50 protein-coding genes, 1 rRNA gene and 1 pseudogene (1 of these 52 cut by a window edge) are annotated in these 52,626 nt (G+C 56.5%); 29 read left to right on the plus strand and 23 right to left on the minus strand.

Annotated elements, in window-relative coordinates; all coding sequences use genetic code 11:
• The 8 genes from rhaA to rhaM form a co-directional block, all read left to right on the plus strand.
• Positions 1-8 carry the 3' end of an L-rhamnose isomerase gene (rhaA, locus tag C3406_RS22860; protein ID WP_103825264.1) on the plus strand. Its footprint begins 1,252 nt before the window's first position, so the window shows 8 of its 1,260 coding nt (coding positions 1,253-1,260); the start codon falls outside the window, past its left edge; it ends in the stop codon at positions 6-8.
• A 95-nt stretch (positions 9-103) separates the two neighbouring features.
• Positions 104-934, plus strand: a complete 831-nt coding sequence (gene rhaD, locus C3406_RS22865; RefSeq protein WP_103825265.1) for a rhamnulose-1-phosphate aldolase — start codon at positions 104-106, stop codon at positions 932-934.
• An 81-nt stretch (positions 935-1,015) separates the two neighbouring features.
• Positions 1,016-2,002, plus strand: coding sequence for a rhamnose ABC transporter substrate-binding protein (rhaS, locus tag C3406_RS22870; protein WP_103177531.1), 987 nt, complete (start codon positions 1,016-1,018; stop codon positions 2,000-2,002).
• Between the two features lie 68 nt (positions 2,003-2,070).
• The gene (locus C3406_RS22875) at positions 2,071-3,573 is read left to right on the plus strand and encodes a sugar ABC transporter ATP-binding protein (RefSeq protein ID WP_103825266.1); all 1,503 of its coding nucleotides are present in this window, start codon (positions 2,071-2,073) and stop codon (positions 3,571-3,573) included.
• Complete coding sequence (locus tag C3406_RS22880; RefSeq protein WP_103825267.1) at positions 3,573-4,577, plus strand: ABC transporter permease; 1,005 nt, start codon at positions 3,573-3,575, stop codon at positions 4,575-4,577. Before C3406_RS22875 ends, C3406_RS22880 begins: the two co-directional genes overlap by 1 nt.
• On the plus strand, positions 4,574-5,578 hold the full coding sequence (locus C3406_RS22885; RefSeq protein ID WP_103825268.1) for an ABC transporter permease: 1,005 nt from the start codon (positions 4,574-4,576) through the stop codon (positions 5,576-5,578). Before C3406_RS22880 ends, C3406_RS22885 begins: the two co-directional genes overlap by 4 nt.
• 70 nt (positions 5,579-5,648) lie before the next feature.
• On the plus strand, positions 5,649-6,797 hold the full coding sequence (fucO, locus tag C3406_RS22890) for a lactaldehyde reductase (RefSeq protein WP_103825269.1): 1,149 nt from the start codon (positions 5,649-5,651) through the stop codon (positions 6,795-6,797).
• Entirely contained in the window at positions 6,794-7,108 is a 315-nt protein-coding gene (rhaM, locus tag C3406_RS22895; RefSeq protein WP_103825270.1) for an L-rhamnose mutarotase, read from the plus strand. The genes fucO and rhaM overlap by 4 nt, the downstream gene beginning before the upstream one ends.
• Here the strand turns inward: rhaM and C3406_RS22900 are convergent.
• The 4 genes from C3406_RS22900 to C3406_RS22915 all read right to left on the minus strand — a co-directional run bounded on the left by C3406_RS22900 (position 7,096) and on the right by C3406_RS22915 (position 12,206).
• A complete protein-coding gene (locus tag C3406_RS22900) occupies positions 7,096-8,370 on the minus strand; it encodes an MFS transporter (protein WP_103825271.1) in 1,275 nt (424 codons plus the stop codon). The two genes, rhaM and C3406_RS22900, sit on opposite strands and share 13 nt — an antisense overlap.
• Before the next feature lie 44 nt (positions 8,371-8,414).
• Positions 8,415-10,538, minus strand: coding sequence for an alpha-galactosidase (locus C3406_RS22905; RefSeq protein ID WP_103825272.1), 2,124 nt, complete (start codon positions 10,536-10,538; stop codon positions 8,415-8,417).
• 104 nt (positions 10,539-10,642) lie between these two features.
• Positions 10,643-11,638 (minus strand): LacI family DNA-binding transcriptional regulator, encoded by a 996-nt coding sequence (locus C3406_RS22910; protein ID WP_103825273.1) that lies wholly within the window; start codon positions 11,636-11,638, stop codon positions 10,643-10,645.
• Positions 11,639-11,657: 19 nt separating this feature from the next.
• On the minus strand, positions 11,658-12,206 hold the full coding sequence (locus C3406_RS22915; protein WP_103177540.1) for a helix-turn-helix domain-containing protein: 549 nt from the start codon (positions 12,204-12,206) through the stop codon (positions 11,658-11,660).
• Positions 12,207-12,309: 103 nt separating this feature from the next.
• On the opposite strand from C3406_RS22915, the gene C3406_RS22920 reads away from it, so the two are divergent.
• Together C3406_RS22920 and C3406_RS22925 are read left to right on the plus strand one after the other, a co-directional pair.
• A complete protein-coding gene (locus tag C3406_RS22920; RefSeq protein WP_103825274.1) occupies positions 12,310-12,969 on the plus strand; it encodes an AzlC family ABC transporter permease in 660 nt (219 codons plus the stop codon).
• Positions 12,969-13,292 carry an AzlD domain-containing protein gene (locus C3406_RS22925; protein WP_103825275.1) on the plus strand — a complete coding sequence of 108 codons (324 nt, stop codon included), beginning with the start codon at positions 12,969-12,971 and terminating at the stop codon, positions 13,290-13,292. Before C3406_RS22920 ends, C3406_RS22925 begins: the two co-directional genes overlap by 1 nt.
• 41 nt (positions 13,293-13,333) lie before the next feature.
• On the opposite strand, the gene C3406_RS22930 is transcribed toward C3406_RS22925, so the two are convergent.
• Both C3406_RS22930 and fdhD read right to left on the minus strand, forming a co-directional pair.
• Positions 13,334-13,546 carry a YdgH/BhsA/McbA family protein gene (locus tag C3406_RS22930; protein WP_103177552.1) on the minus strand — a complete coding sequence of 71 codons (213 nt, stop codon included), beginning with the start codon at positions 13,544-13,546 and terminating at the stop codon, positions 13,334-13,336.
• A 114-nt stretch (positions 13,547-13,660) separates the two neighbouring features.
• Positions 13,661-14,491, minus strand: coding sequence for a formate dehydrogenase accessory sulfurtransferase FdhD (gene fdhD, locus C3406_RS22935; protein WP_103825276.1), 831 nt, complete (start codon positions 14,489-14,491; stop codon positions 13,661-13,663).
• 440 nt (positions 14,492-14,931) lie between these two features.
• On the opposite strand from fdhD, the gene fdnG reads away from it, so the two are divergent.
• Genes fdnG through fdhE form a run of 4 tightly spaced genes read left to right on the plus strand, consistent with a single transcriptional unit; the run spans position 14,932 to position 20,455 of the window.
• Positions 14,932-17,982 carry a formate dehydrogenase-N subunit alpha gene (gene fdnG / locus C3406_RS22945; RefSeq protein WP_146052376.1) on the plus strand — a complete coding sequence of 1,017 codons (3,051 nt, stop codon included), beginning with the start codon at positions 14,932-14,934 and terminating at the stop codon, positions 17,980-17,982.
• A gap of 12 nt (positions 17,983-17,994) precedes the next feature.
• Positions 17,995-18,897 carry a formate dehydrogenase subunit beta gene (gene fdxH, locus C3406_RS22950; protein ID WP_103825279.1) on the plus strand — a complete coding sequence of 301 codons (903 nt, stop codon included), beginning with the start codon at positions 17,995-17,997 and terminating at the stop codon, positions 18,895-18,897.
• The gene (gene fdoI / locus C3406_RS22955; protein ID WP_103825280.1) at positions 18,894-19,529 is read left to right on the plus strand and encodes a formate dehydrogenase cytochrome b556 subunit; all 636 of its coding nucleotides are present in this window, start codon (positions 18,894-18,896) and stop codon (positions 19,527-19,529) included. The genes fdxH and fdoI overlap by 4 nt, the downstream gene beginning before the upstream one ends.
• Positions 19,526-20,455 (plus strand): formate dehydrogenase accessory protein FdhE, encoded by a 930-nt coding sequence (fdhE, locus tag C3406_RS22960; protein ID WP_103825281.1) that lies wholly within the window; start codon positions 19,526-19,528, stop codon positions 20,453-20,455. The genes fdoI and fdhE overlap by 4 nt, the downstream gene beginning before the upstream one ends.
• A gap of 39 nt (positions 20,456-20,494) precedes the next feature.
• On the opposite strand, the gene C3406_RS22965 is transcribed toward fdhE, so the two are convergent.
• The 8 genes from C3406_RS22965 to C3406_RS23000 form a co-directional block, all read right to left on the minus strand.
• On the minus strand, positions 20,495-20,866 hold the full coding sequence (locus C3406_RS22965) for a type II toxin-antitoxin system VapC family toxin (RefSeq protein ID WP_103825282.1): 372 nt from the start codon (positions 20,864-20,866) through the stop codon (positions 20,495-20,497).
• Positions 20,867-20,868: 2 nt separating this feature from the next.
• Positions 20,869-21,111 (minus strand): ribbon-helix-helix protein, CopG family, encoded by a 243-nt coding sequence (locus C3406_RS22970; protein WP_023618112.1) that lies wholly within the window; start codon positions 21,109-21,111, stop codon positions 20,869-20,871.
• A 122-nt stretch (positions 21,112-21,233) separates the two neighbouring features.
• Positions 21,234-22,175 carry a fatty acid biosynthesis protein FabY gene (fabY, locus tag C3406_RS22975; RefSeq protein WP_032615389.1) on the minus strand — a complete coding sequence of 314 codons (942 nt, stop codon included), beginning with the start codon at positions 22,173-22,175 and terminating at the stop codon, positions 21,234-21,236.
• A gap of 44 nt (positions 22,176-22,219) precedes the next feature.
• Complete coding sequence (gene dtd, locus C3406_RS22980; RefSeq protein WP_103177564.1) at positions 22,220-22,657, minus strand: D-aminoacyl-tRNA deacylase; 438 nt, start codon at positions 22,655-22,657, stop codon at positions 22,220-22,222.
• Positions 22,654-23,535 carry a virulence factor BrkB family protein gene (locus C3406_RS22985; protein WP_103825283.1) on the minus strand — a complete coding sequence of 294 codons (882 nt, stop codon included), beginning with the start codon at positions 23,533-23,535 and terminating at the stop codon, positions 22,654-22,656. The genes dtd and C3406_RS22985 overlap by 4 nt, the downstream gene beginning before the upstream one ends.
• Positions 23,529-24,128: a glucose-1-phosphatase gene (gene yihX, locus C3406_RS22990; protein ID WP_103825284.1), complete on the minus strand. Its 600-nt coding sequence runs from the start codon at positions 24,126-24,128 to the stop codon at positions 23,529-23,531. Before yihX ends, C3406_RS22985 begins: the two co-directional genes overlap by 7 nt.
• A gap of 119 nt (positions 24,129-24,247) precedes the next feature.
• A complete protein-coding gene (locus C3406_RS22995) occupies positions 24,248-25,048 on the minus strand; it encodes a DeoR/GlpR family DNA-binding transcription regulator (RefSeq protein ID WP_103825285.1) in 801 nt (266 codons plus the stop codon).
• A gap of 34 nt (positions 25,049-25,082) precedes the next feature.
• Complete coding sequence (locus C3406_RS23000; protein ID WP_103825286.1) at positions 25,083-25,979, minus strand: sugar kinase; 897 nt, start codon at positions 25,977-25,979, stop codon at positions 25,083-25,085.
• A 155-nt stretch (positions 25,980-26,134) separates the two neighbouring features.
• On the opposite strand from C3406_RS23000, the gene yihU reads away from it, so the two are divergent.
• From yihU to ompL, 7 genes and pseudogenes are all read left to right on the plus strand, one after another.
• Complete coding sequence (gene yihU / locus C3406_RS23005) at positions 26,135-27,025, plus strand: sulfolactaldehyde 3-reductase (protein ID WP_103825287.1); 891 nt, start codon at positions 26,135-26,137, stop codon at positions 27,023-27,025.
• A gap of 17 nt (positions 27,026-27,042) precedes the next feature.
• The gene (yihT, locus tag C3406_RS23010) at positions 27,043-27,918 is read left to right on the plus strand and encodes a sulfofructosephosphate aldolase (protein ID WP_103825288.1); all 876 of its coding nucleotides are present in this window, start codon (positions 27,043-27,045) and stop codon (positions 27,916-27,918) included.
• Between the two features lie 14 nt (positions 27,919-27,932).
• Positions 27,933-29,174 (plus strand): annotated as a pseudogene (gene yihS, locus C3406_RS23015) (sulfoquinovose isomerase).
• 16 nt (positions 29,175-29,190) lie between these two features.
• Positions 29,191-31,215 (plus strand): alpha-glucosidase, encoded by a 2,025-nt coding sequence (locus tag C3406_RS23020; RefSeq protein ID WP_103825289.1) that lies wholly within the window; start codon positions 29,191-29,193, stop codon positions 31,213-31,215.
• A 45-nt stretch (positions 31,216-31,260) separates the two neighbouring features.
• On the plus strand, positions 31,261-32,643 hold the full coding sequence (locus C3406_RS23025) for an MFS transporter (RefSeq protein WP_103825290.1): 1,383 nt from the start codon (positions 31,261-31,263) through the stop codon (positions 32,641-32,643).
• Between the two features lie 43 nt (positions 32,644-32,686).
• On the plus strand, positions 32,687-34,111 hold the full coding sequence (locus tag C3406_RS23030; protein WP_103825291.1) for an MFS transporter: 1,425 nt from the start codon (positions 32,687-32,689) through the stop codon (positions 34,109-34,111).
• 75 nt (positions 34,112-34,186) lie between these two features.
• The gene (gene ompL, locus C3406_RS23035; RefSeq protein WP_103825292.1) at positions 34,187-34,873 is read left to right on the plus strand and encodes a porin OmpL; all 687 of its coding nucleotides are present in this window, start codon (positions 34,187-34,189) and stop codon (positions 34,871-34,873) included.
• 79 nt (positions 34,874-34,952) lie between these two features.
• Here the strand turns inward: ompL and typA are convergent, their stop codons facing one another.
• Entirely contained in the window at positions 34,953-36,776 is a 1,824-nt protein-coding gene (gene typA / locus C3406_RS23040; RefSeq protein WP_103177576.1) for a ribosome-dependent GTPase TypA, read from the minus strand.
• A gap of 388 nt (positions 36,777-37,164) precedes the next feature.
• Here typA and glnA point away from each other — a divergent pair, with 388 nt between their 5' ends.
• From glnA to C3406_RS23065, 4 genes are all read left to right on the plus strand, one after another.
• Positions 37,165-38,574, plus strand: a complete 1,410-nt coding sequence (glnA, locus tag C3406_RS23050) for a glutamate--ammonia ligase (protein WP_103825293.1) — start codon at positions 37,165-37,167, stop codon at positions 38,572-38,574.
• Positions 38,575-38,762: 188 nt separating this feature from the next.
• Positions 38,763-39,812: a nitrogen regulation protein NR(II) gene (glnL, locus tag C3406_RS23055; protein WP_103177578.1), complete on the plus strand. Its 1,050-nt coding sequence runs from the start codon at positions 38,763-38,765 to the stop codon at positions 39,810-39,812.
• An 11-nt stretch (positions 39,813-39,823) separates the two neighbouring features.
• Positions 39,824-41,236: a nitrogen regulation protein NR(I) gene (gene glnG / locus C3406_RS23060; protein ID WP_103825294.1), complete on the plus strand. Its 1,413-nt coding sequence runs from the start codon at positions 39,824-39,826 to the stop codon at positions 41,234-41,236.
• A 111-nt stretch (positions 41,237-41,347) separates the two neighbouring features.
• Positions 41,348-41,458, plus strand: coding sequence for a YshB family small membrane protein (locus C3406_RS23065; RefSeq protein ID WP_103825295.1), 111 nt, complete (start codon positions 41,348-41,350; stop codon positions 41,456-41,458).
• Between the two features lie 73 nt (positions 41,459-41,531).
• On the opposite strand, the gene hemN is transcribed toward C3406_RS23065, so the two are convergent.
• Together hemN and yihI are read right to left on the minus strand one after the other, a co-directional pair.
• Positions 41,532-42,905 (minus strand): oxygen-independent coproporphyrinogen III oxidase, encoded by a 1,374-nt coding sequence (gene hemN / locus C3406_RS23070; RefSeq protein ID WP_103825296.1) that lies wholly within the window; start codon positions 42,903-42,905, stop codon positions 41,532-41,534.
• Positions 42,906-43,093: 188 nt separating this feature from the next.
• On the minus strand, positions 43,094-43,606 hold the full coding sequence (gene yihI, locus C3406_RS23080; protein WP_103825297.1) for a Der GTPase-activating protein YihI: 513 nt from the start codon (positions 43,604-43,606) through the stop codon (positions 43,094-43,096).
• A gap of 582 nt (positions 43,607-44,188) precedes the next feature.
• Here yihI and yihA point away from each other — a divergent pair.
• Positions 44,189-44,815 carry a ribosome biogenesis GTP-binding protein YihA/YsxC gene (gene yihA, locus C3406_RS23085; RefSeq protein ID WP_103177583.1) on the plus strand — a complete coding sequence of 209 codons (627 nt, stop codon included), beginning with the start codon at positions 44,189-44,191 and terminating at the stop codon, positions 44,813-44,815.
• A 98-nt stretch (positions 44,816-44,913) separates the two neighbouring features.
• On the opposite strand, the gene spfP is transcribed toward yihA, so the two are convergent.
• Both spfP and polA read right to left on the minus strand, forming a co-directional pair.
• Positions 44,914-44,961, minus strand: coding sequence for a small protein SpfP (gene spfP, locus C3406_RS26950; protein WP_071892919.1), 48 nt, complete (start codon positions 44,959-44,961; stop codon positions 44,914-44,916).
• A gap of 165 nt (positions 44,962-45,126) precedes the next feature.
• Positions 45,127-47,919 (minus strand): DNA polymerase I, encoded by a 2,793-nt coding sequence (gene polA, locus C3406_RS23090; RefSeq protein ID WP_103825298.1) that lies wholly within the window; start codon positions 47,917-47,919, stop codon positions 45,127-45,129.
• A 436-nt stretch (positions 47,920-48,355) separates the two neighbouring features.
• On the opposite strand from polA, the gene C3406_RS23095 reads away from it, so the two are divergent.
• Positions 48,356-49,264: an acyltransferase gene (locus C3406_RS23095; protein ID WP_103825299.1), complete on the plus strand. Its 909-nt coding sequence runs from the start codon at positions 48,356-48,358 to the stop codon at positions 49,262-49,264.
• Between the two features lie 15 nt (positions 49,265-49,279).
• Here C3406_RS23095 and dsbA read toward each other — a convergent pair whose 3' ends face one another.
• The 3 genes from dsbA to C3406_RS23110 all read right to left on the minus strand — a co-directional run bounded on the left by dsbA (position 49,280) and on the right by C3406_RS23110 (position 51,262).
• On the minus strand, positions 49,280-49,903 hold the full coding sequence (dsbA, locus tag C3406_RS23100) for a thiol:disulfide interchange protein DsbA (RefSeq protein ID WP_103177586.1): 624 nt from the start codon (positions 49,901-49,903) through the stop codon (positions 49,280-49,282).
• Positions 49,904-49,930: 27 nt separating this feature from the next.
• Positions 49,931-50,917 (minus strand): serine/threonine protein kinase, encoded by a 987-nt coding sequence (locus C3406_RS23105; protein ID WP_103825300.1) that lies wholly within the window; start codon positions 50,915-50,917, stop codon positions 49,931-49,933.
• 75 nt (positions 50,918-50,992) lie between these two features.
• Positions 50,993-51,262 carry a YihD family protein gene (locus tag C3406_RS23110; RefSeq protein ID WP_039032193.1) on the minus strand — a complete coding sequence of 90 codons (270 nt, stop codon included), beginning with the start codon at positions 51,260-51,262 and terminating at the stop codon, positions 50,993-50,995.
• A gap of 68 nt (positions 51,263-51,330) precedes the next feature.
• Here C3406_RS23110 and mobA point away from each other — a divergent pair, with 68 nt between their 5' ends.
• Positions 51,331-51,915, plus strand: coding sequence for a molybdenum cofactor guanylyltransferase MobA (gene mobA / locus C3406_RS23115; RefSeq protein ID WP_103825301.1), 585 nt, complete (start codon positions 51,331-51,333; stop codon positions 51,913-51,915).
• Positions 51,912-52,415 carry a molybdopterin-guanine dinucleotide biosynthesis protein MobB gene (mobB, locus tag C3406_RS23120; RefSeq protein ID WP_103825302.1) on the plus strand — a complete coding sequence of 168 codons (504 nt, stop codon included), beginning with the start codon at positions 51,912-51,914 and terminating at the stop codon, positions 52,413-52,415. Before mobA ends, mobB begins: the two co-directional genes overlap by 4 nt.
• A gap of 90 nt (positions 52,416-52,505) precedes the next feature.
• Here mobB and rrf read toward each other — a convergent pair.
• Positions 52,506-52,621: ribosomal RNA gene (rrf, locus tag C3406_RS23125) — 5S ribosomal RNA — on the minus strand.
• Between the last annotated feature and the right edge of the window lie 5 nt (positions 52,622-52,626).

Here is a 52,626-nt window from a genome sequence, read left to right on the forward strand (position 1 = left end):
GTAAGTAAAGACATTGCCCGGCGGCGCTTTGCTTGCCGGGCCTACAAGTACAAGTAGGCCGGGTAAGCGTAGCGCCACCCGGCATTTTCAAAGGAAACACAGAATGCAGACCATCACTCAATCCTGGTTCGTCCAGGGCATGATCAAAGCCACCTCCGACGCCTGGCTGAAAGGCTGGGACGAGCGCAACGGCGGCAACCTGACGCTGCGCCTGGATGACGCGGATATCGCCCCGTTTGAAGCGGATTTCCACGCCAATCCGCGCTATATCGCCCTGAGCCAGCCGATGCCGCTGCTCGCTAACACGCCGTTTATCGTCACCGGTTCCGGCAAGTTCTTCCGCAATGTGCAGCTCGATCCCACCGCCAATTTAGGGGTGGTAAAAGTGGACAGCGACGGCGCGGGCTACCACATTCTTTGGGGGCTGACTGACGAAGCGGTGCCAACCTCTGAACTGCCGGCCCACTTCCTCTCCCACTGCGAGCGCATCAAAGCCACGGGGGGGAAAGATCGGGTGATCATGCACTGCCACGCCACCAACCTGATCGCCCTGACTTTTGTGCTGGAGAACAACTCAGACGTTATCACCCGCCAGCTGTGGGAAGGCAGCACCGAGTGTCTGGTGGTGTTCCCGGATGGCGTGGGCATTCTGCCGTGGATGGTGCCGGGTACCGACGAAATCGGCAGCGCCACGGCGGTGGAGATGCAAAAACATTCGCTGGTGCTGTGGCCATTCCACGGCGTGTTCGGCAGCGGCCCGACGCTGGACGAAACCTTTGGCCTGATCGATACCGCCGAGAAATCGGCGGAAGTGCTGGTAAAAGTTTATTCAATGGGTGGCATGAAGCAGACCATCACCCGGGAAGAACTGATTGCGCTGGGTAAACGCTTTGGCGTCAATCCTGTGCAGTCAGCGTTAGATCTCTACAAATAAGAACATCGCGCCCCGCTCATTGAGACGGGGCGAATCTACACCTGCAAACCCTACAAAACTCAATTAAGTGGAGTAAAAGCAATGAAAATAAAGACAAGCTTGATCCTCACCGTTGCCGCCCTGGCGTTGTCCGGTTCTGCTTTAGCTGAAGTGAAAATCGCCCTGGTGGCGAAATCCTTAGGTAATGGCTTCTTTGAAGCGGCAAACGTGGGTGCCCAGGAGGCAGCTAAAGAGTTGGGGGATGTCAAAGTCATCTATACCGGCCCGACCACCACCACCGCAGAAGCGCAGATCGAAGTGCTGAACGGGTTGATCGCTCAGGGTGTCGATGCGATCGCCATCTCCGCCAACGATCCTGACGCCGTGGTGCCGGTGCTGAAAAAAGCGATGCAGCGCGGGATCAAAGTGGTCTCCTGGGACTCCGGCGTGGCGAAAGCCGGGCGCCAGATCCACCTTAACCCTTCTAATAACGCGCTGATTGGCGAGACCAACGTCAAGCTGGCGGCCGACGCGCTGAAAGCGCTGAATGTGGAGAAAGGCGACGTGGCGGTGCTGAGCGCTACCCCTACCTCCACTAACCAGAACACCTGGATTGCCGAGATGAAAAAGGTGCTGCCGCAGTACCCGTCCGTCAATCTGGTGACCGTGGCCTATGGCGACGATCTCTCTGACAAGAGCTACCGCGAAGCGGTTGGCCTGCTGAAAACCTACCCGGATCTGAAAGTGATCGTCTCCCCGTCGTCAGTCGGCATCGTGGCGGCGGCGCAGGCGGTGAAAGACCAGGGCAAGATCGGCAAAGTGTACGTCACCGGCTTAGGCTTGCCGTCTGAAATGGCGGGCGCGGTGAAATCCGGCGCCAGCAAGAGCTTCGCTATCTGGAACCCGATTGACCTCGGTTATGCCGCGACCTACTTAGCGGACGATCTGGTGAAAGGCACGGCGACCAAAGACGAAGCCAGCATGGGCAAACTGGGCAAAGTGAAGCTGGATGCCGACGGCAACGGTGCGATGGCTGAGCCGTTCGTTTACGATGCCAGCAACATTGATAAGTTCTCGAAAATCTTCTGATGCGTTTTGTAGGCCGGATAAGCGTAGCGCCATCCGGCCTACAAAATCCCCTATGGTGGAGAACTATCATGACCCCATTACTGGCACTCAACGGCATCACCAAGGTTTTCCCTGGCGTGCGTGCCCTTGAGAATGTGCAGCTTGAACTCTGGCCCGGCAAAGCCACCGCGTTGATTGGTGAAAACGGCGCGGGCAAATCGACGCTGGTGAAAGTGATGACCGGCATCTACCAGCCCGACGCGGGCGAAATCCTCTATAAAGCGATCCCCATTCAGCTGCCGACCCCTGACGCGGCGCACAAGGTGGGTATTACCGCCATCCACCAGGAGACCGTGCTGTTCGATGAGCTGTCGGTCACCGAAAATATTTTTGTCGGCCAGTACCTCTATAAAGGCTTTTTCAAAAAGCTCGACTGGCCGGAGATGCACCGCCGGGCGCAGGCGATCCTCACCCGTCTGGAGGTGCAGATTGACCCGCGCGCGACGCTGAAAACCCTGAGCATCGCCCAGCGGCATATGGTGGCCATTGCCCGTGCGCTGTCGTTTGATGCCCAGGTGGTGATCCTCGATGAACCCACCGCCGCCCTGTCGCAGCATGAAATTCTCGAGTTCTATCAGATTGTCGAACGCTTAAAGCAGGAAGGAAAAGCCATCCTCTTTATCTCCCACAAATTCGACGAGATTTTTGAGCTGGCGGATCACTACACCATCCTGCGCGACGGCGTATTTGTCGGCGCCGGGGCCATCAACGACATCACCGAAGAGCGGATGGTGGCGATGATGGTAGGGCGCGCCATTACCCAGACCTTCCCAAAAGTGGAATGCGAGAAGGGCGACATCGTCCTGGAGGTGCAGGATCTCTGCCACCCCACCGAGTTCGCCAATATTTCGTTTACCCTGCGCAAAGGCGAAATCCTCGGCTTCTATGGCCTGGTTGGCGCCGGGCGTACCGAGCTGATGCAGGCGCTCTCCGGCGTCTCGCGGCCCTCCTCCGGCAGCATTGTGCTGAACGGCAAAGCGCAGCATTTCCGCCAGCCGGCGGACGCCATCAAAGCCGGGATCGTCTGCGTGCCGGAAGAGCGCCAGAAGCAGGGGGCAATTATTGAGCTGTCGATTGCGCAGAACATCAGCCTGCCGCAGCTCAGCAAGCTCAACGCCAGCGGCGTGCTGAACGACGCGCGCGAGTGGCAGCTGGCGGATGAATATGCGAAGCGGCTGCAGGTGAAAGCCTTTAGCTGGAAGCAGGCGGTGGAAACCCTCTCCGGCGGCAACCAGCAGAAAGTGGTGATCGGCAAATGGCTGGCGACCCACCCGGACGTCATCATCCTCGATGAACCGACCAAAGGGATCGATATCGGCTCCAAAGCGGCGGTGCATCAGTTTATGTCCGAGCTGGTTGGTCAGGGGCTGGCGGTGATCATGGTCTCCTCTGAACTACCGGAAGTGATAGGCATGGCCGACAGGATCATCGTCATGCATGAAGGGTTAATGGTGGCGGAGTATCAGGCGGGGGGCGCGACGGCGGAAACCATCGTCAGCGCCGCCAGCGGTGCCAGACAGGAGGCTGCATAATGGTGCAACAACTGCTTAAACACCGCGAGGCGCTGCTGGCGGCGGTGATTGTGCTGATGGTGATCGCCATCGGCACCCGCATCCCGTCGTTTATCGCGCCGGGTAACCTGGTGGAGATGTTTAACGATACCTCGATTCTGATCATCCTCGCCCTCGGCCAGATGATGGTGCTGCTCACCAAAGGCATCGACCTGTCGATGGCGGCCAACCTGGCGCTGACCGGGATGATTGTCGCCCTGATCAACTTTAACTACCCCGAGGTGCCGGTCTGGGTGCTGCTCATCCTGGCGACGGCCCTGGGCCTGCTGATGGGCGTTATCAACGGTCTGCTGGTGTGGAAGATGGGCATCCCGGCGATAGTGGTGACGCTCGGCACCATGAGCATCTACCGCGGGATTATCTTCTTGCTCTCCGGCGGCGGCTGGGTCAACTCCAACCAGATGGGGGCCGATTTCCTCGGTCTGCCGCGTGCGTCGGTGCTGGGTTTACCGGTGCTGAGCTGGTGCGCCATCGCCGCCCTGCTGCTGGTGGGCTATTTCCTGCGCTACAGCCGCACCGGGCGGGCGTTCTACACCGCGGGCGGTAACGCCACGGCGGCGTACTACACCGGCATCAACGCCGGCAAAATGCAGTTTGTCAGCTTCTGCCTCTCCGGGGCGCTGGCCGGGTTCTGCGGCTATCTGTGGATCTCGCGCTTCGCGGTGGCCTATGTCGATGTGGCGAACGGCTTTGAGCTTCAGGTGGTGGCGGCCTGTGTGATCGGCGGCATCAGCACCATGGGCGGTACGGGCCGGGTATTAGGTTGCCTGTGCGGGGCGCTTTTCCTCGGCGTCATCAACAATGCCCTGCCGGTGATCGGCGTGTCGCCGTTCTGGCAGATGGCGATTTCCGGGACGGTGATTGTGATTGCGGTGCTGCTCAATGAGCGCGGCAACAAACGCAAAGGACGGCTGATCCTGCGCGATGCGGCGCTGGCACGTCAGAAACAGGCGGTGAGATCATGAGTAAAGTGATGACCTCTGAAGAGATGAAAAATACTCCGGCCCCGGCGGGCATTTTCCGGCGCCTGCTGTGCTGGGAAGGTTTTCTGCTGGCGGTCACCCTGGCGGTGTTCGTGGGCAATGCCCTGGCTTCCCCGTACTTCCTGAATATCTGGAACCTGTCGGATGCGACGTTCAACTTCACTGAAAAGGCGATCATCGTGCTGCCGATGGCGATGCTGATTATCGCCCGGGAGATTGACCTGTCGGTGGCCTCCACTATCGCCCTGAGCTCGACGGTGATGGGCTTCTGCGCGGCGGCGGGGCTGGATACACCGTGGCTGGTCTGCGTGGGGTTAGGGGTTGGCCTGCTGTGCGGGCTGTTCAATGGCCTGCTGGTGACCCGCTTTAACCTGTCGTCGATTGTGATCACCATCGGCACTATGAGCCTTTACCGCGGCATCACCTACATTCTGCTGGGTGACCAGGCGCTTAATACCTGGCCGGAGAGCTTCGCCTGGTTCGGCCAGGGATACGTCTGGGGTGCACTGTCGTTTGAGTTCGCGCTGTTTATGGTGCTGGCGGTGGTGTTTGCCTTCGTGCTGCACAAAACCAACTTCGGGCGTCGCACCTACGCCATCGGCAATAACCCCACCGGGGCATGGTATTCCGGCATCAACGTGAAGCGTCACAACCTGATCCTCTTTGCCCTGGTGGGGCTGATGGCCGGGCTGGCCTCGGTGCTGCTCACCTCGCGTCTGGGCAGTACCCGCCCGACCATCGCGATGGGCTGGGAGCTGGCGGTGGTGACCATGGCGGTGCTTGGCGGGGTCAATATTCTTGGCGGGTCCGGCAGCATGGTGGGCGTGATTATCGCCGCCTTCCTGATGGGGCTGGTCACCTTCGGCCTGAGCCTACTCAACGTGCCGGGCATTGTGATGTCGGTGATCATCGGCGCAATGCTCATTGTGGTGATCTCCCTGCCGATCATCACCCGCCGCCTGATGCAGCGAAGACGGATCTAGTGCCGGGTGGCGCTGCGTGCAAGCGTAGCGCTGCCGGGCATAAAAATCACCATAATTAAGGAGAATTATCATGAGCTTTATGTTGGCGCTGCCGAAAATCAGCCTGCACGGCGCAGGCGCAATCGGCGATATGGTTAAGCTGGTGGCAAACAAACAGTGGGGCACCGCGCTGATTGTCACCGACGGTCAGCTGGTGAAAATGGGCCTGCTCGACAGCCTGTTTTCCGCCCTCGACGCAGAGCAGATGTCGTATCACCTGTTTGACGCGGTCTTCCCGAATCCGACGGAAGAACTGGTGCAGCAGGGCTTTGCCGCTTTCCAGGATGCGCAGTGCGATTACATCATTGCCTTCGGGGGCGGCAGCCCGATCGACACCGCCAAAGCAATTAAAATTCTCACCGCCAATCCTGGCCCGTCTACCGCTTATTCCGGCGTCGGCAAAGTGCTCAACCCCGGCGTGCCGCTGGTGGCCATCAACACCACCGCAGGTACGGCGGCAGAGATGACCAGCAATGCGGTGATCATCGACTCGGCGCGTCAGGTCAAAGAGGTGATTATCGATCCGAACATCATCCCGGATATCGCCGTGGATGATGCCAGCGTAATGCTCGACATTCCGGCCTCCGTTACCGCCGCCACCGGGATGGATGCCCTGACCCACGCCATCGAAGCCTATGTCTCTGTCGGCGCTCACCCCCTCACCGATGCTAACGCGCTGGAAGCCATTCGCCTGATTACCCACTGGCTACCGGAGGCGGTCGACAACGGACATAACCTGGAGGCGCGCGAGCAGATGGCCTACGGCCAGTATCTGGCAGGTATGGCCTTTAACAGCGCCGGACTGGGGCTGGTGCATGCCCTGGCCCACCAGCCGGGGGCCACGCACAACCTGCCGCACGGCGTGTGCAACGCCATCCTGCTGCCGATTATCGAAAACTTTAACCGCCCGAACGCCGTGGAACGCTTTGCCCGCGTGGCCCAGGCAATGGGTGTCAACACCCGTGAGATGAGCGACGAAGCGGCCAGCATGGCGGCGATCAACGCCATCCGCGCCCTGAGCAGTCGCGTCGGTATTCCGTCCGGCTTCAGCAAGCTGGGCGTCACCAAAGCCGATATCGAAGGCTGGCTCGACAAAGCCCTCGCCGACCCGTGCGCCCCCTGCAACCCACGCAGCGCCAGCCGCGACGAGGTGCGCGAACTCTATCTGGAGGCATTATGATCCGCAAAGCCTTTGTGATGCAGGTGAACCCTGACGCACACGAGGAGTATGAACGCCGTCACAACCCGATCTGGCCCGAGCTGGAAGCGGTGCTGAAAGACCACGGCGCCCACCATTACGCCATTTATCTGGATAAAGAACGTCACCTGCTGTTTGCCACAGTGGAGATCGAGTCGGAAGAGCGCTGGAACGCGGTGGCGAACACCGATGTTTGCCAGCGCTGGTGGAAATATATGGGGGAGGTGATGCCCGCTAACCCGGACAACAGCCCGGTGAGCTCCGGGCTGAAAGAGGTGTTTTACCTGGCCTGATGTGTTAACGCTGCCGCGTTCGCGGCAGCGATCTCCCGCTTACTGCTCAACATAAAGGCCGACAGCACCGTCACCGCCAGCACAAAACAGCCCAGCATCAGGTAGGTATCCTGGAAGCCGATCCGGTCATACATATTCCCGGCGAAGGCGGAGAGAAAAATCGCCGCCAGCTGTTTGGCGAAGTTGAAGCCAATCAGGTAGATGGTCGCGGACAGTCGGGTATCGAACACCCCCGTGATGTACTTGAACGCCCCCACCAGCAGGAACGGCACTTCCAGCGCGTGGAGCATCTTCAGGGCCACCACTTCGACGGCGGTGGTCGCAAATGACGAACCGATAATACGCGTCGCCATGATCACCCCGGCAATCAGCAGCGTATTTTTCGCGCCAATGCGGTTTATGATCCACGGGGAGCAGAACATGATGATGGCGTTGCAGATCTCCCCGGCGGTGGTCGCAAAACCGAACGCCCGCGTCCCCTCCTCCGGCGTGGCGAAGAAGGTTTTAAAGAAGGTGGCGAACTGCTGATCGAAGACGTCATAGACGCAGGCCACGCCAATCACGTACAGAATAAACATCCACATTTTGCGCTGGCGGAACAGGTTGATGACGGTTTTGACGGTGATCTGCGGCTGGTTCGCGCCGAGGGCATTCATCACCTGCGCGGTCTGGTTAGGTTTTGGTTTTGCCACTACCAGCAACACCATCAGGACCAGCGCCGCGGCGGAGCCCATCCAGAAGACATACGACGGATCGATGCCAAACAGGATGCCGCCCGTCGAGGCGCACAGCCCCCAGCCGAGGCAGCCAAACATGCGCGCCTTGCCATACTCAAAGAAGCTGTTGCGGCTTACGCGCTCAATATAGGCCTCAATGGCGCCCGATCCCGCCGAAAAGACAAAGCCGATATAGACCCCACCGCTTAACGCCCCGAGCCAGATGTTGGTCTTCAGCAGCGGGGCGAAGACGTAGAGGAAAAAGGGCGCGAAGAGAAACAGCAGGACCGCGATGATCCACAGCAGGTGTTTCTTCAGCCCCAGCTTGTCCGACACCACCCCCAGCACCGGCTGGAACGAGATGGCAAACAGCGAGATGCAGGAGAAGACGATCCCGGTATGGGTTTTATTCAGACCGATGATATCCGACAGCCAGATCGGCAGGAACGGAAAGCAGGTGGCCATGATGAAGAAGTAGAGAAAGAAGAACGACCCGAAGATCCAGAAGTTCGGGTTGTCTTTATGGGTACAGGCAGTCGTGTTCATTATTTTTATCCTCAACTCAGGGCCGGTTGCCCGGCCCGTTGGCCTTATACGCGTTCAACGCCAATCAGAATGGCGGTTTCCGGATCCAGAACCGGCAGGGCCAGCCCCGCCTGCATCAACCATTCGCCGCTCACCGTTTGCGGCGTCTCCATCCAGGCTGGCAGCTTGCGCATGGTGTGCCCACCCTCGCCGGTCAGGCGGATATTGGGGTGATCGAGCAGCGTGATGCGGTACCGGGCGTTGGCCGCCAGCCCCGGCATGCGCAGCGGCATCATCAGGGTGTAGTCCGGCATCGCCAGTTGGCTGACAATAAACAGCCCCTGGCGCTGATCCTGACTCACTATCCCCTGCGCCAGCGTGGTGCTGTCGGGCATATCCACCCGCCACTGGGTGCCGTGGTGGATCACCTCGCGCCACTGCTTATGCAGGGTCGCGTAGTGCCGGTAGCCTTCGCGCTCCTGCTCATCCACGGCGAGGGGATCCAGCTCCAGCCCCATATGGCCGAACAGCGCCGTCAGGCCCCGGAAGGCGATGCTGTGCTGGCGGAAGGTGGCATGGCATTTATGATGACCGATATGCGCGCCCATTACCTCAGGCGGGAAGAAGTAGCTCATGCCACGCTGGATAGTATTACGTTCCAGCGCGTCGTTGTTATCCGAGGCCCAGAAGCGATGGCAGCGGGTCAGCACTTCATAGTCAATACGCCCGCCACCCGAGGAGCAGGATTCAAACTCCACGTGCGGGAAGCGTTCGCCCAGAATGTCCAGCAGGCGGTAGAACTGGCGGGTCTGGGCATCGGCCGCGGCCTTACCGTTATGGCCCGGCTGCACCAGCTCGCGGTTCATGTCCCACTTCACATAGTCAACCTGATGCTCTCCCAGCAGCCAGCTCATGCGCTCCAGCAGGTAGTCGAAGGCGGCAGGAATGTTGAGGTTCAGCACCCACTGGTGGCGGCCGGTGGCCTGTTCATAACCCGGTAAGGCCAGCACCCAGTCCGGGTGGGCACGGTAGAGATCGGAGTTCGGGTTGATCATCTCCGGCTCAACCCAGATACCAAACTCCATGCCGAGACGTTTGACGTGGTTGATCACCGGCGTTAAGCCGTTGGGGTATTTCTGCTCGTCGAGATACCAGTCCCCCAGCGCGGCATGGTCGTCGTTGCGGCCTTTGAACCAGCCGTCGTCAATGATAAAGCGCTCCACCCCCAGCGAGGCCGCTTCATCCGCCATCCGCATGATGTATTCCGGATCGTGGTTAAAGTAGATCCCTTCCCAGGTGTTGAGATGCACCGGGCGCGGTTTGTTCTCCGGGAAGCGGATGATGTTGGCGCGCAGATAGCGGTGGAACTGCTGGCTCATGCCGTTCAGCCCGTGCGCGGAGTAGCTGGCGTAAAGGCGTGGGGTCCACAGGGTTTCCCCCTCCTCCACCGCCATTTCACCCGGCAGGTAGAGCGCTTCGGCCTGCAGATAACGGCGGCCATCGGTTTTGGCCTCCGCGCGCAGGCGATGGTTGCCGCTCCAGCCCAGATGCACGCCCCAGACGTCGCCGTGCATTTCGCTAAAGCCCGGCGTGCCGCCGATCAGCGCCGGAAAATGCTCGTGGGAGCTGCGGCCGCGGCGGTTTTCGATCACAAAGCTGTCGTGCTCCAGCAGCAGCCGATGCGGCTGGAATTCGCGGATCCAGCGGCCATGAAACGCCATGACTTCGCGGGCCCGTTCTGCCAGCGGCAGGGTGACGGCCAGACGATCCACCTGCCACGGCAGGCTTTTGAGGTTGGTCAGGCCGTGGCGGATCGCCAGCACGCCGCTGTCATCGAGGGCGATCTCGCTGGTCAGACGCAGGCCAGCGGTGTCGTCTTCGGCGGTGAGAGTCAGAGCTTGTCCCTGCTGCGCTAGCGCGACGGTACGAAACCGCGGCGAACCATCCAGCCCCTGACGGTGGCCTTCAATGCCCGGCGCGCCAAACAGGCCGTGGGCCAGCTCCGCCATCAGCGTCACCGGCGAGTCTACGTCCAGTCTGCCGTTAGCAATCGGGCGGGAAAGCGTGGCCGCATCCTGCGGCGAAAAGTGGCGAAGGTGTGGCCCCCAGTAAAGAATTTCGGCGAAGGGCTGGGTTTTGATCACCACATCCACCGTTTCACTCGCGAGTCGTAAAATAGCCTCTTGCATCGGACATCTCCTGTCATCGGGATATCCTGAGTGTTGATCCGAAACGTTTCGGATAGAAACCAAAACGTTTCGGATTTGTGATCGGGTTTAGAAATTAGGGAGAATTATGCCGTCTGGCCTGGAGAGAATTCCGGTTGCCATAAGACCTGAAGCTGGCTGATTTCGCTGCCATTAATCAGCTGCAGCACCATATCGGCGATCTGCTTACCCACGCCCTGACGGGTGGACTGGATCACCGCCGCCACGTCGATATCGACAATGCTGTCCTGCGGCAGGCCGTCATACACCACCAGCGACACAGCATGCTCGCCGGTTAAGCGTCCCATCTGCGCCAGCGCCATCGCCGCACCATCGCCGTGAGTGTTGCAGTCGGTGACGATCGCTGTCGGGGGCGCATCCAGCGCCAGCAGTTGTTGGGTAGTGGTAAAGCCCGCGCGGCGTGAAGGGGGCATGGTGCGCAGCCATTCGCTGGAGAGTCCGGTCTCTTTCAGGGCATCGAGATAGCCCTGACGGCGCTGGGTGATAAAAGCCTGATTGTGGCTTTCGCCCAGATACGCGATGCGTTGATGCCCGCGCGCAATCAGGTGCTGGGTGGCAGTATGCGTGCCCGCATAGTTATCAAAGTCGAACCAGGCATAAGGCTTTGGCAGATGGCTGCGCCCGAGCGCCAGGAAGGGGAACCCGGCGGCCTGCAATTGCTCGAGACGCGGATCGTTATCCAGCGTATGGGCCACAATCAGCGCATCCACGCGACGGCTCTGCACCATACGCATATAGCTGTGTTTATCAGCCAGATCGTCATCGGCAATGAGCAATAAGTCGATCTCATGACGCGCTAATTGGTGGCTAATTTCGCCGACCATGTCCATAAAGACGCTGTTATTGAGCGGAACGGGATGCACCGGAAAGATCAGCCCCACGGCGTCGATTTTGCCCATCTTCAGACGACGGGCGAAGGTATTCGGCCGATAGCCGCGGCGCTGCGCTTCAGCCTCCACGCGGGCCCGCGTCTCGCTGGAAACGTCATAATAGCCGTTGAGGGCGCGGCTTACCGTCGTTACCGACAGTCCCAGTTCTTTAGCAATGGCTTTAAGCGACATGATTATCCGTGTCTTTGGGTTAGTTTTGTTCCGCCACCATGAGCGCATAGGTATCGGGCTCAAGGGCTTTGAAGAGATGCGGCTGGTCGGCAGGATAGCAAATATAGTCCCCTGGCCCCAGCTCCTCGGGCGATTCGGTCAGGCCAATCAGCGCCCGCCCCTTCATCACAATAATATGCTCAACCGAACCCGGGGGGTGCGGATGGGAGATACGGTCCGCGCCGGGCTGGGCCATCAAAATATAGATATCACGTCGGGCGCCCGGCGGGCATGCCGCCAGTAAAATGGCCTCATAGTTTGCCTGTTCCGCAACCACTTTTGTGCCTTCACCCAGGCGGATCACCTGGGTGGCAGGCTGCTGCGGTTCAAGCAGGCGGGCAAACGGAATATCCAGCGCCACGCAGAGCGACCATAACGTTTCGAGGCTGGGGTTGCCGTTTCCGGACTCCAACTGGGAGAGCGTGGATTTGGCGATCCCGGCACGGCGGGCGATCTCCGCCAGTGAAAGTCCGGTCCGCGTGCGCTCTCGCACCAGACTTTTGGCGATCACGCTAATTGGCTGCGTCATAAAACGATCTCATACACTGTTAAAACGAACGATTCGTTCATCTTGATAAACGATATTATTGCGTTCATTATAATGGATACTCGTTCGATATGGCTAAATTTGTATGAAGCACACTTTTTCTTGCCTGCAAGGCGACACGGTCAAAGCCATCATCCTGGTCTGTCTGGCGGTGGGCGTCGTGGGGATGTCCTACGGCTCGCTGGCGATGGCGTACGGTTTTCCGCTGTGGGTGCCGTTTGTTCTCTCCATTTCGGTGCTGGCGGGCGCCTCGGAATTTATGTTTATCGGCATTGTCGCCAGCGGCGGTAATCCCCTTGCCGCGGCCGCCGCCGGGCTGCTGGTCAATGCCCGCCACGTGCCGTTTGGCGTAACGGTGCGTGAGCTGGTGGGCAAACGCGGCGCCAGCTTGCTGGGCTGCCACATTATGAATGACGAAAGCGTGGTCTTTGGCCTGTCGCAAAAAACGCCGGAACAGCGCAAAGCCGCCTACTGGCTCTGCGGCCTGGGGGTGGCCATCATCTGGCCGCTGGGCACCCTGCTGGGAGCGATGGTCGGCAAACTGCTGCCGGAGCCGGAGACCATCGGGCTGGATGCGGTCTTTCCGGCCATTTTGCTGGCCTTAGTCGTGCCCGCCTTTAAAATCCGCACCACGCTGATTCGCGCCTGTAGCGGGGCGGCGTTTTCCCTGGCCGCGGTGCCGTTTGCGCCGGTGGGCCTGCCGGTGCTGCTTTCCCTGCTTGGTCTCGCGGCGAGGAAGAAATAATGGAAAATATGACCGTTTTTATTCTCGGCATCGCCCTGCTTTCCGCAGGCACCTACCTGATGCGTCTCGGCGGAGCGAAACTGGGCAGCCGGTTAGCGCTGTCTGAACGTTCTCAGGCGCTGCTCTCGGATGCGGCAACGGTGTTGCTCTTTTCGGTGGCGCTGGCGACCACCTTCTATGAAGGAGAACATTTCGCCGGGATGGCGCGGGTGCTGGGTGTGGCCTTTGCGGTGTTCCTCGCCTGGCGCAAGGTACCGTTGATTTTCGTGATCGTCGCGGCGGCGGTGGTTACGGCACTATTACGTCTGGCGGGCATAAACTAAAAAAGCGCCCCGGGGGCGCTCTTTCGACAGATGCTGTGTGCTTATTTGTTCAGTTCAGCGGTCATGTGTACACGGTTACCGGAGAAGGCCTGGGTAATGGTGTAAGAGGAGGCGCCGGCCTGCTCAGCCTGAGCGGCAATTTTCGCTTCCGCGCCATCAATGGTGCTGGCGGATGCGGTGACGGACTGGGCAGCGAAAGAACCGAAAGAAGTAGCCAGAGCGATAACAGCGACAAAAGTTTTGATGCTTTTCATGATAGTGACCCTTTCAATAAGTTGTTGGTGTAAGGCGCCGTGCCTTGATGTGATAAATAATAGGCCTCATCACCAATAACTGATAGCGGAAGGATTTGCTTACTTCATTCAAAATTACTGATCAACAATCAACCGCTGCGGATGGGTATAGACCGTGGCTCTTCCCGGCTTGCAGAACCCCACCAGCGTCAGGTTGCAACGCTCTGCCACCTCAACCGCCAGCGTGGTGGCTGCGGATACCGCAAAGAGGATCTCTACGCCGCACATCGCCGCTTTTTGCACCATCTCGTAGCTGGCCCGGCTGGAGACTAGCGCGGCCCCCTGCTGCCAGGCGACGCTTTCTCCCGCCCGGCGGCCCAGCAGTTTATCCAGCGCCACATGGCGTCCGACATCTTCATGCCCGCCAGCAATCTCACCCGACGGCAGGACCCAGGCGGCGGCGTGCGTACATCCACTCAGATTGCCCACCGGCTGTACCGAGTTGAGATTTTGCAGCGCGATATCGAGGTTCGCCAGGGTGAAGGTCTGGCTGAAGGGCAGCGGCGTGATGGGCTTACCGATGTCGTTCAGCTGCTCCACGCCGCATACGCCGCAGCCGGTGCGCCCGGCCAGCGCGCGGCGGCGTTCCTTAAGAGCCATAAAGCGTCGGCTGGAGAGTTCAATCTGCACTTCCATCCCGTTGCAGACCGACACCACATCCATCCCGTAGATCTCCTGCGGGTGGTCGATAATCCCTTCCGAGAGCGAAAAACCGAGGGCAAACAGAGGCAGATCTTTAGGCGAAGCCATCATCACCACGTGCGAAATACCGTTATAAACCAGCGCCACAGGCACTTCCTGTGCCAGCCAGTCGGGAATGGGCTGGTTAAGCTGCGGAGGTCTGCGCACCTCACAGGCTACTACACCAACGGGCTGGGAAGGGTTATCACGGTTTTCTTTTGACACGACATCATTCCTGGGCAACTTCGCAAATAAGGGCGCTATTGCAGCATAAATAGCAGCGTTTAGCGCCGGAGATGGATCAATTTTTCAGTGAAGGAGCGGTTAGCTGGCTTTACTCCCTGCGGGGGAGCCCGGCGAACAGGTTGCTACACCCCTGTAACACGCAGGATCAATAAAGCGATCTGGTTCACAATTTTAAATTAGCACGCTTAGATTCCGTTCACTTTGTTTTAACTACATTCAAACAAGCCTACCGACAATGTGGTATTCTGCCCCTTATCCCTCACGGAACCGAGGGAATCCAAAATCCCATCCCTTTGCGGTTATTTTGTAACCGTAAAGTAAAACTATATGTACCTGAATAAGGCGCGTTGCAGAAAGCGGCAGAACGCCCCTGCGACACGCCCTATAAAAGGTAGCAATGTCGAAACAAGGAGTGACCCATGCAGGTCAGCAGAAGGCAGTTCTTTAAGATCTGCGCTGGCGGTATGGCAGGCACCACGGCAGCAGCACTGGGCTTTGCGCCCGGCGTCGCGCTGGCGGAAACACGGCAGTACAAACTGCTGCGCACCCGCGAAACCCGTAATACCTGTACGTACTGCTCCGTCGGCTGTGGGCTGTTAATGTATAGCCTCGGCGACGGCGCGAAAAACGCCAAAGCATCTATTTTCCATATCGAAGGTGACCCGGATCATCCGGTCAACCGCGGCGCGCTCTGCCCGAAAGGGGCCGGTCTGGTGGATTTCATCCACTCAGAAAGCCGCCTGAAATTCCCGGAATATCGCGCGCCAGGCTCCGACAAATGGCAGCAGATTAGCTGGGAAGAGGCGTTCGATCGCATCGCTAAGCTGATGAAAGAAGACCGCGATGCCAACTTCATCGCGCAGAACACTGAAGGTACCACCGTTAACCGCTGGCTCTCCACCGGGATGCTGTGTGCCTCTGCTTCCAGCAACGAAACCGGCTATTTAACCCAGAAATTTACGCGCGCACTCGGTATGCTCGCGGTCGACAACCAGGCGCGTGTCTGACACGGACCAACGGTAGCAAGTCTTGCTCCAACATTTGGTCGCGGTGCGATGACCAACCACTGGGTCGACATCAAGAACGCCAACCTCATTGTGGTGATGGGCGGTAACGCCGCTGAAGCGCACCCTGTTGGGTTCCGCTGGGCGATGGAAGCCAAAATCCACAACGGTGCGAAACTGATTGTGATCGATCCCCGCTTTACGCGTACTGCGTCAGTGGCGGATTTCTACACCCCTATTCGTTCAGGTACTGACATCACTTTCCTGTCAGGCGTACTGCTGTACCTGATGACTAACGAAAAATATAACCGCGAATACACCGAAGCCTATACCAACGCCAGCCTGATCGTGCGTGAGGATTATCACTTCGAAGATGGCCTGTTCAGCGGTTATGACGCCGAAAAACGCAAGTACGACAAAACCAGCTGGAACTACGAGCTGGACGAGAACGGCTTTGCGAAACGGGACACCACCCTGCAACACCCGCGCTGCGTGTGGAACCTGCTGAAAGAGCACGTTTCCCGCTATACGCCGGAGGTGGTCGAAAACATCTGCGGGACGCCGAAAGCGGACTTCCTGAAGGTGTGCGAGATGATCGCTGAAACCAGCGTTCACGATAAAACCGCCTCGTTCCTGTATGCCCTCGGCTGGACGCAACACTCCATCGGCGCGCAGAACATCCGTACCATGGCGATGGTTCAGCTGCTGCTCGGCAACATGGGGATGGCAGGCGGCGGCGTGAACGCCCTGCGCGGCCACTCCAACATTCAGGGTCTGACCGACCTCGGCCTGCTGTCACAAAGCCTGACAGGTTATATGAACCTGCCAAGCGAAAAACAGACCGATCTGCAAACCTACCTGACGGCCAGCACGCCAAAACCGCTGCTTGAAGGTCAGGTGAACTACTGGAGCAACTATCCGAAGTTCTTCGTCTCGATGATGAAAGCCTTCTTCGGTGACAAGGCGACGGCGGAAAACAGCTGGGGCTTTGACTGGCTGCCGAAGTGGGACAAAGGCTACGACGTACTCCAGTACTTCGAGATGATGAACCAGGGCCAGGTCAACGGCTATATCTGCCAGGGCTTTAACCCGGTTGCCTCGTTCCCGAACAAGAATAAGGTTGTGGCATCCCTGTCGAAACTGAAGTTCCTGGTCACCATTGACCCGCTCAATACCGAGACTTCGACCTTCTGGCAGAACCACGGCGAATCGAACGACGTCGATCCGTCGACGATTCAGACCGAAGTGTTCCGTCTGCCATCCACCTGCTTCGCGGAAGAGAACGGCTCTATCGTTAACTCCGGTCGCTGGCTGCAGTGGCACTGGAAAGGCGCGGATGCCCCGGGCATCGCCATGAACGACGGTGAGATCCTGGCCGGTATCTTCTTACGCCTGCGTAAGATGTACGCGGCTGAAGGCGGCGCGAACCCGGAACCGGTCCTGAACATGACCTGGAACTACTCGACGCCGGAGAATCCATCCCCGGAAGAGGTGGCGATGGAGAGCAACGGTAAGGCGCTGGCAGACGTTATCGACCCGGCTACCGGTGCGGTGCTGGCGAAGAAAGGCGATCAGCTGAGTACCTTTGCCCATCTGCGCGACGACGGCACCACCTCCAGCGGCTGCTGGATCTTTGCCGGTAGCTGGACGCCGAAAGGCAACCAGATGGCTAACCGCGATAACGCCGACCCGTCGGGCCTCGGCAATACGCTGGGCTGGGCATGGTCGTGGCCGCTGAACCGCCGCATTCTTTATAACCGTGCCTCTGCTGACCCGCAGGGTAAGCCGTGGGATCCGAAGCGTCAGCTGCTGACGTGGGACGGCGCGAAGTGGGGCGGCGTGGATATTCCGGACTACAGCACCGCGCCTCCGGGCAGCGATGTCGGGCCGTTTATCATGCAGCCTGAAGGGATGGGACGCCTGTTTGCTATCGATAAGATGGCGGAAGGGCCGTTCCCGGAACACTACGAGCCGTTTGAGACGCCGCTGGGCACTAACCCGCTGCACCCGAACGTGGTCTCTAACCCGGCCGCCCGTATCTTTAAAAGCGATTTCGAGGCGTTGGGCAAAAAAGACAAGTTCCCGTATGTGGGCACCACTTACCGTCTGACCGAGCACTTCCACTACTGGACCAAGCACGCGCTGCTGAACGCCATCGCGCAGCCGGAGCAGTTTGTGGAGATCGGCGAGAAGCTGGCGAACAAGCTCGGCATCGCCCATGGCGACACCGTGAAGGTCTCCTCTAACCGCGGCTACATCAAGGCCAAGGCGGTGGTGACCAAGCGTATTCGCACGCTGAACGTTCACGGTCAGCAGGTGGATACCATCGGTATTCCGATTCACTGGGGTTATGAGGGCGTGGCGAAGAAAGGGTTTATTGCCAACACCCTGACGCCGTTCGTCGGCGATGCGAACACGCAGACGCCGGAGTTTAAGGCCTTCCTCGTGAACGTGGAAAAGGTGTAACGGAGACGACTTATGGCTTATCAATCGCAAGACATCATTCGTCGTTCCGCGACTAACGGGTTCACCCCCGCGCCCCAGGCGCGGGACCACCAGCAGGAAGTGGCGAAGCTTATCGACGTAACCACCTGTATCGGCTGTAAAGCCTGTCAGGTGGCCTGTTCAGAGTGGAACGACATCCGTGACGAAGTGGGTCACAACGTCGGGGTGTACGATAACCCCGCCGACCTGACCGCCAAGTCCTGGACGGTGATGCGCTTCTCGGAAGTGGAGCAGAACGACAAACTGGAGTGGCTGATCCGCAAAGATGGCTGTATGCACTGTGCGGATCCGGGCTGCCTGAAGGCGTGTCCGTCGGAAGGGGCGATCATCCAGTATGCTAACGGCATCGTCGACTTCCAGTCAGAGCAGTGCATCGGCTGCGGCTACTGCATCGCGGGCTGCCCGTTCGACGTGCCGCGCATGAATCCGGAAGACAACCGCGTCTACAAATGCACGCTGTGCGTCGACCGCGTGAACGTCGGCCAGGAGCCGGCGTGCGTGAAGACCTGCCCGACCGGCGCTATCCACTTTGGCTCCAAAGAGGATATGAAAACCCTGGCGGGCGAGCGTGTGGCCGAACTGAAAACCCGCGGTTACGACAACGCAGGCCTGTACGATCCGGCCGGTGTTGGCGGTACGCACGTGATGTACGTGCTGCACCACGCCGACAAGCCGAATCTGTACCACGGCCTGCCGGAGAACCCGGAGATCAGCGCGACCGTGAAGTTCTGGAAAGGTATCTGGAAGCCGCTGGCCGCGGTGGGCTTTGCTGCCACCTTCGCCGCGAGCATCTTCCACTACGTGGGTGTCGGTCCGAACCGTGCGGAAGAGGAAGAGGACAACCTGCATGAAGAGAAAGACGAGGTGCGCAAATGAAAAGACGTGACACCATCGTGCGCTACACGGCGCCGGAACGTATCAACCACTGGGTCACCGCCTTCTGCTTCATGCTGGCGGCGATAAGCGGGCTGGGGTTCTTCTTCCCCTCCTTCAACTGGCTGATGCAGATCCTGGGTACGCCGCAGCTGGCGCGCATCCTGCATCCGTTCGTGGGTGTGGTGATGTTTGCCTCGTTCATCATCATGTTTTTCCGTTACTGGCACCATAACCTAATCAATCGGGATGATATCTTTTGGGCGAAGAATATTCGTAAGATCGTCGTCAACGAGGAAGTAGGTGACACCGGGCGTTATAACTTCGGCCAGAAATGCGTATTCTGGGCGGCGATTATCTTCCTGGTCCTGTTGCTGGTCAGCGGCGTGATCATCTGGCGTCCGTACTTTGCGCCTGCTTTCTCAATCCCGGTGATCCGATTTGCGTTAATGCTGCATTCATTTGCCGCAGTAGCGTTAATTGTGGTTATCATGGTGCATATTTACGCCGCCCTCTGGGTGAAAGGCACCATTACCGCGATGGTGGAGGGCTGGGTTACCAAAACGTGGGCGAAGAAACATCACCCGCGCTGGTACCGCGAAGTCCGAAAGACAACGGAAAATAAAACTGAATGAGTATTCGCATAATCCCGCAAGATGAGCTGGGTTCGAGCGAGAAACGCACGGCGGAAGTGATTCCGCCGTTACTGTTCCCCAGACTGAAAAACCTCTACAACCGCCGCGCGGAACGCCTGCGTGAGCTGGCTGAGAGCAACCCACTTGGCGACTATCTGCGCTTTGCGGCGCTGATCGCCCACGCCCAGGAAGTGGTGCTGTATGACCATCCGTTGCAGATGGACCTGACCGCGCGCATCAAAGAGGCGAGCGAGCAGGGCAAACCGCCGCTGGATATCCACGTTCTGCCGCGCGACAAGCACTGGCACAAGCTGCTGCACTCCCTGATTGCCGAGCTGAAGCCTGAGATGAGCGGCCCGGCGCTGGCGGTGATCGAGAATCTTGAGAAAGCCTCCGAGCAGGAGCTGGAGCAGATGGCGAGCGCGCTGTTTGCCTCTGATTTTGCCTCGGTCAGCAGCGATAAAGCCCCGTTCATCTGGGCTGCCCTGTCGCTCTACTGGGCGCAAATGGCGAGCCTCATCCCGGGTAAAGCCCGCGCTGAATATGGTGAAGCCCGCCAGTTCTGCCCGGTGTGTGGTTCAATGCCGGTCTCCAGCATGGTGCAAATTGGGACCACTCAGGGGCTGCGCTACCTGCACTGCAACCTGTGTGAAACCGAGTGGCACGTGGTGCGCGTGAAGTGCAGCAACTGTGAACAGACCCGCGATCTGCACTACTGGTCGCTGGAAAATGAACAGTCCGCGGTGAAAGCCGAGAGCTGCGGCGACTGCGGCACCTACCTGAAGATTTTGTATCAGGAAAAAGACCCGAAAGTAGAGGCCGTCGCCGACGATCTTGCCACGCTGATACTGGACGCCAAAATGGAGCAGGAGGGCTTTGCCCGCAGCTCTATTAACCCGTTCCTGTTCCCGGGTGAAGGGGAATAATCTCCTGTGAGAGTGCCGGGCGGCGCAAGCTTGCCCGGCCTACAGCTGATAGGGCGAAACCACCCCTGCTATACCTGCAAAATCTTTGGTATTGCGTGAAATTAACGGGCAGTTTCTGCTCTGAGCTGTGGCCAGAATAATGGCATCAGGAAGTTTCATCCCATGCTTCTCGCGGAGCAATACACTTCTTTCAGCAATCTCACGCGTAATATCGATAATCTCGAAAGCGCCCATAACTGCCGCCGTTTTCGCCTCATGACCGTGCCTACGAGCCCCAACCATGACTTCCATCCAGGTAATTAAGCTGATAGCACGATGCGCTGCGGTACGATCGATCGTATCCGCCGCTTCAACACGATTGTTAAAGAGATCGATGAGAATATTGGTATCAAACACTGCCATGTGTTCCACAATTACCACTCCTCGCGCAGCTTACGCTCATACTCCAGCCCATCCTCTTTGCGATCTCCCCACAGGCCAAGCGCATCGCGGATAATCGAAGAACTCTGTTGGTCGAGGTACAGCTCTATGGCTTCCCGCAGCAGTTCAGCACGCGGCTGGTTTTTTAGCTGCTTGAGGTTATCCAACCGTTGAATCACGTCATCAGACAAATCGATAAGTATTCTGCCCATATCAAGTTCCGCCAAAACGCTCATATATCACCTTAGTATATCACCCGCGATTAATTTTCAGGCAAAGTACGCTTAGCGAATCCAGGGTTAAAGAACAATTTGAAAATGGCGAGCGCTTTTGCGAGTCGTCTTCCAGAACCCGGACACTACTCCTCCTCGTTCCCCCCCTCTTCATACGCGCCATACGGCTTCGCAGGAAGAACGATATAGGTCCCTTCAAACACCGCGCCCGGTGTTTCATCGCCGAACAGTTCAACCTGCATCTGCACACGCGCCTTGCGGCCTCGTGCCAGGCGGTCGAGATCGCCACCCAGGGCACCCAGGTCGGCGACTGCGCTCGGCTTGCCGCTGATTGGCGCGCTGTAGCGGATATGGGCGTCGGCCAGAATGATGGTGCCGCCAAGATGACGCTCGCGCAGCATGAGCCAGATAAGCCCCCAGCCGGTGAGCGTCGCCAGCGAGAAGAGGCTGCCGGCAAACAGGGTGTGGTGCGGGTTCTGGTTGCCGATCTCCGGCATGGTGGTGATGAATTTTTGCCCGGTGTACTGCTGAATGCGCACCCCCATCTTTTCACTCAGGGGGATGTGCTGATACCAGGCCTGCTGTAGCTGACCACACCAGTCGGCGCGGTGCAGAATATCATCCAGCGAGGCGATGGGTTTGATCATCAAAAAATGACGAATCGGAGTGGTTTGTGGGGTGGTGATTTCGCCCTGGTTTATAAAACCCAGCTTGGCAAAAAACTCTACCGCGTCTTCGCGCGCGCTACAGGTGACGCGCTTAACACCCTCCTGGCGGGCTACGGACTCCAGAGTCATCGCCATTAATGTGCCCAGACCTTTATCCTGCACGGAAGGATGCACCGCCATAAAGCGGATAGAGGCTTCATTATCGGCATTGATATAGAGTCGCCCCACCGCGACAAGATTGCCCTCTTCATCCATCACCATCTGGTGATGCGCCATCGCGTCCCAGGCGTCGCGTTCCGACCCTTTCGGCTGATGTAATGGCTTACGTAACATCTCCCAGCGGAACTGGTAGTAAAGCGCTAACTCTTCTTCTGTCTGCGGTACTCGAAGGTGATACATAGCTGTACTCTCTCTGGTTACCCGCGGCCATACCGTCAGCTCACTCATATCTGGAGCCAGAAAGTGACAGGGCCATCATTTACCAGCGAAACCTGCATATCCGCAGCGAATCGTCCGGTCTGTGTATGCATCTCTTGCTGGCGACAACGCTCAACAAAGTATTCATAGAGCGCTTCTGCCCGATCCGGCGCCGCCCCTTTAGAAAAGCTGGGGCGCATGCCGCGCTCGGTATCAGCTGCCAGCGTAAACTGTGACACCACCAGCACGCTGCCACCCGCCTGCTGGACGTTAAGGTTCATCTTGCCATCCGCATCGCTGAAGATGCGGTAACCCAACACGCGTTCGCATAAGCGGTTGGCTTTTTGCTCGTCGTCATCCCTTTCGACACCTAACAGGACTAAAAGTCCCGGACCAATTTCACCCGTCACTTCCCCCTCCACGGTGACGCTGGCACGGGTTACGCGCTGAATCAATGCAATCATGGTTGGTCTGCTTCTCGTTTTTTTTCGGCTTCTGCTGCTTTTTTTAGCTCGCGGTATACCCCGAGAGTGACAGTAATTTCTGCGCCAAGCAAGACGATACACCACGTCCAGTAAACCCAGAGGAACAAAATGGGGATCACCGCCAGCACGCCATAAATCAGTTGATAGGAGGGGAACATGGTGATGTAAAGCGCGAATCCTTTCTTGCCCAGTTCAAACAGCAGAGCGGCAACCAGCGCGCCCACCATCGCATCCCGGTTAGGCACACGCGTCGTCGGCACAATACTGTATAGCAGCCAGAAAGCGAGCCATGAGAGGAACAGCGGAAAGATCCGCAGCACATCGTCAATCACGCTGTTGAGATCGCTGGCCCAACGCAATGAGAGCAGATAGGAACTGATCGCCAGACTGGCTCCAGCCAGCAATGGCCCCAGGGTCAGGATCATCCAGTAGACCGCAAACGAGTAAACTTTAGGCCGTGCGCGGGTGCTGCGCCAGATAGTGTTCAGGGCACTATCAATGGCATACATCAGCAACAGCGCGGTGACAATAAGGCCCACCGCCCCGACCGCCGTCATCTTGCTGGAGTTAGCAACAAACTGCTCAATATAGTTCTGGATGACATCCCCGGTTGCCGGCATAAAGTTGGCAAAGACAAAATGCCGCAGCTGCAGGCTGACATCCGAAAACATCGGAAAGGCGGCGAAAAGCGCAAAGATGACCGCCACCAGCGGCACCAGAGAGAGCAACGACACGTAGGCAAGGTTGCCTGCCAGCGTGGTCATGTTGTCCTCATCGATGCGGTGCCAGAGGAGTTTTAGCCACGCACGTAGCGGCCTGGTATGGTGGCTGGCTTTTTGATGAACGTTTTTTAGCATAACTGCTTCGCAAAGTAGTCGGGTATCGTCTCTTTTCCGGTCACCAGAATTGACGTGATACCTGCCTGGTTAGCTCCCTCTATATTATCGACGTTATCGTCAAAAAAGACGGCATCGGCGGCAGAGAATCCTTCCGCCTGCAGAACGGCCTGATAGATGCGCGCCTCCGGCTTACGCATTCCCATCTCCTGAGAGAGATAGATCTTGTCTGCAGCCGCTTTCACTTCGGGATACTCTTCCGGCCAGAAGGTGGTATGCAGACGGTTGGTATTGGAAAGCACCACCACCCGATGCCCCTGCTCGCGCAGTTTGTGCATGATGGCAATCACTTCAGGGCGGATACCGACAAAGACCGCCTGCCATCCATGGGAAAATTGCTCGTAACTGAGGGGGAGGGCCATCTCATGGCAGAGCTTTTCGGCAAAAACTTCATCCGAAATCTCGCCGCGCTCATGCTGATGAAAAGCCTCGCCCATCGTAAAACTTTGTTTAAGCGTCGCCAGCGGCACGCGACTGAAATTACTCCAGGCGCCCAGCACGCGATTGAAGTCGATATCGACAATTACGTTTCCTAAATCAAAGATATAGAGCATTTATCTCTCCTTGTTTGCCGTGAAAAGTAACTGTAGCGGGAATGGAGATGTTTGGCTATGCGCCAGCTTCAGCTTAAAGAAAGGAACGGCCCGACGCTCACCGTCGGACCGGGAGAGGGTTAACCCGCCTGCTGTTCGTCGTTTGAATTGACTTCAATAACTTCAACTTTGCTCGATTTAAGGTGCGTTTGCAGCGCGGAGCCGGGTAGCTCGTCGGTAAAGAGCGCCGTCGTCTGTGCGACGTTACCAATTTCAACCGCAGCAGAGGCGTGATATTTCGTATGATCGGCCGCCAGTAAGATGTGCCGGGCGTGGGCCATCATGGTTTTCACCACGCTGGCTTCATTGACATCGAACTCCATCATCGCGCCGTCTTGCTCGATCGCGCCAACGCTGGTCACCAGATAATCTGCGCGAAAGCCAGAGACGAACGCCGTGGCGGCAGGCCCGATAATGCCTCCATTGTGCGGGCGCAGCGTGCCGCCGGGGACCATCACCTCAAAGCGCGGATTCTTATAAAGAATGTGCGCCACCCGCAAGCTGTTGGTGATGATGCGGAGATGATTATGGTTGAGCAGCGCCCGGGCAACGTGCTCTACCGTCGTGCCAATGGTAATAAAAATGGTCGAGCCATCGGGAATGTAGTCGGCAATGGCTTCGGCTATCGCCCGCTTCTCTTCGGTCATGGAGACTTCGCGCTGCTCGAAGGCGGTGTTAACTACGCTGGATGCCCTGCCCGCGCCGCCATGATGACGCGTGATCAGCCCCTGCTGACTCAGCTTGCGAATATCCCGGCGCACCGTTTGCGTGGAGACATCCAGCAGTTGCGCCAGTTCATCAATGTTCATATAGCCACGGTCGGCAATCAGCGTTAGCAGCTGATCGTGACGCGGGTTGCCGGTCAGTTCGGTAAGGCTCATGGGCTGTCCTCTGAAAACCATCACGCCCCGCATTTTATACAAAAAGTGACAAAAAAGAGCGGGTTTGATCACAGTCGGGTATACCAGCCCGCCCGCCAGGCTTCGTGCATTTCAGTGCTGCCACAGCGCTGGCGAAGCGTACCGCTTCCGACGGAGATTGCTTTTGCCCCAGGCTGACCGCCAGCGCACCGTGGAAAACATCCCCCGCCCCGGTGGTATCAACCACCTCTACCTCAAAGCCAGGCTGGTGACATAGCGCGCCGTTCTCCAGCCAGAAGCAACCGCCTCGCCCCTGGGTGACATACACATGTCCATTTGTGAGCGTTTGTGCTTTTTTCAGCGCCTCTTCGACTTCATCCCGCTGCGTTAAACGCTGCAGACCCGGCGCAGAGAAGGCTGCGTGATCGCTTAAGGTAATCAGCTCCGCGATATCCTGCGGGGTGACATCCGCATCAAGCAGGGTCGGCACGCCCTGCTGGCGGGCAAGGGTAAACGCCTCTCTGGCCCCCTCATGCCAGCGCACGTCTGCTAATACGACATCCCACTGAGAGAAGTCGATTTCATGCAGCCAGTCTGCCGCGGCAGGGAGATCCGGGCTGGGATAGTTGGCAATAACGCGTTCCCCGCCTGCATCCACCAGCACGGCGGACTGGGACGAGCGGGCACCTTTCACGACGCGCGTATAGCGGGTATTCACCCCCAGGGATTCCAGCTCCGTGAGCAATCTTGTCCCGGTATCGTCGTCCCCCACCCGGCCAATAAAATCCACTTCCGCGCCCAGTTTTGCCGCCGCCACCGCCGCGGTTGCTGCCGGGCCGCCGCCCACTTCCGTATAATTTTTTGCGACATATTTCCCACCTTCCTTTGGTAAATCATCGAGATACCAGATGCGATCCAGCACGGTGATGCCGACACAAACGATGCGAGTCATGGTAATTCCTTCTGCGTTTTCTGTTGCTCTCATTTTAATTTCACCAAATATTTAAAAAGTGACCCATGTCTATTTTTTGACTATAAATTACAAATACGATCAAAAACAGACAACATAAACGCGCAGAAATTGACACGATATGACAGGAGAGAGGCATGTCAGCAATCGCATTTATCGGTTTAGGGCAGATGGGCGCGCCAATGGCGAAGAATCTGTTGAAGCAAGGCCACCAGCTTCAGGTCTTTGATGTGAACCCACAGGCGGTTCAGACGCTGGTTGCAAGCGGTGCCCAGGCGGCGGCAACGCCCGCGCAGGCCGCAACGGATGCCGAATTCGTTATCACCATGCTGCCCAACGGTGACCTGGTGCGCAGCGTACTGTTCGGCGAGCACGGCGTGTGCGAAGGGTTATCCCGCGACGCGCTGGTGATTGATATGTCCACCATTCATCCCCTGCAAACCGACGCCCTGATCCGTGACATGGCTGAACGCGGCTTCAGCCTGATGGATGTGCCCGTCGGGCGCACGTCAGACCATGCCATCGCCGGCACGCTGCTCCTGCTGGCAGGCGGCACGGCGCAGCAGGTTGAGCGCGCCACCCCCGTCTTAATGGCGATGGGCAATGAGCTGATTAACGCCGGCGGGCCGGGCATGGGCATCCGCGTGAAGCTAATCAATAACTACATGAGTATCGCCCTGAACGCCCTCTCCGCCGAGGCGGCCGTGCTGTGCGAAGCCCTCGGCCTCTCCTTTGACGTGGCGCTGAAGGTGATGAGCGGCACCCCTGCGGGCAAAGGCCACTTCACCACCTCCTGGCCGAACAAGGTGCTGAAAGGGGATCTTTCCCCGGCCTTTATGATCGACCTTGCACATAAAGATCTGGGGATCGCCCTGGACGTGGCCAACCAGCTCCACGTTCCGATGCCGCTGGGCGCGGCTTCCCGCGAAGTTTACAACCAGGCACGCGCCGCCGGGCGCGGGCGCGAAGACTGGACAGCCATTCTCGAACAGGTTCGCGCATCCGCCGGGCTGAAAAAATCACACTGATACGAAAGGACTGAGGAATGACGATGTACACCCTGAAAGATATCACCCGACCTTCCGGCGGTTTTGCCATGCTGGCCGTCGATCAGCGCGAAGCGATGCGCCTGATGTTTGCCGCGGCAGGCGCGCCGGTGCCGGTAACTGACCAGCACCTCACGGATTTTAAGGTCAACGCGGCGAAAATTCTGTCGCCATACGCCTCTGCGATCCTCGTCGACCAGCAGTTCTGCTATCGCCAGATCGTGGAGCAGCAGGCGGTTGCGAAAAGCTGCGCGATGATTGTGGCCGCTGACGAGTTTATTCCAGGGAACGGTATTCCCGTCGACAGCGTGGTGATCGACAAGAACGTCGACGCGCAGGCAGTCAAACGCGATGGCGGCAAGGCGCTGAAGCTGCTGGTGCTGTGGCGCAGCGATGAAGATCCGCAGCAGCGTCTGGAGATGGTGAAGGCGTTCAACACGCTGTGTCATGACAACGGTCTGTTGAGCATTATCGAGCCGGTGGTGCGTCCGCCGCGCCGCGGTGACGCGTTTAATCGCGAGCAGGCGATTATCGACGCGGCCAAAGAGCTGGGAGATAGCGGTGCCGATCTCTACAAAGTGGAGATGCCGCTGTTTGGCAAAGGGACGCAGCAGGCGCTGCTGGCGGCCTCGCAGAAGCTCAACGAACAGATCAACATGCCCTGGGTGATCCTCTCCTCCGGCGTGGACGACAAGCTCTTCCCGCGCGCCGTAAGCGTGGCGATGCAGGCGGGGGCATCGGGCTTTTTAGCCGGGCGCGCCGTCTGGTCATCGGTGATTGGCCTGCCAGACACCGAGCTGATGCTCCGCGATATTTCTGTACCGAAACTGCAGCGTCTGGGCGAGATCGTCGACGAAATGATGGCCCGCCGCTAAGAGAGGATCCGAATATGAAATGGTTTAACACCCTGAGCCATAACCGCTGGCTCGAACAAGAGACCGACCGCATTCTCGACTTCGGCAAAAACGCCGCCGTTCCCACCGGCTTTGGCTGGCTGGGCAATAACGGCCAGGTTCGTAGCGATATGGGCACCCATCTGTGGATCACCGCCCGTATGCTGCACGTCTACGCGGTGGCGGCCAACATGGGACGCCCGGGTGCATACGCCCTGGTTGAGCACGGCATCAATGCCCTGAACGGTCCGCTGCGCGACAAACAGCACGGCGGCTGGTACGCCTGCGTTAACGATGAAGGGGTGATAGATGCCTCCAAGCAGGGCTATCAGCACTTCTTCGTGCTGCTCGGCGCAGCGAGTGCCGTTACTACCGGACACCCACAGGCACGCAAGCTGCTGGACGACGCCATCGAGGTGATTGAGCGCTACTTCTGGAGCGAACAGGAACAGATGTGTCTGGAATCCTGGGACGAAGCCTTCAGCAAAACGGAAGATTACCGTGGCGGCAACGCCAACATGCATGCCGTGGAAGCCTTCCTGATCGTCTATGACGTCACCCACGATCGCAAATGGCTCGATCGCGCCCTGCGCATCGCCTCGGTGATTATTCACGACGTGGCGCGCAAAGGTGAGTATCGCGTTAACGAGCATTTCGATACCAACTGGAACCCGATCCGCGACTACAACATCGATAATCCCGCCCACCGTTTCCGCGCCTACGGCGGTACGCCGGGACACTGGATTGAGTGGGGCCGTCTGATGCTGCATCTGCGCGCCGCGCTGGAAGCCCGCTTTGAAACCCCGCCGGCGTGGCTGCTGGAAGATGCAAAAGGACTGTTCCACGCCACCATCCGCGACGCCTGGGCGCCGGACGGGGCCGACGGCTTCGTCTACTCCGTCGGCTGGGATGGTAAGCCTATCGTGCGCGAACGCGTGCGCTGGCCGATCGTCGAAGCGATGGGCACGGCCTATGCCCTCTATACCGTGACCGGCGAGGCGCAGTACGAAGCCTGGTATCAGAAATGGTGGGATTACTGCATCAAATACCTGATGGATTACTAGAACGGCTCCTGGTGGCAGGAGCTGGATGCCAATAACGAAGTGACCACTAAGGTCTGGGACGGCAAGCAGGATATTTACCATCTGCTGCACTGCCTGGTGATCCCGCGCTTACCGCTGGCGCCAGGGTTAGCCCCAGCCGTTGCCGCCGGCTTACTGGATAGCCAGGCCAAATAATAAAAACGGAGATCTTATGCGTACCCTACACGATATTGATTTGAAAACTCACGATCGCGGTTTCACCCTGCACTGGCAGGATCGCCTGATTTTGTCCCATTCGCCCGACGCCCCCTGCCTGTGGATCGGCGCAGGCGTTGCCGATATTGAGATGTTCCGCGGCAATTTCAGCATTCAGGATAAGCTCAACGAAAAGATTGCCCTGACCGACGCGACCGTCACGCAGCAAAAGGCGGGCTGGGCGATCCGCTTCACCCGTGGCGATGCGGTAAGCGCCACGCTGCTGGTGGATCTTGATACGGAAGGCCGCCTGACGTTAAAGCTCAAAAACGATGCCACCCGCCATAACCGCATCTGGCTGCGGCTGGCGGCACAGCCTGAGGATCATATCTACGGCTGCGGGGAGCAGTTCTCCTACTTCGACCTGCGCGGCAAGCCGTTCCCCTTGTGGACCAGCGAACAGGGCGTGGGCCGCAATAAGCAGACTTACGTGACCTGGCAGGCCGACTGCAAAGAGAACGCGGGCGGGGATTACTACTGGACCTTCTTCCCGCAACCCACCTTTGTGAGCACCCAGAAGTACTACTGCCACGTGGATAACAGCTGCTACATGAACTTCGACTTCAGTGCGCCGGACTTCCACGAGCTGGCGTTCTGGGAAGATAACGCCACGCTACGCTTCGACTGCGCGGAAACGTATGTCGATCTGCTGGAAAAACTCACCGGCCTGCTGGGGCGTCAGCCGGAGCTGCCAGACTGGGTTTACGACGGGGTGACGCTGGGTATTCAGGGTGGCACCGACGTATGCCAGCAGAAACTCGACCTCATGCGCGAAGGCGGCGTGAAGGTGAACGGCATCTGGGCGCAGGACTGGTCCGGCATCCGCATGACCTCCTTCGGCAAACGCGTGATGTGGAACTGGAAGTGGAACAGCGAACTCTATCCGCAGCTCGATGAGCGTATTGCGCAGTGGAAACAGGAAGGGGTGCAGTTCCTCTCCTATATCAACCCCTACGTTGCCAGCGACAAAGACCTCTGTGAAGAGGCGGCAAAACGCGGCTATCTGACCAAAGACGCCGACGGCAAGGATTACCACGTCGAGTTCGGCGAGTTCTACGCGGGCGTTATCGACCTGACCAACCCGGAAGCCTACGGCTGGTACAAAGAGGTGATCAAAAAGAACCTGATCGAGCTGGGTTGCGGCGGCTGGATGGCCGATTTCGGGGAATATTTGCCAACCGATACCTTCCTGCACAACGGCGTCAGCGCGGAGATCATGCATAACGCCTGGCCTGCCCTGTGGGCGAAATGTAACTACGAGGCGCTGGAAGAGACCGGCAAGCTCGGCGAGATCCTGTTCTTTATGCGCGCGGGTTACACCGGCAGCCAGAAACACTCGGTGATGATGTGGGCGGGAGATCAGAACGTCGACTGGAGCCTGGACGACGGTCTGGCGTCCGTCGTGCCTGCTGCGCTCTCGCTGGCGATGACCGGCCACGGCCTGCATCACAGCGACATCGGCGGCTATACCACCCTGTTCGAGATGAAACGCAGCAAAGAGCTGCTGCTGCGCTGGTGCGATTTCAGCGCCTTTACGCCGATGATGCGTACCCATGAAGGCAACCGCCCTGGCGATAACTGGCAGTTCGACGGCGACGCCGAAACCATCGCGCACTTCGCGCGCATGACCACCGTCTTCACCACCCTGAAGCCCTATATCAAAGCTGCCGTCGCGCAGAACGCGAAAAGCGGCCTGCCGGTGATGCGTCCGCTGTTCCTGCACTATGAAGAGGACGCACGCGCCTACACGCTGAAATACCAGTATCTGTTTGGCCGCGATCTGCTGGTGGCGCCCGTGTATGAAGAGGGCCGCCATGACTGGACGCTTTATCTGCCGCAGGACAGCTGGGTGAATGCGTGGACGGGTGAAACCTGCCGGGGCGGTGACATAACCGTTAATGCCCCGCTCGGCAAACCGCCGGTCTTCTATCGCCAGCAAAGCGAATGGGCAGATCTGTTTAGCACCTTACGTCATATCTGATAAGGCTCGCCCGCGGGGAAACCTGCGGGCAGACGGAGAACAATAATGAGTCAACATACTTCTGATCCGGCAACCCTGCGCCTGCCGTTTAAAGAAAAACTCGCCTACGGGATGGGCGATCTCGGCTCTAACATCCTGCTGGATATCGGCACGCTCTATCTGCTGAAGTTCTACACCGATGTGCTGGGCCTGCCGGGGACCTACGGCGGGATCATCTTCCTGATTGCCAAGTTCTTTACCGCCTTCACCGACATGGGGACCGGGATCATGCTCGACGCCCGGCGCAAGATCGGCCCGAAAGGAAAATTCCGCCCGTTCGTGCTGTATGCCGCCTTCCCGGTGACGCTGCTGGCGATTGCCAACTTCGTCGGCACGCCGTTTGAAATCACCGGTAAAACGGTGATGGCGACGGTGCTGTTCATGCTGTACGGCCTGTTCTTCAGCATGATGAACTGCTCTTACGGCGCGATGGTGCCCGCCATTACCAAAAACCCGGACGAGCGCGCCTCGCTGGCCGCCTGGCGTCAGGGTGGTGCCACGCTTGGCCTGCTGCTCTGTACCGTCGGTTTTGTCCCAGTAATGAACCTGATTGAGGGCAATGACCAGCTTGGCTATATCTTTGCCGCCACCCTTTTCTCGCTGTTCGGGCTGTTCTTTATGTGGTGGTGCTATAAGGGCGTGACCGAGCGTTACGTCGAGACGCAGCCTGCTAATCCGGCGCAAAAACCGGGACTGTTGCAGTCGTTTCGCGCCATCGCCGGGAACCGTCCACTGTTTATTCTCTGCATCGCCAACCTGTGCACGCTGGGTGCCTTTAACGTCAAGCTCGCCATTCAGGTCTACTACACGCAGTACGTGCTGAACGACCCGATCCTGCTGTCGTACATGGGCTTCTTCAGTATGGGCTGTATTTTTATCGGCGTCTTTATGATGCCCGGCGCGGTGCGGCGCTTCGGCAAGAAAAAGGTCTATATCACCGGGCTGATGATTTGGGTGGCGGGCGATCTGCTCAACTACTTCTTCGGCGGCGGCTCCGTGAGCTTTGTGGCGTTCTCCTGCCTGGCGTTCTTTGGTTCCGCGTTTGTGAACAGCCTGAACTGGGCGCTGGTGTCCGATACCGTGGAATACGGCGAGTGGCGCACCGGCGTGCGCTCCGAGGGGACGGTCTACACCGGCTTTACCTTCTTCCGTAAGGTTTCCCAGGCGCTGGCGGGCTTCTTCCCGGGGATCATGCTCACGCAGATCAGCTATGTGCCCAACGTGGTGCAATCCGCCGGAACCGTTGAAGGGCTGCGGCAGCTGATATTTATCTACCCCAGCCTGCTGGCGGTCATCACCATTGTGGCGATGGGTTGCTTCTACAACCTCAACGAGAAGATGTATGTGCGCATCGTGGAAGAGATCGAGCTGCGCAAACGTACGGCATAACTGACTTGAGCGAGCGCCCTGCGGGGCGCTATGAGGATCGACCATGACACACACTCCTGATCCGTTAACCCTGAAGTTGAGCCTGCGCGAGAAGTGCGCCTACGGGATGGGCGATTTTGGCTCTAACCTGATGCTGTGTATCGGCACGCTCTATCTGCTGAAGTTTTACACCGACGAACTGGGCATGCCCGCGTTCTATGGCGGCATTATCTTTTTGGTGGCGAAGTTCTTTACCGCCTTTACCGACATGCTGACCGGCGTGCTGCTGGACTCCCGGCGAAATATCGGCGCACGGGGAAAATTCCGGCCCTTTATTCTCTATGCTTCGGTACCGGTCGCGCTGGTTGCCGCGGCGCAGTTTATGGCTAACGACTTTAGCCTGACGGTGAAAACGGCTATCGCCACCGTGCTCTTCATGATGTTCGGCCTCTGCTATAGCCTGATGAACTGCGCCTACGGTGCGATGGTCCCGGCCATCACCAAAAACCCGAACGAACGCGCGCAGCTTGCGGCGTGGCGCCAGGGCGGCGCAACGGTGGGGTTATTGCTCTGCACCGTCGGTTTTATGCCCATTCAGGCGCTGTTCGTCAGCCAGCCCTCCCTCGGCTATCTGGTTGCCGCTCTGGTGTTTGTCACTGGCGGGCTGTTCTGCATGTGGGGGTGCTACAGCGGCGTGAAGGAGCGCTACGTGGAGGTCACACCCGATCACCATAAACCCGGCATTCTGAAATCGTTCTGCGCAATTTTCCGCAACCCGCCGCTGCTGGTCTTATGCATCGCCAACCTCTGTACCCTTGCCGCCTTTAACATCAAGCTGGCGATTCAGGTCTATTACACCCAGTACGTGCTGAACGATCTGCATCTGCTGTCGTGGATGGGTTTTTTCAGCATGGGCTGCATTCTGGTCGGCGTTTTTCTGGTACCCGGCGCGGTTAAGCGTTTCGGCAAAAAACCGGTTTACCTGGGCGGGCTGACGCTATGGGCGGTGGGCGACGTGCTGAACTTCTTCTGGGGGAGCAACTCCCTGCTGTTTGTGCTCTTTTCCTGTATGGCCTTTTTCGGCACCGCTTTCGTCAACAGCCTGAACTGGGCCCTGGTGCCGGATACCGTTGATTATGGCGAGTGGAAAACCGGCATTCGCGCCGAAGAGTCGGTTTATACCGGCTACACCTTCTCGCGCAAAATCTCCGCGGCCCTCGCCGGTTTCTTGCCTGGCATTATGCTGACCCAGATCGGTTACGTGCCCCATGCGGTGCAGAGCGCAAGCACGCTGCTGGGGCTGCGCCAGCTTATTTTTCTCTGGCCCTGCGGCCTGGCGATTATCGCCGCCATCACGATGGGACTCTTTTATAAACTCAACGAAGCGCGCTTCGCCTTTATTATTGAGGAGATTGCCAAACGAAAAAAACCATCAGCGAATACCCCTGAGATAACCACCAACGATAAAGCGTCAGCAGTCACTTTATAACAATAAATCTGGCCATGAATCCCTTCCCATTCCACGGGAGGGGTGGCCTTTCTTTATCTGATACATGGATAAGTTATGAAAAGAATCATTACTGCACTGATCGTGTCGTCTGTCTCCTGCCCAATATTTGCCGGGGCGTATGTCGAAACACGAGAAGCATACAATACGGCCTCCGAGCTACATGAGGTGATCCTGCGAGCTGGCTATAACTTCGATATGGGCGCGGGGCTGATGTTCACCAACGCTTATAACGTGGGGAGATGGGATGAGCTTAAGCATAGCTATAACGAAATAGAGGGGTGGTATCCGCTCTTTAAACCAACCAACAAACTCACCTTCCAGCCGGGCGGTTTAATTAACGACAGCAGCGCAGGGTCGGGCGGCGCTGTTTATTTAGATACCAACTACAAATTTACGGATGGGTTCAACCTGACGTTCCGCTATCGCTATAACCACAACAATTACGATACGCCGGACTATAACGGGCAGATGGATAAGAACGACACGCACGAGTTTGCTAACTACTGGAATTTTAAAGTGACGGATGCGTTTTTCTACACCTTTGAGCCGCACTTTTTCCAGCGGGTAAATGATTACCACAGTAAGAATGGCAAAGATCACCACTGGGAAATAACGAACAAGTTCAGCTATAAGATCGACAGAAACTGGTTGCCGTACCTCGAACTCCAGTGGCTGGACAGATGGAATGATTACAACCGCGAGCAGTACCGAATCCGTCTGGGCGTGCGGTACGCGTTCTAATAAAAAAGCCGCTGATCGCTCAGCGGCTTTTTACCTGCCGGGAGGCGCATGCGCTTACCCGGCCTACAGACTGACTGTATTAATCTTCTTTTGAACCGCGCATTGCACGTTTACGATCGTTTTCAGTCAGGTGACGTTTACGGATACGGATAGACTGTGGTGTTACTTCTACCAGTTCGTCGTCATCGATGAATTCCAGAGCCTGCTCCAGCGTCATCTTAACCGGTGGAACCAGAACCGTTGCTTCGTCAGTACCGGACGCACGCATGTTGGTCAGTTTCTTACCGGTCAGGCAGTTTACAGTCAGGTCGTTAGAACGGCTGTGAATACCGATGATCTGGCCTTCGTAAACTTCAGCACCGTGACCCAGGAACAGCTTACCGCGGTCCTGCAGGCTGAACAGGGCGAACGCAACCGCTTTACCCTGACCGTTGGAGATCAGAACGCCGTTGTTACGCTGACCGACTTCACCCGGACGAACGTCGTCGTAGTGGCTGAAGGTGGAGTACAGCAGACCGGTACCAGAGGTCATGGTCATGAACTCAGAACGGAAGCCGATCAGGCCACGGCTTGGGATCACGTAGTCGAGACGTACGCGGCCTTTGCCATCTGGATTCATGTTTTTCAGGTCGCCTTTACGCTCACCCAGAGCCTGCATTACAGAACCCTGATGCTGCTCTTCAACGTCCAGCGTCACGTTCTCGAATGGCTCTTGTTTACGGCCATCGATTTCACGGAAGATAACTTTCGGACGGGAAACCGCCATTTCGAAACCTTCACGACGCATGTTTTCGATCAGAACAGACAGGTGCAGCTCACCACGACCAGAAACGCGGAATGCATCAGCATCTTCGGTTTCTTCAACGCGCAGCGCAACGTTGTGCACCAGCTCTTTGTTCAGGCGGTCAAGGATCTGACGGGAGGTAACGAACTTACCTTCTTTACCACAGAACGGAGAGGTGTTGACGTTGAAGAACATGGTTACGGTCGGCTCATCAACAGACAGCGCTGGCAGCGCTTCCACATTCTGCGGGTCGCAGATGGTGTCAGAGATGTTCAGCTCGCCCAGACCGGTGATAGCGATGATGTCGCCAGCTTCCGCAATGTCGCTCTCGATACGCTCAAGGCCCAGGTGAGTCAGCACTTTACCGACTTTACCGTTACGGGTTTTACCTTCGCTATCGATGATAGTGACCTGCTGGTTTGGCTTCACTTTACCGCGCTTGATACGACCAATGCCGATTACACCAACGTAGTTGTTGTAGTCCAGCTGAGAGATCTGCATCTGCAGGGTACCGTCGAGATCGACGTTTGGTGCCGGAACATGGTCAACAATCGCCTGGTACAGCGGGGTCATGTCTTCAGCCATGTCTTCGTGGTCCAGGCCAGCGATACCGTTCAGCGCAGACGCATAAACGATCGGGAAGTCCAGCTGTTCGTCGGTTGCATCCAGGTTAACGAACAGGTCGAAGACCTGATCAACAACCCAGTCAGGACGCGCGCCAGGACGGTCAACTTTGTTGATTACCACGATTGGCTTCAGGCCATGGGCGAATGCTTTCTTGGTTACGAAGCGCGTCTGCGGCATTGGGCCGTCAAATGCGTCAACCACCAGCAGCACGGAATCCACCATGGACATCACGCGCTCAACTTCACCACCGAAGTCGGCGTGCCCTGGGGTATCAACGATGTTGATACGGTAGTCATTCCATTTGATCGCGGTGTTTTTAGCGAGGATGGTAATCCCACGCTCTTTCTCCAAATCGTTGGAGTCCATCACGCGTTCTTGAGTTTCGGCACGCGCATCGAACGTACCGGATTGCTGCAGCAGCTTATCAACCAGGGTAGTTTTACCATGGTCAACGTGCGCGATGATGGCGATATTACGCAGATTTTCGATCACAACTTTGCCTCAGGCATTAGAAATAGCGCGTTATTGTACACGGATTAATCGCACTACAAAACAGGATCACAAACATCCCCCGCAAACAAGTATCGCAGAGATGCTTTGTGATCGCTTTCACGGAGCGGTAAAAGGGCACTTTAACGTAAATTGCACCAATATGGTGCTCAATGTTCACATTGAAGCACTATAATGGTGCAACAAAACCACCGTGGTGCAGCCCTTTTGCACTACGGTGCGCATGATAGCGCCTTTTTGGGGTGTTTTAAAAGTTGGCACAGATTTCGCTTTATAAAAAATACGGCAACAAAAGGCACCACCGCCTGCCTTATACAGAATTTGAAGACCTCGTTACCACGACGACAATGACCAATCTGGAGAGTTAAGTATGTCCGCTGAACACGTTTTGACGATGCTGAACGAACATGAAGTGAAGTTTGTTGATCTGCGCTTCACCGATACCAAAGGTAAAGAACAGCACGTCACTATTCCTGCTCATCAGGTGAATGCCGAATTCTTTGAAGAAGGCAAAATGTTTGACGGCTCCTCGATTGGTGGCTGGAAAGGTATCAACGAATCCGACATGGTTCTGATGCCTGACGCATCTACTGCCCTCATTGACCCGTTCTTCGAAGAGTCTACCTTGATCATCCGTTGCGATATCCTCGAGCCAGGCACCCTGCAGGGCTACGACCGCGACCCACGCTCTATCGCTAAACGCGCTGAAGAGTACCTGCGCTCCACCGGCATCGCAGACACCGTTCTGTTCGGGCCAGAGCCAGAGTTCTTCCTGTTCGACGACATCCGTTTTGGTGCGACCACTTCCGGTTCCCACGTTGCTATCGATGATATCGAAGGCGCATGGAACTCCTCCACCAAATACGAAGGCGGTAACAAAGGTCACCGTCCAGCCGTTAAAGGCGGTTACTTCCCGGTTCCACCGGTTGACTCTTCTCAGGACATCCGTTCTACCATGTGTCTGATCATGGAAGAGATGGGTCTGGTTGTTGAAGCCCATCACCATGAAGTTGCAACTGCTGGCCAGAACGAAATCGCCACCCGTTTCAACACCATGACCAAGAAAGCGGACGAAATTCAGATCTACAAATACGTTGTTCACAACGTTGCGCACCGCTTCGGTAAAACCGCGACCTTCATGCCAAAACCAATGTTTGGCGACAACGGTTCCGGTATGCACTGCCACATGTCCCTATCCAAAAACGGGACTAACCTGTTCGCTGGCGACAAGTATGCGGGTCTGTCCGAGCAGGCACTGCACTACATCGGTGGTGTTATCAAACACGCTAAAGCGATCAACGCCCTGGCGAACCCAACCACTAACTCTTACAAGCGTCTGGTCCCAGGCTACGAAGCGCCAGTAATGCTGGCCTACTCTGCCCGTAACCGTTCTGCTTCTATCCGTATTCCGGTGGTAGCTTCTCCGAAAGCACGTCGTATCGAAGTGCGCTTCCCGGACCCGGCTGCTAACCCATACCTGTGCTTCGCAGCACTGCTGATGGCGGGTCTGGACGGTATCAAGAACAAGATCCACCCGGGCGAAGCGATGGACAAAAACCTGTACGACCTGCCGCCAGAAGAAGCGAAAGAGATCCCACAGGTTGCCGGTTCTCTGGAAGAAGCACTGAACGCACTGGACGCAGACCGCGAGTTCCTGACTGCGGGCGGCGTGTTCACTGACGAAGCGATCGATGCTTACATCGCACTGCGTATGGAAGAGAACGACCGCGTTCGCATGACGCCGCACCCGGTTGAGTTCGAACTGTACTACAGCGTCTAATCTTCAATCCCTGTCGCGCGGCCTTTTCCGCGCGAGATTGATAGCCGTTTTTTTTGTTGCCGTGGAAACTTTTCAGCCCATCTTCGGATGGGCTTTTTTCACCGCCAACAAGCTGATCTGACGCGTTTTTCGCCGTAAAAACGCTATACTGCACTAAAATAGTGCAAACAACTCCAGGAGACTGCTGAATGGCAACTGGCACGCTGCCCGATGCTGGGCAGATCCTCAATTCTCTTATCAACAGCATTTTACTGGTCGATGACGATCTGGCGGTGCATTACGCCAATCCCGCGGCCCAGCAGTTACTGGCGCAAAGTTCACGCAAACTGTTTGGCGCGCCGCTGCCCGAGCTGTTGAGTTATTTTTCCCTGAATATCGGCCTGATGCAGGAGAGCCTGCAGGCGGGGCAAGGCTTTACCGATAACGAAGTGACGCTGGTGATCGACGGACGTTCGCATATTCTGTCGCTGACCGCGCAGCGGCTGCCGGAAGGGCTCATTCTGCTGGAGATGGCGCCGATGGATAATCAGCGTCGCCTGAGCCAGGAGCAGCTCCAGCATGCTCAGCAGATTGCGGCCCGCGATCTGGTGCGCGGCCTCGCCCATGAGATCAAAAATCCGCTCGGCGGCCTGCGCGGTGCGGCACAGCTGCTCACCAAAGCCCTGCCCGACCCGGCGCTGGCGGAATACACCAACGTCATCATTGAACAGGCCGACCGCCTGCGGAACCTGGTGGATCGCCTGCTGGGACCGCAGCAACCCGGGATGCATGTCACCGAAAGCATTCACAAAGTGGCGGAGCGCGTCGTCAAGCTGGTGTCGATGGAACTGCCGGATAACGTCAGGTTAATTCGGGATTACGATCCCAGCCTGCCGGAACTGCCGCACGATCCCGACCAGATTGAGCAGGTTTTACTGAATATCGTGCGCAACGCCCTGCAGGCATTAGGGGCGGAAGGCGGAGAGATTATTCTGCGTACCCGCACCGCCTTTCAGCTCACCCTGCACGGCACGCGCTACCGTCTGGCGGCCCGCATTGATGTGGAAGATAACGGTCCGGGCATTCCTTCCCATTTACAGGACACGCTGTTTTACCCGATGGTCAGCGGCCGTGAAGGCGGGACCGGGCTTGGCTTATCGATTGCCCGTAATTTGATAGATCAGCATTCCGGCAAAATTGAATTTACCAGTTGGCCGGGTCATACCGAGTTTTCGGTTTACCTGCCAATCAGGAAATAGAGGGTTAGGTTATGCAACGAGGGATAGTCTGGGTAGTTGATGACGATAGCTCCATCCGCTGGGTGCTTGAACGGGCGCTTACCGGAGCAGGTTTAAGCTGTACGGCTTTTGAGAGTGGTGCCGATGTGCTTGATGCACTCACCACCAAAACCCCGGATGTGCTGCTGTCCGATATCCGTATGCCGGGAATGGATGGGCTCGCGCTGTTAAAACAGATCAAGCAGCGTCATCCGATGCTTCCGGTCATCATAATGACCGCCCACTCCGATCTGGACGCCGCCGTCAGCGCTTACCAGCAGGGGGCGTTCGATTATCTGCCAAAACCGTTCGATATTGACGAAGCGGTGGCGCTGGTTGAACGCGCTATCAGCCACTACCAGGAACAGCAGCAGCCGCGCAATGCCCCGGTTTTCGGCCCTACCACCGATATCATTGGTGAAGCCCCGGCGATGCAGGATGTGTTTCGCATCATTGGTCGCCTGTCACGCTCCTCCATCAGCGTGCTGATTAACGGCGAGTCAGGCACCGGGAAAGAGCTGGTTGCGCATGCCCTGCATCGCCACAGCCCGCGCGTCAAAGCCCCATTTATCGCCCTGAATATGGCGGCGATCCCCAAGGATTTGATTGAGTCCGAGCTGTTCGGCCATGAAAAAGGGGCCTTTACCGGCGCTAACACCATCCGTCAGGGCCGCTTTGAGCAGGCGGACGGCGGGACGCTGTTCCTGGATGAGATCGGCGATATGCCTCTCGACGTTCAGACACGTCTGCTGCGCGTGCTGGCGGACGGCCAGTTTTACCGCGTGGGCGGCTACGCCCCGGTCAAAGTGGATGTGCGTATTATCGCCGCCACCCACCAGAACCTGGAGCTGCGCGTCCAGGAGGGAAAATTCCGTGAAGACCTGTTCCACCGCCTGAACGTCATTCGCGTACACCTGCCGCCGCTGCGTGAGCGCCGGGAAGATATCCCGCGCCTGGCGCGTCATTTCCTGCAGGATGCCGCCCGCGAACTGGGTGTGGAAGCCAAGCTGCTGCACCCGGAAACCGAAGCGGCGCTGACGCGCCTGGCCTGGCCGGGCAACGTGCGTCAGCTGGAAAATACCTGCCGCTGGCTGACGGTCATGGCCGCTGGCCAGGAAGTGTTGATTCAGGATCTGCCGCCCGAGCTTTTCGAAACTCATGTTCCGGAAAGCAGCTCTGGCCAGAGCCTGCCCGACAGCTGGGCGACACTGCTGGCGCAATGGGCCGATCGTGCCCTGCGCTCCGGTCATCAGGACCTGCTCTCCGAGGCGCAGCCCGAAATGGAGCGCACGCTGCTGACCACCGCGCTGCGCCATACCCAGGGCCACAAGCAGGAGGCGGCACGCCTGCTCGGCTGGGGGCGCAATACCCTGACGCGTAAGTTAAAAGAACTGGGGATGGAGTGATCGCCTCCCCCCTGTGTAAAGAGAGTTAATTAAGCGCAAACTGGTGCTATTTTGCGCTTTACTGTACTGATGAGTTGAGTATGATCTTGCCCGGAAAAATGGGGGGTCATCATGCTGGAATCAATCGTGAATTTGTTGACTAGCGGAGCAGTCGAAAGCCATACGCCGCAAACGGCAGTTGCAGCTGTGCTGTGTGCGGCGCTGGTGGGGTTGTTTAGCTAGCACTTCGCTTACCCGGCCTACAAAGCGCGAAATGTAGGCCGGGTAAGGCGAAGCCGCCACCCGGCAATGCGGCTTAAATCACCCGCGAGAACTGCTGCATACGGGCTTTCTGCCGCAGATAGGCATCGAAGCACATACAGATATTACGAATCAACAGGCGCCCTTTCGGCGTAACCTCAATCGCACTTTCCGTCACCTCCACCAGCCCATCTTTCGCCAGCGGTGCCAACAGCTTCATGTCTTCCACAAAGTAGTCTTTAAAAATGAGATCCCACTGCGCTTCCACCGCGCTGAAGTCGAGACGGAAATTACAGATCAGCGCCTTGATCACGTCCCGGCGAATACAGTCGTCGCGGGTTAACGCGATGCCGCGCCACAGCGCGTTGCCGGTTTCATCCACCTGCTGATAGTAGAGCTTCAGCTCTTTCTGGTTTTGCGCATAGCAGACGCCAATCATGCTGATGGCCGACACCCCCATCCCCAGCAGATCCGTATCGCCCTGGGTGGTGTAGCCCTGGAAGTTACGATGCAGAACACCCTCGCGCTGGGCAATAGCCAGCTCGTCATCCGGGCGGGCAAAGTGATCCATGCCGATGAACTGGTAGCCGGTCTGGGTCAACGACGTGATGGTTTCCTGCAGGATATCCAGTTTTTGCTGCGCGGAAGGCAGATCGGCATCTTTGATTTTGCGTTGGGCAGCAAACAGCGTCGGCAGATGCGCATAGTTGAAGACGCTCAGGCGGTCCGGGTTGAGTTCCGCCACGCGCTTTAACGTATAGGCGAAACTGTCTGGCGTCTGCTTCGGCAGGCCATAAATCAGATCGATGTTGGTGGAGGTGAAGCCAATCTCCCGGGCATGGTTTAACAGAGCAAAAATGAACTCTTCATCCTGTTCGCGATTCACCAGCCGCTGGACCTCTTTATTAAAGTCCTGCACGCCCATACTCAGGCGGTTAAACCCTTCGGCACGCAGATGATCGAGCACATCCAGCTCGATTTCCCGCGGGTCTACTTCGATAGAGATTTCAGCATCGCCATTGAAGCGGAAGTTATTCCGCAGCAGGGTCATCAGACGGCTGATTTGCGCTTTATTCAGGTAGGTCGGCGTACCGCCGCCCCAGTGGAGCTGGCTGACGTGACGACCGGCAAACTGCGGCGCGCGATGCAGGATCTCCTGCTCAAGCGCATCCAGATATTGCTCCGCCTTGTGCTGCTGGCGGGTCACAATTTTGTTGCAGCCACAGAAATAGCAGAGCTTGTGGCAGAACGGGATATGAACATACAGAGAGAGCGGGCGGTCAGGGTAACGCGCCACCGCCTGCTGGAATTGGCTATCACCAAAAGCGTCGGAAAACTCCAGCGCAGTGGGATACGAGGTATAACGCGGCCCGGAATAGTTATATTTCTGGATCAGGGCCAGATCCCAGTCGATGGTTGCTACAGACATGCTCACTCCTTCCGTTGGTGTCGCGTTCGTATACGGCGGCCCGTTCTGCCCCCTGTGCGGGCCATGAATCGGGTGCGCAGCCACTTCTGTCGCCGCGACAACCGCCGTAGTTTAACGAATAACCACACCAGATAACATATAACCGGAAGGGTTATTAGCAGGACAATAGAACCTGCCGGGTGCAAATGTTAGTTTCCACCTTTCAACAGGCGCATCATATCTTCCTGTTTCTCTTCTTCTTCCTCTTCGTCTTCATCGTCGTAAGAGAGGCCAAGCTTCTGCATCAGTTCATCGATGCGATCCAGTTTGGCATCCACCCATGACTGCTCTTCGGCATTCAGGGTTTCACCCTCTTCAAGACGTTCCAGCAGCGCGTCCAGGCGCTCATCATTCTCCAGCAAATCCAGCTCAGCCTGCGGTGAAAGCATAGGTTTCTCGCTCTTCGGTTTGTGCTGCCTGGTGACCGGGGCATCGGTCACGCCTAATGGAACCGGTTTTTTACTGCCGATACGCGGGTCTTTCTGCTGCTTGTTATTCGCAGACGCGCCTGAAGCACCGCCACTCGCGCGGCTACCCGCAGCATGACCACGATGTTTTTTCTCGCGTTTGCGATCGCGCGCTTCCTGATTCAGTTCTTCGCGCGTTTTGCGGCGTGCTTTAGCAGGACGTTTAGCGCCTGCAGCGGAGGTCGGTTTTTTCATGGTGTTTTGTCTTTAAGTCGTTTTCTTGAGTATAGAATTGCGGCGAAATCTAGCAGAAAGCAAGCAAAGAAAAAAGGCGACAGAGCAATCTGTCGCCTTTTTTCCTGACTCACAACCCGTTACGGGTCTGACAATCCTTGTTTGCTTACGACTAACCCTGTCTATCCCTTAGCAGGTACCGTCCGTGATAGGTTCCATTTCCTTTTTTAACGCCTCCAAGGCGTTCGTCTTCCTGACTTTCCTGTGTCTTCGCCTCCTGGCGCTCCTGACCCTTGTCCTTAAGTCCGGTTCCTGTCGGCATCCTCGCCGTTGAACGCTACTTTACCGTTTCAGGCTGAACTCACAAGCCACAAACGGCCATTTTCCGCGACTTTCAGACTAAGACTAACTGTTAATAGTTTGATTTTAATCGTTTTGATTTTTTAAAGCGCTGCGATTTTTCTTAAATATCCCATAGTTAAAATGGCAGATCTCTCACAAAGCTCAGGGTTTTTACTTACAGCCGGGTTGCCGATGGGAAAAGCCTTTTCTCTCTGTTCAGGTATAATCCCCCCAACGTTACGAATTTCTGGAGACAACCACGTGACCAACCTGAATTATCACCAGACGCATTTTCTCCTCAGTGCGCCTGATATTCGCCATTTACCCGCCGATACGGGTCTTGAAGTGGCATTTGCTGGCCGGTCCAACGCGGGGAAATCCAGCGCTCTGAATACCCTGACCAATCAGAAAAGCCTGGCGCGTACCTCTAAAACGCCTGGCCGCACCCAGCTGATTAACCTGTTCGAAGTCGCTCCGGGCAAGCGCCTGGTTGACCTGCCAGGCTATGGCTATGCAGAAGTTCCGGAAGAGATGAAACTCAAGTGGCAGCGCGCGCTGGGGGAATACCTGGAAAAACGCCTGTGTCTGAAGGGCCTGGTCGTCCTGATGGATATTCGCCATCCGCTTAAAGATCTCGATCAGCAGATGATCCACTGGGCCGTAGAGAGCGGGATCCAGGTATTGGTACTGCTCACCAAAGCCGACAAGCTGGCCAGCGGCGCGCGTAAAGCGCAGGTGAATATGGTGCGTGAAGCTGTGCTGGCGTTTAACGGCGACATCCAGGTAGAGGCGTTTTCTTCGCTGAAGAAGCAAGGTGTGGACAAACTGCGTGAGAAACTGGATATCTGGTACAGCGAGCTGGAACCCGCGTCAGAAGCGGATGAGTAATGATGAGCGCGGCGATGTCCGCGCTTTTTTTGCGTTGAACTTTTCTTTGCCGCAATAAAAAACGCCCCAGTCATTACTGACTGGGGCGGCTAAAATATTCAGCCAAATCCGATTACGTGAAGTAAAAGGTCTGAAAGATAGAACATCTTACCTCTGTACCCTACGCGAATAACTCTACCCTTTTTTAGACTATAGACAAAGCACTTTTTGTAGTTTTTTTTCATTCTTTACATAGGGAATTCTAATGATCATCACAAAACGTTCATGGATATGTTGCTTACTTACAGAAAGTGTTCATATCCCAGAAAGCGTTAGTGAGCCTGATCCCAGTTTTCTCCCTGACCGACTTCCACCAGCAATGGCACATCCAGTTTGACGCTGTTTTCCATCAGTTCATGGATCTTTTTCGAGACCGGTTCCAGATCGTCTTTATGCACCTCAAACACCAGTTCATCGTGCACCTGCATGATCATCCGCACCCGCGGCTGCTCTTTCTCCAGCCAGGCGTCAACGGCGATCATGGCACGTTTAATGATATCTGCCGCCGTCCCCTGCATCGGGGCATTGATTGCCGCACGTTCGGCACCGGCACGGCGGGCCGCATTGCTGGATTTGATGTCCGGCAGATAGAGGCGACGCCCTTCCAGGGTTTCGACATAGCCTTTTTCTTTCGCCTGGGTGCGCGTGTTCTCCATATACTGCAGCACGCCCGGGTAGCGCTCGAAATAGAGATCCATATACTTCTGCGACTCTTTACGCGGAATATTGAGCTGGCGGGAGAGGCCAAAGGCGCTCATGCCGTAGATAAGGCCAAAGTTGATCGCCTTCGCGCTGCGGCGCTGTTCCCCGGTGACGCTCTCCAGCGGCATACCAAACACTTCGGCTGCCGTGGCCCGGTGAATATCCTGCCCTTCCGCAAAGGCGGTCAACAGCCCTTTATCCCGGGAGAGGTGCGCCATGATGCGCAGCTCAATCTGTGAATAGTCAGCAGAGACAATGACGTAATCCTCTGGCGCAATAAACGCCTGACGGATACGGCGCCCTTCTTCATTACGCACCGGAATGTTTTGCAGGTTAGGATCGGTTGAGGAGAGTCGCCCGGTAGCCGCTACCGCCTGATGGTAAGAGGTATGTACGCGGCCCGTTTTTGGGTTGATCATCAACGGCAGCTTATCGGTATAGGTCGATTTCAGCTTTGCCAGCCCACGATACTGAAGGATCACTTTTGGCAGAGGATAGTCCAGCGCCAGCTCCTCAAGCACCTCTTCAGAGGTGGAAGGCGCCCCGCCCGGTGTTTTCTTCAGCGGCTTGATACCCTGCTTTTCAAACAGGATGGTCTGCAGCTGTTTAGTCGACGAGAGGTTAAAGGGCTCACCGGCGATCTCATGCGCTTTTTGTTCCAGCTCGTGCAGGCGCAGGGCGATCTCTTCTGAGTGCTTGTGCAACACAGCCGGATCGATTTTCACGCCGTTGCGCTCGATGCGGGACAGAACCGGCACCAGCGGCATCTCGATATTCTGGAACACGTTCAGCGGCCCGGCGTGTTTTTGCAGCTTCGGCCACATCTTTAAATGCAGTTGCAGCGTGACGTCAGCGTCTTCTGCCGCATAGTGTCCCGCCTCTTCCAGGGCGATCTGGTTAAAGGTCAGCTGATTCTTGCCCTTACCGGCGATCTGCTCAAAGGTGACGGTTTTATGCTTCAGCCAGCGGTCGGAGAGCGAATCCATATCGTGACGACCGGCGACGCTGTCGAGGATATAGGACTCCAGCATGGTATCGAACGCAATGCCGCGCAACTCAATACCATAGTTCTGCAGGATACCGCGATCGAACTTCAGGTTTTGCCCCACCTTCAGCGCTTTTTCATCTTCAAGGATCGGTTTGAGGAGCTCAAGAACGCGCTCGCGGGCGATCTGTTCAGGCGCATCCAGATAGTCGTGGGCAACCGGCACATAGGCGGCAACGCCAGGCTCTGTGGCAAAGGAGAGACCCACCATATTGGCGGAGACATTATCGAGGCTGTCGGTTTCGGTATCAAAAGCGAATACCGGTGCCTGCTGGAGCTTTTCAATCCAGCGTTGCAGCTGCGCTTCATCCAGGATGGTTTCGTAATGCTCAGAAGAGAGCACGCTGGCTTCTTCTTCCGGCTCCTCTTCCGCATCGATCACCAGGGTCTCCTTTGGCTTAGCCGCCGGTTTAGCCCCTTTCGCCTGCAGCCATTTCCCCGCTTCGACATCGGTTATCCAGCGTTTGAACTCGTACTGCTTAAACAGGCCTAACAGCTCTTCAACGGCAGGTTGCTGCACTTCAAGCTGTTCACAGGTCAGATCCAGTTCGACGTCTGTTTTGATGGTTGCCAGCTGATAAGAGAGGTAGGCCACCTCTTTGTTTTGCTCAAGCTTAGCGGCCATGGTTTTGGCACCGCGGAAGGTCAGCCCGGCGATTTTATCCTGCTCACTATACAGCGTATCCAGCCCGCCCAGACCTTGCAGCAGCGCCTGGGCCGTTTTCTCGCCCACGCCCGGTACGCCAGGAATGTTATCGGAGGAGTCGCCCATCAGCGCGAGGAAGTCGATGATCAGTTCCGGCGGCACGCCATACTTAGCGACGACCTCTTCCGGCCCAAGAATGGTATTGGTCATGGTGTTAATCAGGGTGATCCCCGGCGTGACCAGCTGAGCCATGTCTTTATCGCCGGTGCTGATCAGGACCGGGCGGCCCATTTTCTCAGCTTCACGCGCCAGCGTACCGATAACATCATCCGCTTCAACACCCGAGACGGCCATCAAAGGCAGCCCCATCGCTTTTACCATCTTATGCAGAGGCTCAATTTGCGCGCGCAGATCGTCCGGCATCGGCGGACGATGAGATTTGTAATGTTCGAACAGCTCATCCCGGAAAGTTTTGCCTTTCGCATCGAAGACCACGGCGGCATGGCTTGGCTGATACTGCATGATCAAGCTACGCAGCATGTTCAGCACACCATACATTGCGCCCGTAGGCTCTCCCGCACTGTTAGTCAGCGGAGGAAAGGCATGATATGCCCGATAGAGGTAAGACGAGCCGTCGACGAGAATAAGCGGATTTTCGGGGATCTGAACCATAATGTCCGTGCCTTTAAGTAATTTATGAATAAAGGATGCCACAGAAGGATGAAAACATCAGTTTTTCACCGCCAATACAGCCAAAGATTTTGCGATCCTGAGGATCGCTCGCAAATTAAAACTGTGGATAAGTTTGTGAATATTTTCTGTCACCTGGATTAAATGTGCTTAATAAGGATCGATGAGATAATTATTAACATTAATAATCAATGAGTTGTGATTTGATCACGATCTCATATTTTCGATTGATGACAATTTACTCCATGTGGATATAAGCCACGCAGGATCGGCATAACAGGATTTTTCTCCACAGCGCATACAAATCAGCTTTCCCGCCAAGTTAAAGCGCCATCCTTTAACCGTTTTCTGATAAAATCAGCGTCCGGTGTCTGTTTATCAGGCGCCATCCATAGCTAACTACCTGAAAACATTCATCATGTCTAGACTCCTGGCTGCGATCACCCTCTTCTTAAGTATCGCATTAACTATTCTGGTCACCATCGCCTGTTCTGTGCCGATCATCATCGCCGGAATAATTAAACTGCTATTACCGATCCCCGTTGTCTGGCGTGCCGTATCTGCATTCTGTAACGTTATGATGTACTGCTGGTGTGAAGGTCTGGCGGTGCTTCTGCGTCTTAATCCACATCTGAAATGGGATGTTCAAGGTCTGGAAGGGCTTAACAAGAAAAACTGGTATTTGCTTATCTGCAACCACCATAGCTGGGCCGATATCGTGGTGTTATGCGTACTGTTCCGCAAACACATTCCGATGAATAAGTACTTCCTTAAACAGCAGCTCGCCTGGGTACCCTTTATTGGGCTGGCCTGTTGGGCGCTGGATATGCCGTTTATGAAGCGCTATTCCCGTAGCTATCTGATCCGTCATCCTGAACGTCGCGGCAAAGATGTTGAAACGACACGCCGCTCCTGCGAGAAGTTTCGCGCGCACCCCACCACCATCGTCAATTTTGTGGAAGGCTCTCGCTTTACCGAAGAGAAAAAGCAGCAAACCCGCTCACCGTACAGCAACCTGCTGCCGCCAAAAGCGGCGGGGATCGCCATGGCGCTTAACGTACTGGGCCAACAGTTCGATAAATTACTGGACGTGACGCTCTGTTATCCGGAGAACGACAAGACGCCGTTTTACGATATGCTCAGCGGCAAGTTAACCCGGATTGTGGTGCGAATTGATCTGGTGCCTGTGGCAGAAGAGTTACATGGGGACTATGTTAACGATAAGAACTTTAAGCGGCGTTTCCAGCTCTGGCTGAACACGCTGTGGACGGAAAAAGATGCGCTAATCGACAGGATTAAAGCCCAATACAACAACGCCGGTCATTGACCGGCGTTTTCTTTATTACTTCTTCTCAACCAGATACTTCACGGTGTCGGCATACTGCTGCACGAAGATGTCCATGCTGCTGGTATCCATCCCCTGCATATTCAGCTGGTACTTACCGTTAACATACATGGCTGGAACGCCACGCAGTTGCAGATCGGCGGCCGCTTTTTCCTGCTGTGCCACCAGAGATTTCACGACAAAGCTGTTCCAGGCTGCATCGTATTCTTCACCCTTAACGCCTGCATCAACGAATACCTTACGGATATCAGCAGTGGTCTGTACAGACTGGGTTTTCTGCACGGCTTCAAACATCGGTGCAGTGATTTTGTCTTCCACGCCCAGGGCCATAGCGACTGCCCACGCCTGCGTTAAGTCTTTGCCCAGCGGGCCAAGGAACTCAACGTGATACTTGGTCATTTTGGTGCCTTCAGGCAGCTTCTTCTTCACGTTTTCGGAAACATGCAGAACCTGCTCAAACTCATAGCAGTGCGGGCAATAGAATGAGAAGAACTCCAGTACCTGAGGTTCTCCGGCTACAGGTTTGTCGAGGGTAATATACTGTTTACCATCGGTGAACTGTGCAGCCGAAGCGCTAAATGCCAGAATCATACCTGCCAGCGCCAGCCATATTTTTTTCATGATCAACTCTCTCCTGGATGTGTTCGATTAATACATTGGCGTTAATTGCAAAGGGGGTTCCTGCAGAACCTTTACCTGTTCAATAAATGTGGATATCTGGTTACGCCAGTAATCTTCTCCGGTAAGCCACGGGAAGTTTCTGGGGAAAGCGGGGTCGTCCCAACGCCTGATTAACCATGCAAGATAATAAACAAAACGCATGGCGCGTAAAGGTTCGATTAATGCAATTTCGTCTGAATTAAAAGGGGTGAACTCTTCATAGGCTTCGATAATCGTCTCAAGCTGCATCCGCTGCTCAGCCTTATCGCCATTCAGCAGCATCCAGAGATCCTGAATCGCTGGTCCCATTCTCGCATCGTCGAGATCGACAAATAATGGCCCGTCGCGCCAGAGGATATTTCCGGCATGGCAATCACCATGCAGGCGCAGCGTTTTAACGTTGTTATCCCAGCGCGCTGTGACAGCGTTAATTAAATTATCCGTTGCAGCCAGAAATTCAGCTTTCAGCCCTGAGGGGATCAGCGTGGAGGTTTCAAATACCTGACGCGGTTCGAGCAGATATTCCGCAATGCCGATTGTGGGACGCGAAGAAAAGACGCTCTTCTTTCCCGTCTGATGAATGCGCCCTAAATAACGGGCAACCCATTCCATCTGATCGATATTATCGGCTTCAAATTGCCGGCCACCGAGGCTTGGGAAAACGGCAAAATAAAACCCCTGATGCGACAGCAGCGTCTGACCATTGAATTGCAGAGGTGCGGCAACAGGAACGTCATCGGCTACCAGGTCGAGGGCGAACTGATGCTCTTCCTCAATCTGATCGGCTGACCAGCGCTGCGGACGATAAAATTTCACGACGAAGCGCTGACGATCCTCATCCTGAAACTGGTAGACACGGTTTTCATAGCTGTTTAATGGGGTCAGACCTGAGTCCACCCGGATGCCCTGCTCAAACAGAGCATCCATAATGGTATCCGGGTGTAAGGTCTGGAAAGTAAAGGCCTGGTCGTTCATCCGATCATCCGGAAATTATACGAATGATTGAGGATATCATTTAACGGCGATTTCGGTGGCGCCTCTTACAAGCTTTTACTCTTTAATTACGCCACGTGCGCGCAGCAGGGCTGTTTTGAAATCCTCTTCGTAATCTTTCTGAATACCGGGAATGACAGCATCTTTACCGGAATCGCGCATTTTCAGGTGATAGATCAGGATGTCATCGGAAAGGTCGGCCAGTTCGCCTTCATAACCTGACTCCTGCGCCAGTTTCTGTAAGAATTGCACGAGGTTAAGCTCTGGCTCTTTTTGCCAGGCTGGCTGGAGAAGTTCAATAACTTCATTCAGACGTTTACATTTCATGGTAATACTCCTTTCATTAAGAGTGACACGTTAGCAGGGTCAATCCCACAATAAAAGAGGCGATATTGTTGAGCCAGATAAGCACGATCACGGGTGTGGTGTTAGCCGGCGGCAAGGCATCCCGCATGGGGGGAGTCGATAAGGGCCTGCAGACGTTGAACGGCACACCGTTATGGCAGCACGTGGCACACACGCTGAGTAAACAAGTGAGTACGCTAGCCATCAGTGCTAACAAAAACCTCGCCGTTTACCGGGAAAGCGGACACCCCGTCTATCCCGACTCGCTGGCTGATTACCCGGGGCCGCTGGCGGGCATGCTTTCTGTTATGCAGCAGTGCGATGCCGAGTGGTTTCTGTTTTGCCCCTGCGATACACCGTTTATCCCCGATTGTCTGGCTGAGCGCTTTGTTAAACACAGGGGAACGTCAGCAGTTGTCTGGGCGCATGACGGCGAACGCGATCATCCAACCATTGCGCTAATGCACCGTCAGCTGATACCGGCATTACAGAGCTACCTGGCTGCAGGAGAGCGTCGGGTAATGGTCTTTATGCGACAGGCTGGCGGACATTCTGTCGATTTTAGCGATATGAAACAGGCGTTTATTAACATCAATACCCTCGAACAGATAGACACTATGCAGAGGTACAAATGATACCTGTTTTAGCGATCGCCGCATGGAGCGGCACGGGGAAAACCACCCTGTTAAAAGCCATTATCCCAACACTTTGTGCGAGGGGCGTGCGCCCCGGGCTTATCAAACACACGCATCACAATATGGATGTGGATATTCCTGGCAAGGACAGCTATGAACTGCGCAAAGCTGGCGCGGCACAAACCATTGTTGCCAGCAACCAGCGTTGGGCCTTAATGACCGAGACACCGGACGAGAAGGACCTTGATCTGCCTTACCTCATCAGTCGGATGGATCATTCGACGCTGGATCTGGTCCTGGTAGAGGGTTTTAAGCATGAACCGGTGGCAAAGATCCTGCTGTTTCGCAGTGATACCGGACATGGGATTAATGAATTAACGCTTGATGAACATGTTATCGCGGTGGCCAGTGATATTTCACTGTCGCTTCAGGTACCGGTCCTGGATATCAATAATGCGGAGGAGATCGTCGGGTTCATTCAACAATGGATGAGGTCGTAGTAGGCCGGGTAAGGCGAAGCCGTCACCCGGCTTTTTTAACGCCCAACGCAAAAAGCCCATCCGTGAGGATGGGCTTTCGGCTTGTTTGATGCCTGGCAGTTCCCTACTCTCGCATGGGGAGACCCCACACTACCATCGGCGCTACGGCGTTTCACTTCTGAGTTCGGCATGGGGTCAGGTGGGACCACCGCGCTACAGCCGCCAGGCAAAT

The sequence above is a fragment of the Leclercia sp. LSNIH8 genome, assembly GCF_002920195.1.
In the GTDB taxonomy this organism is placed as follows: Bacteria; Pseudomonadota; Gammaproteobacteria; order Enterobacterales; family Enterobacteriaceae; genus Enterobacter.

Bases quoted from the DNA above. Each gene is read 5' to 3' on its own strand.
- rhaD (WP_103825265.1), top strand. From the start codon at position 104: ATGCAGACCATCACTCAATCCTGGTTCGTCCAGGGCATGATCAAAGCC.
- rhaS (WP_103177531.1), top strand. From the start codon at position 1,016: ATGAAAATAAAGACAAGCTTGATCCTCACCGTTGCCGCCCTGGCGTTG.
- C3406_RS22875 (WP_103825266.1), top strand. From the start codon at position 2,071: ATGACCCCATTACTGGCACTCAACGGCATCACCAAGGTTTTCCCTGGC.
- C3406_RS22880 (WP_103825267.1), top strand. From the start codon at position 3,573: ATGGTGCAACAACTGCTTAAACACCGCGAGGCGCTGCTGGCGGCGGTG.
- C3406_RS22885 (WP_103825268.1), top strand. From the start codon at position 4,574: ATGAGTAAAGTGATGACCTCTGAAGAGATGAAAAATACTCCGGCCCCG.
- fucO (WP_103825269.1), top strand. From the start codon at position 5,649: ATGAGCTTTATGTTGGCGCTGCCGAAAATCAGCCTGCACGGCGCAGGC.
- rhaM (WP_103825270.1), top strand. From the start codon at position 6,794: ATGATCCGCAAAGCCTTTGTGATGCAGGTGAACCCTGACGCACACGAG.
- C3406_RS22900 (WP_103825271.1), bottom strand. From the start codon at position 8,370: ATGAACACGACTGCCTGTACCCATAAAGACAACCCGAACTTCTGGATC.
- C3406_RS22905 (WP_103825272.1), bottom strand. From the start codon at position 10,538: ATGCAAGAGGCTATTTTACGACTCGCGAGTGAAACGGTGGATGTGGTG.
- C3406_RS22910 (WP_103825273.1), bottom strand. From the start codon at position 11,638: ATGTCGCTTAAAGCCATTGCTAAAGAACTGGGACTGTCGGTAACGACG.
- C3406_RS22915 (WP_103177540.1), bottom strand. From the start codon at position 12,206: ATGACGCAGCCAATTAGCGTGATCGCCAAAAGTCTGGTGCGAGAGCGC.
- C3406_RS22920 (WP_103825274.1), top strand. From the start codon at position 12,310: ATGAAGCACACTTTTTCTTGCCTGCAAGGCGACACGGTCAAAGCCATC.
- C3406_RS22925 (WP_103825275.1), top strand. From the start codon at position 12,969: ATGGAAAATATGACCGTTTTTATTCTCGGCATCGCCCTGCTTTCCGCA.
- C3406_RS22930 (WP_103177552.1), bottom strand. From the start codon at position 13,546: ATGAAAAGCATCAAAACTTTTGTCGCTGTTATCGCTCTGGCTACTTCT.
- fdxH (WP_103825279.1), top strand. From the start codon at position 17,995: ATGGCTTATCAATCGCAAGACATCATTCGTCGTTCCGCGACTAACGGG.
- fdoI (WP_103825280.1), top strand. From the start codon at position 18,894: ATGAAAAGACGTGACACCATCGTGCGCTACACGGCGCCGGAACGTATC.
- fdhE (WP_103825281.1), top strand. From the start codon at position 19,526: ATGAGTATTCGCATAATCCCGCAAGATGAGCTGGGTTCGAGCGAGAAA.
- C3406_RS22970 (WP_023618112.1), bottom strand. From the start codon at position 21,111: ATGAGCGTTTTGGCGGAACTTGATATGGGCAGAATACTTATCGATTTG.
- fabY (WP_032615389.1), bottom strand. From the start codon at position 22,175: ATGTATCACCTTCGAGTACCGCAGACAGAAGAAGAGTTAGCGCTTTAC.
- dtd (WP_103177564.1), bottom strand. From the start codon at position 22,657: ATGATTGCATTGATTCAGCGCGTAACCCGTGCCAGCGTCACCGTGGAG.
- C3406_RS22985 (WP_103825283.1), bottom strand. From the start codon at position 23,535: ATGCTAAAAAACGTTCATCAAAAAGCCAGCCACCATACCAGGCCGCTA.
- yihX (WP_103825284.1), bottom strand. From the start codon at position 24,128: ATGCTCTATATCTTTGATTTAGGAAACGTAATTGTCGATATCGACTTC.
- C3406_RS22995 (WP_103825285.1), bottom strand. From the start codon at position 25,048: ATGAGCCTTACCGAACTGACCGGCAACCCGCGTCACGATCAGCTGCTA.
- C3406_RS23000 (WP_103825286.1), bottom strand. From the start codon at position 25,979: ATGACTCGCATCGTTTGTGTCGGCATCACCGTGCTGGATCGCATCTGG.
- yihU (WP_103825287.1), top strand. From the start codon at position 26,135: ATGTCAGCAATCGCATTTATCGGTTTAGGGCAGATGGGCGCGCCAATG.
- yihT (WP_103825288.1), top strand. From the start codon at position 27,043: ATGACGATGTACACCCTGAAAGATATCACCCGACCTTCCGGCGGTTTT.
- C3406_RS23020 (WP_103825289.1), top strand. From the start codon at position 29,191: ATGCGTACCCTACACGATATTGATTTGAAAACTCACGATCGCGGTTTC.
- C3406_RS23025 (WP_103825290.1), top strand. From the start codon at position 31,261: ATGAGTCAACATACTTCTGATCCGGCAACCCTGCGCCTGCCGTTTAAA.
- C3406_RS23030 (WP_103825291.1), top strand. From the start codon at position 32,687: ATGACACACACTCCTGATCCGTTAACCCTGAAGTTGAGCCTGCGCGAG.
- ompL (WP_103825292.1), top strand. From the start codon at position 34,187: ATGAAAAGAATCATTACTGCACTGATCGTGTCGTCTGTCTCCTGCCCA.
- glnA (WP_103825293.1), top strand. From the start codon at position 37,165: ATGTCCGCTGAACACGTTTTGACGATGCTGAACGAACATGAAGTGAAG.
- glnL (WP_103177578.1), top strand. From the start codon at position 38,763: ATGGCAACTGGCACGCTGCCCGATGCTGGGCAGATCCTCAATTCTCTT.
- glnG (WP_103825294.1), top strand. From the start codon at position 39,824: ATGCAACGAGGGATAGTCTGGGTAGTTGATGACGATAGCTCCATCCGC.
- C3406_RS23065 (WP_103825295.1), top strand. From the start codon at position 41,348: ATGCTGGAATCAATCGTGAATTTGTTGACTAGCGGAGCAGTCGAAAGC.
- hemN (WP_103825296.1), bottom strand. From the start codon at position 42,905: ATGTCTGTAGCAACCATCGACTGGGATCTGGCCCTGATCCAGAAATAT.
- yihI (WP_103825297.1), bottom strand. From the start codon at position 43,606: ATGAAAAAACCGACCTCCGCTGCAGGCGCTAAACGTCCTGCTAAAGCA.
- polA (WP_103825298.1), bottom strand. From the start codon at position 47,919: ATGGTTCAGATCCCCGAAAATCCGCTTATTCTCGTCGACGGCTCGTCT.
- C3406_RS23095 (WP_103825299.1), top strand. From the start codon at position 48,356: ATGTCTAGACTCCTGGCTGCGATCACCCTCTTCTTAAGTATCGCATTA.
- dsbA (WP_103177586.1), bottom strand. From the start codon at position 49,903: ATGAAAAAAATATGGCTGGCGCTGGCAGGTATGATTCTGGCATTTAGC.
- C3406_RS23105 (WP_103825300.1), bottom strand. From the start codon at position 50,917: ATGAACGACCAGGCCTTTACTTTCCAGACCTTACACCCGGATACCATT.
- C3406_RS23110 (WP_039032193.1), bottom strand. From the start codon at position 51,262: ATGAAATGTAAACGTCTGAATGAAGTTATTGAACTTCTCCAGCCAGCC.
- mobB (WP_103825302.1), top strand. From the start codon at position 51,912: ATGATACCTGTTTTAGCGATCGCCGCATGGAGCGGCACGGGGAAAACC.